56 protein-coding genes are annotated in these 48,565 nt (G+C 61.1%); 42 read left to right on the top strand and 14 right to left on the bottom strand.

Annotation, left to right across the window (positions count from 1 at the left end; translation table 11 throughout):
* Both GO986_RS18845 and GO986_RS18840 read right to left on the bottom strand, forming a co-directional pair.
* The coding region (locus GO986_RS18845) for a hypothetical protein (RefSeq protein WP_232337896.1) at positions 1 to 462 on the bottom strand (462 nt) is incomplete at its 3' end.
* Between the two features lie 231 nt (positions 463 to 693).
* Positions 694 to 1,128: a hypothetical protein gene (locus GO986_RS18840; protein WP_157460934.1), complete on the bottom strand. Its 435-nt coding sequence runs from the start codon at positions 1,126 to 1,128 to the stop codon at positions 694 to 696.
* 273 nt (positions 1,129 to 1,401) lie between these two features.
* On the opposite strand from GO986_RS18840, the gene GO986_RS18835 reads away from it, so the two are divergent.
* From GO986_RS18835 to GO986_RS18730, 22 genes are all read left to right on the top strand, one after another.
* A complete protein-coding gene (locus GO986_RS18835; RefSeq protein WP_157460932.1) occupies positions 1,402 to 1,905 on the top strand; it encodes a hypothetical protein in 504 nt (167 codons plus the stop codon).
* A 2-nt stretch (positions 1,906 to 1,907) separates the two neighbouring features.
* Complete coding sequence (locus GO986_RS18830; protein WP_157460930.1) at positions 1,908 to 2,567, top strand: ImmA/IrrE family metallo-endopeptidase; 660 nt, start codon at positions 1,908 to 1,910, stop codon at positions 2,565 to 2,567.
* Between the two features lie 71 nt (positions 2,568 to 2,638).
* Positions 2,639 to 2,902, top strand: coding sequence for a hypothetical protein (locus tag GO986_RS18825; protein WP_157460928.1), 264 nt, complete (start codon positions 2,639 to 2,641; stop codon positions 2,900 to 2,902).
* A gap of 74 nt (positions 2,903 to 2,976) precedes the next feature.
* Positions 2,977 to 3,369: a hypothetical protein gene (locus GO986_RS18820; RefSeq protein ID WP_157460926.1), complete on the top strand. Its 393-nt coding sequence runs from the start codon at positions 2,977 to 2,979 to the stop codon at positions 3,367 to 3,369.
* 698 nt (positions 3,370 to 4,067) lie between these two features.
* Positions 4,068 to 5,669, top strand: a complete 1,602-nt coding sequence (locus GO986_RS18815; RefSeq protein WP_157460924.1) for a hypothetical protein — start codon at positions 4,068 to 4,070, stop codon at positions 5,667 to 5,669.
* Between the two features lie 7 nt (positions 5,670 to 5,676).
* On the top strand, positions 5,677 to 6,186 hold the full coding sequence (locus GO986_RS18810; RefSeq protein ID WP_157460923.1) for a hypothetical protein: 510 nt from the start codon (positions 5,677 to 5,679) through the stop codon (positions 6,184 to 6,186).
* Positions 6,187 to 6,684: 498 nt separating this feature from the next.
* Complete coding sequence (locus tag GO986_RS18805) at positions 6,685 to 6,978, top strand: hypothetical protein (RefSeq protein ID WP_157460921.1); 294 nt, start codon at positions 6,685 to 6,687, stop codon at positions 6,976 to 6,978.
* Complete coding sequence (locus GO986_RS18800; RefSeq protein ID WP_198170823.1) at positions 6,975 to 7,211, top strand: hypothetical protein; 237 nt, start codon at positions 6,975 to 6,977, stop codon at positions 7,209 to 7,211. The genes GO986_RS18805 and GO986_RS18800 overlap by 4 nt, the downstream gene beginning before the upstream one ends.
* 217 nt (positions 7,212 to 7,428) lie before the next feature.
* Positions 7,429 to 7,728 carry a hypothetical protein gene (locus GO986_RS18795; protein ID WP_157460917.1) on the top strand — a complete coding sequence of 100 codons (300 nt, stop codon included), beginning with the start codon at positions 7,429 to 7,431 and terminating at the stop codon, positions 7,726 to 7,728.
* Positions 7,721 to 8,305 carry a RusA family crossover junction endodeoxyribonuclease gene (locus GO986_RS18790; protein WP_232337895.1) on the top strand — a complete coding sequence of 195 codons (585 nt, stop codon included), beginning with the start codon at positions 7,721 to 7,723 and terminating at the stop codon, positions 8,303 to 8,305. Before GO986_RS18795 ends, GO986_RS18790 begins: the two co-directional genes overlap by 8 nt.
* A complete protein-coding gene (locus GO986_RS18785) occupies positions 8,302 to 8,721 on the top strand; it encodes a hypothetical protein (RefSeq protein ID WP_157460914.1) in 420 nt (139 codons plus the stop codon). The genes GO986_RS18790 and GO986_RS18785 overlap by 4 nt, the downstream gene beginning before the upstream one ends.
* A gap of 53 nt (positions 8,722 to 8,774) precedes the next feature.
* Positions 8,775 to 9,215, top strand: coding sequence for a hypothetical protein (locus GO986_RS18780; protein WP_157460913.1), 441 nt, complete (start codon positions 8,775 to 8,777; stop codon positions 9,213 to 9,215).
* 470 nt (positions 9,216 to 9,685) lie between these two features.
* Complete coding sequence (locus GO986_RS18775; protein ID WP_157460911.1) at positions 9,686 to 10,321, top strand: hypothetical protein; 636 nt, start codon at positions 9,686 to 9,688, stop codon at positions 10,319 to 10,321.
* 58 nt (positions 10,322 to 10,379) lie between these two features.
* Positions 10,380 to 10,583, top strand: a complete 204-nt coding sequence (locus GO986_RS18770) for a ubiquitination-like system serine protease family protein (RefSeq protein ID WP_157460909.1) — start codon at positions 10,380 to 10,382, stop codon at positions 10,581 to 10,583.
* Positions 10,584 to 10,639: 56 nt separating this feature from the next.
* Positions 10,640 to 11,392 (top strand): hypothetical protein, encoded by a 753-nt coding sequence (locus GO986_RS18765; protein ID WP_157460907.1) that lies wholly within the window; start codon positions 10,640 to 10,642, stop codon positions 11,390 to 11,392.
* 76 nt (positions 11,393 to 11,468) lie between these two features.
* On the top strand, positions 11,469 to 12,896 hold the full coding sequence (locus tag GO986_RS18760) for a DEAD/DEAH box helicase family protein (RefSeq protein ID WP_157460905.1): 1,428 nt from the start codon (positions 11,469 to 11,471) through the stop codon (positions 12,894 to 12,896).
* 61 nt (positions 12,897 to 12,957) lie between these two features.
* Complete coding sequence (locus GO986_RS18755; RefSeq protein WP_157460902.1) at positions 12,958 to 14,535, top strand: hypothetical protein; 1,578 nt, start codon at positions 12,958 to 12,960, stop codon at positions 14,533 to 14,535.
* A complete protein-coding gene (locus GO986_RS18750; protein WP_157460900.1) occupies positions 14,532 to 14,837 on the top strand; it encodes a hypothetical protein in 306 nt (101 codons plus the stop codon). The genes GO986_RS18755 and GO986_RS18750 overlap by 4 nt, the downstream gene beginning before the upstream one ends.
* Before the next feature lie 40 nt (positions 14,838 to 14,877).
* Positions 14,878 to 15,189: a DUF7352 domain-containing protein gene (locus GO986_RS18745; RefSeq protein ID WP_157460898.1), complete on the top strand. Its 312-nt coding sequence runs from the start codon at positions 14,878 to 14,880 to the stop codon at positions 15,187 to 15,189.
* Positions 15,189 to 15,689, top strand: a complete 501-nt coding sequence (locus tag GO986_RS18740; protein WP_157460897.1) for a hypothetical protein — start codon at positions 15,189 to 15,191, stop codon at positions 15,687 to 15,689. The genes GO986_RS18745 and GO986_RS18740 overlap by 1 nt, the downstream gene beginning before the upstream one ends.
* Positions 15,690 to 15,738: 49 nt before the next feature.
* Positions 15,739 to 16,518 (top strand): hypothetical protein, encoded by a 780-nt coding sequence (locus GO986_RS18735; protein ID WP_157460895.1) that lies wholly within the window; start codon positions 15,739 to 15,741, stop codon positions 16,516 to 16,518.
* Between the two features lie 60 nt (positions 16,519 to 16,578).
* Positions 16,579 to 17,004: a hypothetical protein gene (locus GO986_RS18730; RefSeq protein WP_157460893.1), complete on the top strand. Its 426-nt coding sequence runs from the start codon at positions 16,579 to 16,581 to the stop codon at positions 17,002 to 17,004.
* Positions 17,005 to 17,006: 2 nt separating this feature from the next.
* Here GO986_RS18730 and GO986_RS18725 read toward each other — a convergent pair whose 3' ends face one another.
* Complete coding sequence (locus GO986_RS18725; protein WP_198170821.1) at positions 17,007 to 17,339, bottom strand: hypothetical protein; 333 nt, start codon at positions 17,337 to 17,339, stop codon at positions 17,007 to 17,009.
* Positions 17,340 to 17,375: 36 nt separating this feature from the next.
* On the opposite strand from GO986_RS18725, the gene GO986_RS18720 reads away from it, so the two are divergent.
* The 15 genes from GO986_RS18720 (at position 17,376) to GO986_RS18650 (ending at position 32,975) form a co-directional block, all read left to right on the top strand.
* Positions 17,376 to 18,545: a major capsid protein gene (locus tag GO986_RS18720; RefSeq protein ID WP_198170819.1), complete on the top strand. Its 1,170-nt coding sequence runs from the start codon at positions 17,376 to 17,378 to the stop codon at positions 18,543 to 18,545.
* A gap of 83 nt (positions 18,546 to 18,628) precedes the next feature.
* Complete coding sequence (locus GO986_RS18715) at positions 18,629 to 19,339, top strand: hypothetical protein (RefSeq protein WP_157460888.1); 711 nt, start codon at positions 18,629 to 18,631, stop codon at positions 19,337 to 19,339.
* A gap of 2 nt (positions 19,340 to 19,341) precedes the next feature.
* Complete coding sequence (locus GO986_RS18710) at positions 19,342 to 19,752, top strand: hypothetical protein (RefSeq protein ID WP_157460886.1); 411 nt, start codon at positions 19,342 to 19,344, stop codon at positions 19,750 to 19,752.
* Positions 19,752 to 20,222: a hypothetical protein gene (locus GO986_RS18705; protein ID WP_157460884.1), complete on the top strand. Its 471-nt coding sequence runs from the start codon at positions 19,752 to 19,754 to the stop codon at positions 20,220 to 20,222. Before GO986_RS18710 ends, GO986_RS18705 begins: the two co-directional genes overlap by 1 nt.
* Entirely contained in the window at positions 20,219 to 20,650 is a 432-nt protein-coding gene (locus GO986_RS18700; RefSeq protein ID WP_157460881.1) for a hypothetical protein, read from the top strand. The genes GO986_RS18705 and GO986_RS18700 overlap by 4 nt, the downstream gene beginning before the upstream one ends.
* Before the next feature lie 115 nt (positions 20,651 to 20,765).
* Positions 20,766 to 20,987: a hypothetical protein gene (locus GO986_RS18695; RefSeq protein WP_157460880.1), complete on the top strand. Its 222-nt coding sequence runs from the start codon at positions 20,766 to 20,768 to the stop codon at positions 20,985 to 20,987.
* On the top strand, positions 20,977 to 21,387 hold the full coding sequence (locus tag GO986_RS18690) for a hypothetical protein (protein ID WP_157460878.1): 411 nt from the start codon (positions 20,977 to 20,979) through the stop codon (positions 21,385 to 21,387). The genes GO986_RS18695 and GO986_RS18690 overlap by 11 nt, the downstream gene beginning before the upstream one ends.
* Before the next feature lie 8 nt (positions 21,388 to 21,395).
* A complete protein-coding gene (locus GO986_RS18685; protein ID WP_157460876.1) occupies positions 21,396 to 22,124 on the top strand; it encodes a hypothetical protein in 729 nt (242 codons plus the stop codon).
* On the top strand, positions 22,124 to 22,381 hold the full coding sequence (locus GO986_RS18680; RefSeq protein ID WP_157460874.1) for a hypothetical protein: 258 nt from the start codon (positions 22,124 to 22,126) through the stop codon (positions 22,379 to 22,381). Before GO986_RS18685 ends, GO986_RS18680 begins: the two co-directional genes overlap by 1 nt.
* A gap of 3 nt (positions 22,382 to 22,384) precedes the next feature.
* Positions 22,385 to 22,672, top strand: a complete 288-nt coding sequence (locus tag GO986_RS18675; RefSeq protein ID WP_157460872.1) for a hypothetical protein — start codon at positions 22,385 to 22,387, stop codon at positions 22,670 to 22,672.
* A 418-nt stretch (positions 22,673 to 23,090) separates the two neighbouring features.
* Positions 23,091 to 23,402, top strand: a complete 312-nt coding sequence (locus GO986_RS18670) for a hypothetical protein (RefSeq protein WP_157460870.1) — start codon at positions 23,091 to 23,093, stop codon at positions 23,400 to 23,402.
* Between the two features lie 156 nt (positions 23,403 to 23,558).
* The gene (locus GO986_RS18665) at positions 23,559 to 24,260 is read left to right on the top strand and encodes a hypothetical protein (RefSeq protein WP_157460868.1); all 702 of its coding nucleotides are present in this window, start codon (positions 23,559 to 23,561) and stop codon (positions 24,258 to 24,260) included.
* A complete protein-coding gene (locus GO986_RS18660) occupies positions 24,253 to 24,558 on the top strand; it encodes a hypothetical protein (RefSeq protein ID WP_198170817.1) in 306 nt (101 codons plus the stop codon). Before GO986_RS18665 ends, GO986_RS18660 begins: the two co-directional genes overlap by 8 nt.
* A 110-nt stretch (positions 24,559 to 24,668) precedes the next feature.
* Positions 24,669 to 31,499: a phage tail tape measure protein gene (locus GO986_RS18655; RefSeq protein ID WP_198170815.1), complete on the top strand. Its 6,831-nt coding sequence runs from the start codon at positions 24,669 to 24,671 to the stop codon at positions 31,497 to 31,499.
* Positions 31,500 to 31,616: 117 nt separating this feature from the next.
* Positions 31,617 to 32,975: a HEPN domain-containing protein gene (locus GO986_RS18650; protein WP_157460863.1), complete on the top strand. Its 1,359-nt coding sequence runs from the start codon at positions 31,617 to 31,619 to the stop codon at positions 32,973 to 32,975.
* 127 nt (positions 32,976 to 33,102) lie between these two features.
* On the opposite strand, the gene GO986_RS18645 is transcribed toward GO986_RS18650, so the two are convergent.
* Positions 33,103 to 35,685 carry a hypothetical protein gene (locus GO986_RS18645; RefSeq protein ID WP_157460861.1) on the bottom strand — a complete coding sequence of 861 codons (2,583 nt, stop codon included), beginning with the start codon at positions 35,683 to 35,685 and terminating at the stop codon, positions 33,103 to 33,105.
* A gap of 706 nt (positions 35,686 to 36,391) precedes the next feature.
* On the opposite strand from GO986_RS18645, the gene GO986_RS18640 reads away from it, so the two are divergent.
* Complete coding sequence (locus tag GO986_RS18640; RefSeq protein WP_157460859.1) at positions 36,392 to 37,171, top strand: hypothetical protein; 780 nt, start codon at positions 36,392 to 36,394, stop codon at positions 37,169 to 37,171.
* Here GO986_RS18640 and GO986_RS18635 read toward each other — a convergent pair.
* On the bottom strand, positions 37,142 to 37,810 hold the full coding sequence (locus GO986_RS18635; RefSeq protein ID WP_157460857.1) for a hypothetical protein: 669 nt from the start codon (positions 37,808 to 37,810) through the stop codon (positions 37,142 to 37,144). The genes GO986_RS18640 and GO986_RS18635 overlap by 30 nt on opposite strands.
* A gap of 270 nt (positions 37,811 to 38,080) precedes the next feature.
* On the opposite strand from GO986_RS18635, the gene GO986_RS18630 reads away from it, so the two are divergent.
* Positions 38,081 to 38,488: a hypothetical protein gene (locus tag GO986_RS18630; RefSeq protein ID WP_157460855.1), complete on the top strand. Its 408-nt coding sequence runs from the start codon at positions 38,081 to 38,083 to the stop codon at positions 38,486 to 38,488.
* A 160-nt stretch (positions 38,489 to 38,648) separates the two neighbouring features.
* Complete coding sequence (locus tag GO986_RS18625; protein WP_157460853.1) at positions 38,649 to 39,089, top strand: hypothetical protein; 441 nt, start codon at positions 38,649 to 38,651, stop codon at positions 39,087 to 39,089.
* A gap of 57 nt (positions 39,090 to 39,146) precedes the next feature.
* Here GO986_RS18625 and GO986_RS18620 read toward each other — a convergent pair whose 3' ends face one another.
* Complete coding sequence (locus GO986_RS18620) at positions 39,147 to 39,464, bottom strand: hypothetical protein (RefSeq protein WP_157460851.1); 318 nt, start codon at positions 39,462 to 39,464, stop codon at positions 39,147 to 39,149.
* Between the two features lie 65 nt (positions 39,465 to 39,529).
* Positions 39,530 to 40,480, bottom strand: a complete 951-nt coding sequence (locus GO986_RS18615; protein ID WP_369409467.1) for a tyrosine-type recombinase/integrase — start codon at positions 40,478 to 40,480, stop codon at positions 39,530 to 39,532.
* Positions 40,481 to 40,616: 136 nt separating this feature from the next.
* On the opposite strand from GO986_RS18615, the gene GO986_RS18610 reads away from it, so the two are divergent.
* Positions 40,617 to 40,964: a hypothetical protein gene (locus GO986_RS18610; RefSeq protein WP_157460849.1), complete on the top strand. Its 348-nt coding sequence runs from the start codon at positions 40,617 to 40,619 to the stop codon at positions 40,962 to 40,964.
* A gap of 24 nt (positions 40,965 to 40,988) precedes the next feature.
* Here the strand turns inward: GO986_RS18610 and GO986_RS18605 are convergent, their stop codons facing one another.
* Positions 40,989 to 41,249, bottom strand: coding sequence for a hypothetical protein (locus tag GO986_RS18605; RefSeq protein WP_157460847.1), 261 nt, complete (start codon positions 41,247 to 41,249; stop codon positions 40,989 to 40,991).
* Between the two features lie 47 nt (positions 41,250 to 41,296).
* The gene (locus GO986_RS18600; RefSeq protein ID WP_157460845.1) at positions 41,297 to 41,896 is read right to left on the bottom strand and encodes a nucleotide-binding protein; all 600 of its coding nucleotides are present in this window, start codon (positions 41,894 to 41,896) and stop codon (positions 41,297 to 41,299) included.
* Positions 41,897 to 42,032: 136 nt separating this feature from the next.
* On the opposite strand from GO986_RS18600, the gene GO986_RS18595 reads away from it, so the two are divergent.
* Positions 42,033 to 43,745 carry an ATP-dependent nuclease gene (locus GO986_RS18595; RefSeq protein ID WP_157460844.1) on the top strand — a complete coding sequence of 571 codons (1,713 nt, stop codon included), beginning with the start codon at positions 42,033 to 42,035 and terminating at the stop codon, positions 43,743 to 43,745.
* Positions 43,746 to 43,804: 59 nt separating this feature from the next.
* Here the strand turns inward: GO986_RS18595 and GO986_RS18590 are convergent, their stop codons facing one another.
* The 5 genes from GO986_RS18590 to GO986_RS18570 are packed head-to-tail and all read right to left on the bottom strand — an operon-like array spanning position 43,805 to position 48,488.
* Positions 43,805 to 46,675, bottom strand: a complete 2,871-nt coding sequence (locus GO986_RS18590) for a ParB/RepB/Spo0J family partition protein (protein WP_157460842.1) — start codon at positions 46,673 to 46,675, stop codon at positions 43,805 to 43,807.
* A gap of 56 nt (positions 46,676 to 46,731) precedes the next feature.
* Positions 46,732 to 47,055, bottom strand: a complete 324-nt coding sequence (locus GO986_RS18585) for a hypothetical protein (RefSeq protein WP_157460840.1) — start codon at positions 47,053 to 47,055, stop codon at positions 46,732 to 46,734.
* Complete coding sequence (locus GO986_RS18580) at positions 47,052 to 47,468, bottom strand: hypothetical protein (protein WP_157460838.1); 417 nt, start codon at positions 47,466 to 47,468, stop codon at positions 47,052 to 47,054. Before GO986_RS18580 ends, GO986_RS18585 begins: the two co-directional genes overlap by 4 nt.
* Positions 47,468 to 48,175 (bottom strand): 3'-5' exonuclease family protein, encoded by a 708-nt coding sequence (locus GO986_RS18575; RefSeq protein ID WP_157460837.1) that lies wholly within the window; start codon positions 48,173 to 48,175, stop codon positions 47,468 to 47,470. Before GO986_RS18575 ends, GO986_RS18580 begins: the two co-directional genes overlap by 1 nt.
* The gene (locus GO986_RS18570; protein ID WP_198170813.1) at positions 48,162 to 48,488 is read right to left on the bottom strand and encodes a hypothetical protein; all 327 of its coding nucleotides are present in this window, start codon (positions 48,486 to 48,488) and stop codon (positions 48,162 to 48,164) included. Before GO986_RS18570 ends, GO986_RS18575 begins: the two co-directional genes overlap by 14 nt.
* Between the last annotated feature and the right edge of the window lie 77 nt (positions 48,489 to 48,565).

Here is a 48,565-nt window from a genome sequence, read left to right as displayed (position 1 = left end):
GGGCGCCAAGGCCAGCGCGGGGCTGAATTCAAGGCTGAGCAGCGTGACGAAGCACAGCATTCCGCCGGCAAAGGCCAGGACTTCGGCGGCCGTGCGGCGGTACCGTTTGACCAGAGCCTTCAGCGTGTGTAGGAGAGGGCGCAGGATGAACGTGAGCAAGCGGCTTTGAGGGCGGACAGGGGCAGTGGTGGTCATTGACTTCCTCCGGCAGACAGCGCCGAGCGCGTAGGCGCTGTACACCGCGTCCTCTAGGGGATCGCGCTCCCGGCGACTTCCGCGGCCGGTGCTGTCGTAGATGTGGGCCCATTCCTCGAACGTGGGCGGGGGCGGGGGGGTACGAGAAGGGGGCGACCGGCGAATGCCAATCGCCCCAAGAACGACGTAGATGGTCAGCAGGCCCAGCAGGAGCACCGGCTGCATCTCAGGCGAGATCACCGCGCCGTCACCAGCTGCGCTGGCCACCAGGTCATGCGCGCGCCCCGATCTGGCAGTGCGGGCATCGGTCCCCGGTCACGTACTCGCCGCAGCAGCTGCACAGGCCGCTGGGGGCATCCAGGAAAGTGACCCTGCTGCGGCAGCCGTCTAAACGGTCAGCCCGCCGCAGCAGGCCGCGTGCGGTCTCCCGCAGAGCCTCTGCCGCCAACCCAGGTGTGAGGACGTGCAGGCTGGCAGGCACGAAGGTGCCTGTACGAGTCACGCCACGCCCTGTAGGGGCAATTGCTCCCCCTTTTCGTCGAAGAGGGTCTGTGCGAGTTGCAGGTCCCGGATCAGTTCAGCCCGGCGCCGCTTGTACGACTTGGCTGCATCCTTCTTCTTGCGTTCAAGCTTGCCGACCTGCAGAACGCCATCAATCACTTGAACCTTGAAGCCGATGTTTTTCAGCGTGTAGATCAGGCGGCTCCCGACCCGCCACGCTTCCTGACTCGACACGTCGGTCACGTTGCGGCCGTTGACCCAGGTGATCAGCTCGCCAAGCGCGCCGAATTTGGTGGCGCACACTGGGCCAACAGCACCGATGTGGGGCACGTCATAGCCCTGGCCAGAGGGCAACGGGGTGCCGCAGCAGGCGCACGTGTCGGCATCGACAAGCGGCAGGCTCAGGTTGCGTTTGGGGGTGCGCTTTGCCATTCTGGACTCCAGTGCCTGCCCCGCTGAATTTGCCGTGAGAAGCTCTGGGGCAGGTTCTGCTGTCCGATTTTTCTACCAACTACTATAAATCTGGTAGATACCGGGACCAGCTACCAGAATCCTAGTACATACCCTGTTTGTGGTCAATACTCACCGGGAACTTAGTAGCTAGTACCTTCGTAGCCATGTGCGATGACTTTGGCTTTCAACTCACATTGGACGGCTCCGCCCGTGTCTGCTAGGTACGGGCTAGCTCTTCAAGAAAGGCGTGAGGTGGTCGGGTACCGCACACAGAGTGACCTCGCCCGTGCTATCCGGGCGCTCGAACAGCAGGCCCGGCTGCCCGGCGACCTCAAAGCGTTTTCACAGCAGTGGCTCTCCACGCTTGAAGACGACCGCAGTGGGGAAACCATTGGCGGTGCACGACCACGCCAGATCCGGGCGCTCGCCTACATGCTGCGCTGGAGCGCAGATGAATTTGAGAACGCCGTGGGCATCCCGATCGGCAGCGTGCCTGAGTTTGATGCACCGCGGAGTCCCACGACCACGCCTGCCCTTGTCCCCAGTGCGTCGGCCGACGACGCGCCTGTAGAGATTCCGAATGCGCTCCTCGAGGCCGCACGTGAATTTGGGTCGAGACCTGAATTCGCAGGCCTGCGCGAACCTGCGTGGCAGAACTTCCTAGCACGCCTCCACCACCGCCGCACGCCCGTCACCGCCGCGGACTGGCTGGCCGTCTTCCTCGATCTTCGTGAACGCCTTGAGCCCCCGAGGTAAAAGTGGATCCGTACATCGCCAGGTACCTGAGAGACGTTGAAGCTTCCCACCTGGACGTCGCACTCCTCTCCGACATGGAGGCGCTGGCCACAGCTCTCGGCATTCCGCTGGAAGAGGGAAAACACAGCTTGACCCGCTCGGACGGCGTGATTCAGGTGCGGCACGATGCTGATCGCCGCACCCGGCGGGCAGACGTGGCCCACGAAATCGTCCATGTCCTGATGGACCGAGGCAAGCACACCCGGCGTTTTCGCAAATACCACGTTACAGCGCCAAATCTCGGCGCCCATATGGAGTTGCTGACAGAGCATGGGGCAGACCAGCTCCTGATGCCGGACGTCCTGGTCGAGGAAATCTTGGAGCACTGCGGGTACACTGCTTGGGGGGTGTACGAGCTGAGCCGCTTTGCGGACGTTGCGCCCGAGCAGGCGCTGCGCCGGCTGGTGTTCCTAGACACCTCTGCACGGGCTGCGGGCTTCGTAGCCGCCAATTCGCACGTTGTTCACGTTGAAGCAACGCAGTACTCCCCGGTTTGGTACGGGCAGCGTCTGCCCGAGCCAGATCTCGCTTATGACCGTGACGTGCTCACGCTGTTTCCCCTGCCAGAAAGGCAAGGACGACTGATCGGGCTCTTCAACTTTCACGACTGCGCCGCTGATTGACCCAGAGTCACATGAGGTTCTGGTAGACCATCACGTTTGACCACAAATCTGGTAGATACTATTCTTCTGGTATGGATAAGAAGGAAGATCTCGGGGATTACCTGACCAGAGAGCTGAACGCACGCAACCTCACGATCCAGGGTCTGGCGGCCCAGGCTGAAATGACCTACGAGGTGGTGCGCAGCGCTGTCCGTGGTCAGGCGGCGCCCAGCTGGGAAAACGTTAACCGCATGTTGCGCCCGCTGGGAGTTCGCCTGGCCATCGTGCCCCTTGACAGTGCCACTCAGCCGGTTGAGGCGACTGAGCGGGCCACCAGTAGCGCCGTCACCCATTAATTCCTGCTCTGCCCCGCCCCTGACCTCAGAGGCGGGGCGGTCGGCCATACCCCATGCCCCTACCGAGGTGCCTCATGCGCAAATTGCCCGTCCTGACCGTTTTGATCATCACCGGTGCTGCAGGCCTGCTGCTTCAACGCCTGCTCCGCCTGACCGCAGACCGCCAGTTGCTTGCGGCCGAGTTGCGTGACGAGCGGAGCGAACGCATTCTCGCCATGAGCACTCTCGACCAGGTGAGGGGCCAGGTGCAGGGACGGGCGCCTCGCCCCCCCTACTTCGTCTACCGTGCTGGCGCCGCCGCTGCCGTTGGGCCTTTCCAGAGCGCTATTGACGCAACGGTTGAGGCCGAGCACTCAGCCCGGATGTTTGCCGACACACCAGTTCACCTCCTGGCCAGTGTGGGCAACGTTCTAGCCACGTCGCCAGAGCCAGAATGGGAATGGACAGGCGGACGGCCTTGTGACTGAAGAGCCAGGCCCAGTTGGTGGGTTATCCGCCATACAGCCCCTTGACACGGTCACCCCTGCGCTCTTCTGCCCAGGAGAGGAAATCAAGCGCCTTCCAGCTCGGCCTCGAGCGCACCACCTCTACGGTATGGCCATCTCGGATGACTGGCTGACGTTTGAGGTCAAGCAAGGGGTGTACCACTGGTGCACCCGCCGACTCACTGGCGTTCACGAAGGCACGAAAAGTGCGTTGCAGCGGTGGATTGCAGAGCAACAAGGAGGGGCCAAAACGTGACAGCCCTTGCACCAAAAGTCACGCGCCATCAACAACAAGGCATGGCCTTGACCCATGACATTCGCGCACGCCACCCCTACGCATGTGACAACAGAGAGGTGAGACCTTACGGAAAAAACCCCCGTCATTGGAAAATCGACCGACTTGGCTCCCGCAGGAACCTGCCTTCACGTACACTAGATTTCGTTCCGATCGCGGACGTGAATCCCGCGAACTGGAACACCCCCCGCGGGTCGGCCTGCCAGGGCCAGTTCGCAGAGGGTGCACACAGAAATCTGATCGTGATCGTCGAGTGGAGTGAGTCCAAGTTACTCGCGCGTGGGGACGCGCGAAGGCGACGCCTCTGCCCATCTTACGGGGTGGGCAGGGTCCGGTCAACGCACCGGAGGGTTAACTGCACCCTGAAAATGCAGGTGAGGCACGTATGAGCAGTGAGCAGTCTGAGCGTGTAAACGGCTTCGTCGACTTCAACTCATTCCTTGCATGGGAAATGGCTTCCAGCGACACGATTGACCTCAAGAAGATCTATTGCGACGTCGCCGGCGGCCTGAACCCAGGCCTACTGCTGAGCCAACTGCTGTACTGGCGAATGCCCAGCCGGTATAACCCCACCAAATTGACTATCAACCGTGAGGGCCGCCGCTGGCTCGCCAAAGCCGACAAGGACTGGTACGCCGAGATCCGCTTGAGCAAAGAAGAGGCACTCACCGCGCGGCGCATCCTTGAGGCGCGCAACCTGATCACATGCAAGGTATGGAAGTACGCAGGGATCACCACCAACCACATCTCCATCAATGAGCCGGAATTCCTGGCAGCGCTGGCAGCCATGATCAACATTCCTGAGGAGGTCCGGAATGCCGGGCCTATGAACAAGGCCGTCCGCATTGGCGCAAAACGTCCCGGATCCCGCCCCCGTAAACCGACCAAGGAGCCCGCACTGGAGACTGGGGCTTCGGGCGACGAGACCTCCGGGGAACAAATCGGGAATACGGAAAAGTCGGATTCCCGAATACGGAAAAGTCGGATTCCCGAATACGGAAAAGTCGGATTCCCGAATATGGAAAATCCTAATTCGCGAATGCGGGAAAGTGGCATTCCATATACAGAGACCACTACACAGATCACTTCAGAGAACACGGCAGAGACTCCGTCAGAGAAAAACATCATCATCGTCTCTAACTCTGATCAGAGCAACGAGGCCTGGGATGATGATGATGCTCGCCTCTTTGAGGCAACAGCAACCCCCAGTGAATCTGACGACAGTTCAACTGAGTTGGAAGCTGAGGGCCCCTTTGTCACAGATCAGGACGGAACACGGCCACTAGGTGGCGAAGTTGTCACAGCCACCAGCACTGAACAGGTTCCGGCGGCGGCGGCCGCGGCGCCTGTGGAAACTGTGGATAACCGTTGGGCGGTTCAGCGCCTGCAGGCGATTGACCCAGAGGCTCTGGCAGCCCGGGCTGTGCGGGAGGCCACCACGCACACCGTGTTGCGCCGGGCCATGAGCTGCAGTGATGTGACCCGGCTCGGTCACATGCACGACCAGCTGGCGTTCGCTCTCGGCGCCACAGCCACCGGCCAGCCAATCACTCGGCAGCTGTACCTCCGCCTGACCGATCAAGAAATCGAGCAGGCAATTGTGGCAGCACGCCTCGACGCAACCCAGGGCGTCCAAGGTTTCAACAGCCTGGCCTATTTCGCTCTGGACGCCCTAGTGGGGTATCCGCCATCTCTGGAGACATTGACCAAGACCAAACGCCGCAGCAGCAGTGCTAGTCCAGGTACAGCGCTTGGCGCTGCATACGAGGTCAAAGGAGCGGCGGCGAAGGCTGTGGCCACACCGCACCCAGACGAACTGCCCGCTGGAGACTTCGCCCCAGGCCGTGTATGGCGCCGAAAAGCTGATGCTGCCGAGCTGACCTTCGTGAAACTCGATGGCATGAAAGCGCACATGTTGGGGTCGGACGGCATTCAGGTCATCACCATCGTGCAGCTCACCAGTCAGTGCACTGTGCTGCCTGCATGATGTGAGCATGACGGCCCGTGACGATGTGGACAATAGAGACGCCGGATCTCCGGCTGAGCCTGAATCGACTGATGAAGCCTTCGCATTGCCCGAGGACCTGGCGGCCTACGCAGAGGGCCTGCGCAAGGACAACGCTGCTACGCGGGACGAACTGGACAAGACTTTGATCACGTTGTCGACCGCCACTCTGGGCGTGGTGCTCACGCTGCGCCAGCAGATTGCGTCTGCGCCAGGAGCCGGGCCCATAGGGTTTAGCCCTCTGTTCTGGGGTGGTGCAGCCTTCCTCTTCGTGTGTATTGGCGCTGTATTGGTGAGCCACTTCGTTTCCATCTCCGTCAATGACCGGATTCTCACAGTCATCGGCAAGCTGACGAAGTGGGACGGTGAAGCCTATGAGGCTGTAAAGGACGCCCAGGAGAAGGTTCGGCATGTCAAGCGGTTGAACAAACTGTCGGCATTGGCCTTCCTAATCGGCCTCGGCTGCTCTGTCATTTACGTAATCTCAATCGCAAACTAGAATGCTGGTATGAGCAAGTCGGGCCCCAGTTACCCTTCACATCAACCAGAGCGGTCTGTCCCTGCACCGCAGATCGGCAAGGTGGCGCCACCCCCGCCGCCGCCGCCCCCACCGCCTCGGCAGAGGCAGTCATGAGCCCTTCGAAGCCAGATGTCCCTCCCCGTCCTGCTCCGCCAAGACCAGATGAGCAGAAGGGGAAGGTAGCGCCGCCCCCACCACCCCCCCCGCCCAGGCCGGCACGATAGGAGCTCTGCTATGACGACAAGGCGTTTAGAAGAAGGTCGGGTGGCACCCTTGCCTCCTAAGCCGCAGCCCCAGGCCGTTCGCCCCCTACCTCCTCCGCAGCCGCCTGCCCCCGCACCCATGCCTCAGGGCACGCCTTCTTCTCAGTGACCCTGTAAACCGCTTGAGAGAAGCAGTCCCTGACAGACACTGTCAGGAAAACTGGCTAACGTTTACGCTAGCGTTAGCGAACTATGAAACTGCTCCGGAGGTCATATGCCTGCGTCCACCCCTGACCTGCCTGCCCGGCTGCTCGGCCCGCATGTGCTTCTCGCCCATTGTGAATTGCCAGAGCAGCCGGACCTTCCGGTCATCTGCGAGGACCTTAGGCGTCGGGTGGCACAAAACCTTCCAGTGCACATCGACCATGCCACTGCCTCTGTGCAGCTGATCGTCGCATCTCCGGAGCAGGTTACTGAGCTGGTCCAGTACCTGAAGTACCTACAGGGTCTGCCGCGCCGCGCCCTCGATGAGCAGGAGCGCCGATTGCTGGACGTGTGGTGTCCATGATCAACCTGGCCGCACTGCTGCGCGAGTTGTACCCTATTCGGCCTCCTGGCCTGCACCTGGCCCAGCACACCCTCCGGCAGCAACTCGTTCATGGTCCCTGGCTGGACGCGCGCTTGCAGGTGGTTGGCCAGGAGATCAGCTACCTGAAATACGTTGCGGTCGTCAGGGTTATCCCTCAGCTGCTCTGGGCCACGCCTGCCCAGGAGCTTCCGGGATGGGTCACGGGTGACTGAATACCTCTCCCGCCGCGGCCGCCGTAAAGCCCGGAAGCTTCACAAGAAGCAGCGGAGTGAACAGCCCGCATCGTCGCCCGTGCTGCCCAGGCCTTCGTCCACACCTCCAGCTTCACCGCCGCCCGTGCGCCGCGTCAGCAAGCCGCCTCGCCGCCGGCGCCGAAGAAGTGCCCAGGCTGGCCCGCCTCCGCCGAAGGTGCGGGGCCTGACCAAGCTGGTGACCAGTATCAGCACGGCTTACTGGCTGCTGAGTGTCGCCAACGCCTCCGGCTGCACCGCAGAGCTGCTGCACCGCCGTGCACGGAAGCAGGGCAGTGGTTGGATTGCCGAGCAGCTGCTGGAGCGCACGCTGAGCGAACTGTGCCGGGCGCGCCTTCTGCGCCGAGAGGCTGGCATCACCTACACCTACTTCGTGCTGACAGCGGCCGGTGAGGATCTGCTTGATGACATGTGGGACCTTCGGTACACGCTGGTGTACACGGACCCAGAGGATGCCGACGGCTACACCCATGAATAACTGGGCTGCCCTCTTTTCGACCAAGGCGGCCGCGCGGCGGTACCTGGCCACCATTGCGGACCCGGCGCAGCGTGCGGCCGTCGCTGCCCAGCTCGACCTGGTGGACGACGTGCCCTTGCCGGTCACCACTTCACGTCCACCCACGAGCAACGCTCAGCACGCGCTTCCGCTCACCTCTGGCCCTGGTCTGCTCCTGACGCTGCCATACCCACCATCTGTGAACGCCATCTGGCGAGCGGTGGTCGTTCGAATCTGGAAGGGTGGTAATCATCATCATCGTGCCCGGATTCGACTCTCCTCGCGCGGGCGCGCCTACCGCCTGGCTGTGCTGCAGGCCTGCGCCAATCAGGGTCACCCCACTGCGCCCGCCGGGCGCCTTGCCGTCACTATTGAGATCCATGCCCCTGATCGCCGAATTCGGGACATTAGCAATGTTCCAAAAGCGGTCGAAGATGCGCTTACTCATGCACGTGTCTGGGCCGACGACAGCCTGATTGACGAGCTGCACCTGTACCGCCGCACTCAGCGTCCTGGCGGCGCCCTGATCGTGCACATTGAAGCCATGGTGCAACAGTGAGGCGCGCATTCTGGGCGTTGCCTGACGCCGAGATCTGGGCAGAGGCCGACGCCGCGTGGCTCCTTGAAGCCTTTCGGCAATCCGAACTTGCGGAAGCGCCGCGGGCGCACCTGCCAATCGGCTGTCCGCAGGAACTGGCCGATGCTATGGATGACCTGCTGCGGCGCTGGGCAGAAAAGGGTGTGCAGCGCGTTGGCCTGACCCTGCATGAAATGGATGCGTTGCACGCTGAACTGTGCGGCCGCCCGGCACCGGCCCAGGAACTGGCTGCCTCGCTTCGGCGCCTCCTGGCCCGGCCCGCCCGGCACAAGGAAAAGCCCCCTCCTTTCCAGGCGGCATTAAGCGCCAGCCGAACCGTGCGTGTCCCTCTCCCTATGCCGCCTCGCCGTCGGCAACACCGGAGGCAGCGCCGGTGACAGGCTCAACTGCCCACAAGCGGAACACGGGTCGCCGAGCTGGGCAGCGCGAAGTGCGTACCTACGCCGAGGAGCTGCTGCAGGCCCTACGCGCCTGGCAGACCCACACAGTGGATCTGGGACCCCTTCACGTCGGCAGTCCTCGCACGGCCCGTTTCCAGGTGATCGGCATCGGAGGTTGCAGTGCTCATGGTCACGGCGGTCTTCGGCGGACTCAGGTCGAATATATCCAGATGCCAGGTCCCCGGCAGTACACGACCGGCGAGGTGGTCAGCGTCATCCAGCGGCTTGGCGTCAACAAGGCCCACGCCTCTCAGGCCGCGCTGCTGGAGCGCATACGCGCAGGGCAAGGGCCGTCGACGCTGCTGAGGGAAAACGGCAATGGGTGGGCTGCACCGACCTCATGGTCAAAGGGCTATGCCCAGGCCCTCTTTTTGCTGGCCATTCAATTGGGCGACCCAGAAGCCGACTGCTGTCTCAGCCTCATACGTTAAAACGCAAACGTTAGCGCTTGCGGAAAGTGTGAAGACGGTCTACAGTTTCACTAGGCTGGTCAGCAGTGCCCCCGGAATCAACTCCGGGGGCCTTCTGTTGCTCGAGCCGGCGCCTGTGTCCACCAGGTGACCCCGCAGCAGGCCCACCGGGCTATGGCGAGACAGGGTGCAGGCCCCCTTTCTTGTGACTGCTGCAGGCGACGACCCCGCCGCAACCACGACGCTCGTGGCAGCAGCCTAACTGCGAATACAACTCGTCCCGCATCGTCCGTCGGTTGACAGCACGGAAAGACGGCAAGACCACATCGGCGTGCCCGTAAGGGCGTGGGGGAGAAACGCCACCTGGTGAGGATGGCCCCTGCCCGGTTCGATTCCGGGCCTCACCTCCAGACTCATGCCCCACGTGGTCATGAAGATTCGAGTGTGTCCATCAGGGCGCACTTTGTTCCTTTCCTCTCTCGGAGGCTCCTGTGGACGTCCTGACCGAACTTCTGAACCGCACACCCCTGAACGCGACTCAAGTGGTCATGTTCATCGACGGTGTTCCTGGCCTGATCACCAAGCTGGACCGCGCGATCGGGCTCGCTGAAGGCGGTTGCACGTCGGCCGAGCTGATCAGACAGCTCAATGAACCTCAGCCGCTGGACGCCTTCCGCACACCCGAAGACCTCTGTGCACACTTGGAGGCCTGCGACACCGCTTACAGCAGTTGGGACTATAAGGGCGTTTGTCCTATGCCCGATGACAGCGCTGTGCGTGAAGCGCTTGAGCGAGTGCACTGGCTCTACAACCACACACGCCGACAGGCGGTGTGGAATGAGGCCTACCAGGTTGGGCACAGCGACGGCCGTGGGCGGATTGCCCGCGAGTACGCCAATATCGCTCGCTGGTTGCACCCCATAGGCCCTCTCCCTTATCAGCTGGTGACTTACGGAACAGCTCAGCTGGAGCAGCTGGCCGCCACCTGGGAGGCAAGCGCGAGCCGGCGTGAGCAGCGCGCGGACAACGCTGCGCCGGACCGTGAAGAGCGGTGGCGTACAGGTGCCGACGTCTTTCGGCTCTGTGCTCAGGAACTGCGCCAGTGCGCCGCCAGCGGGACGCATTGACATGACAGTCCGGAGTAGCTCCCTGACAGCACAGCGGCGCGCGGACTGGAAGCCTGGCATGATTCGCCGCGATGACGAGACGGCCGGTCACCACTACGTCTGCCCCTGCGGCTGCCAGCGCCTTTATTACGCGCCGCACGCCGTTGTCTCTGGCAGTGTCGAAACAGGTGACCTGACCCTCACGCCCAGCCTCTGGCACAACGCTGTGGGGTGTTGCGGCTGGCACGGCTGGCTGCGCGACGGCGTCTTCGTGAGTGTCTGAGGCCCTGGCTCCGGCCTGCCGGCGTGGTCTCCCAAAGGAGGTGAACACGGAACCCTATGGATGATCCGAAACCATCAGAACCCTATGGATCTGGTCCCATCCCTGGGACGTGTGGCGCCCAGCTGCGGGGCAAGCCGGGCCAGTACTGCAAGAACCCGGCGGGCAAAGGCACCACCCACCTCGGCGAAGGCAAGTGCCGGATTCACGGCGGTGCCACACCGATCAAGCACGGCAGGTACAGCAGCATTCAGCGGCCGCGCCTGCAGGAGCTGATGGCAGAATTCGCCAAGGATGCAGATCCGCTCGACACCATGCCCGAGCTGCTGATCCTGCGCGCCCTGGTGACCGATTACATCGAGCGGTATGACGCGCTGACGGACGCCATCACTGCCTGGCATCTCAGTCATACCAGCGGGTATGACGAGGCCGTCAAGCTCTGGCGCGAGCAGTTGGCTGCCTACCTGGATGAAGTGAACTCCGGGTATCACGAGCCGGTTATGGGCCCGCCCCGCCCACCTATTCCCGAGGCCTTCGAAAACAAGCCCCGCCAAGCCCCCGACATCCTGTCTGTCGGCAAATTCATCCGCGACATCACCGGCATCGTCGAGCAGCTGCAGAAGCGGGACAGCGACCAGCGCATCACCCTGGTCGACCTGAACCGGATTCTTGAACAGCTGGGTGTCGAAACCGTGCACGCCGTAAAGGAGGTGATCCCCGATGACACAGACCTCTCGATCTGTACGCCGGCTGAATTACGCGCCCAACTTGTCGAAGTTACTGAGCGACGCTGGGGCACCATCCGTTACTGAGCCTGCACCGGTCGTCGTGCCTGCCCATTTGGTGGGATTGCGCCGCGCTGCCCAGCAGGTTGCCCCGCCTCCGCCCGTGCGCAAAGCTGTGAACGCCTTCGCCAAGTACCGCGATGACCCCGTCGGCTTCGCGCGGGACGTGCTGGGCATCACGGTCTGGGACGCCATGGAGCGCATCATGCTGGCCGTCCGGGACCACCGGAAGGTCGCGGTGCGCAGTGGCCACAAGATCTCCAAGTCCACGACGGCTGCCGTCATCGCGTTGTGGCGCTGCCTGTGCATCGAAGGCAGCCGTACGGTCGTCAGTGCCCCTACAGGCCGACAGGTGAAAATCATCATCTGGAAGGAGCTGACCAAGCGCCACCGGGAAGCTGGCTTGCCCGGCAAAGTGTTTGTGGATCCTGGCACCGGTTTCCGGTACCTCGACAGCGAAGTCTTCGGCTTCAGCACCGACGAGCCCGAGCAGATGGCCGGGGTCTCCGGCGCGGACCTGCTGTTCATCATCGACGAGGCCTCCGGCGTGGAAGAGAGCATCTTCGAGGCCATTGAGGGGAACATGGCCGGCGGCGCCAGCATCCTGCTGATCAGCAACCCGACCCAACTGGTGGGCACGTTCTACGACGCCTTCACCAGCAAGCGGCACCTGTGGCACACCATCCACATCAGCAGCGAGTCCACCCCCAACGTGCTCAGCAGGAAAATCATCATTCCCGGCCTGGCCACGTGCGAATGGGTGAACGAAAAGAAGCTGGAATGGGGCGAGGACAGTCCGCTGTTTCAGGTGCGCGTGCGTGGCAACTTTCCCACACAGGCTCAGAACACGGTTATCGGCCTGGGCCAGATTGAAGCGGCCCGCGCCCGCTACGACGCCGAGGAGGGTGACCTGACCGGCGCGTTCGACCTGGGCGTTGACGTCGGGCACTTCGGAGACGACCCGAGTGTGCTGCAGCCCGTGCTACGGGCGCGTCAGCGGGCGCTACCGCCTGTGGAATATGCCAAGCAGGACAACGTCGAAGTGGCCGGCCACGTCATGGACCTGGTGCAGCACCTCCGCGGGCAACTGGTCTACCCAGTCAGCGCGGGTACCGTGCGGGTCAAGGTTGACAACACCGGCAACGGCACGGGCGTGACCGACCACCTGCGGCACAGTGACCGGGCCAAAGCGCTTGGCATTGAGGTCTTCGGCATCATGGTCGGTGGCGGAGCCACCTCCGAGGGCTACACCAACCTGCGCTCGCAGCTGTGGTTTGCGTCTCGGGACTGGCTCAAAGAGGGTGGCCAACTGCCCCCGAACGGCAAGCAGGAAGGCGAAGCCGTTGCTGTGCGGTATTCCTTCGATACCCAGGGCCGGCAGAAGGTGGAAAAGAAGGAAGAAATCAAGAAACGCCTGGGCCGGTCCAGCAACCACTGGGATGCGCTGGCCCTCGCCATTTACACCGCGCCGCGCCGCAAGCCTGTTCAGGAGCAGCGCGGCGAACACGGCTGGTCCGGGTGGACCGGCTGATGCCTCCGCCATCCATTTGGACGTCCCCGAGCCGCTGTATTCATTCCCGAGGAGGTGAACCATGAAGTACCTGACCCTGAACCCGATAACCGCAGGCCTCACCGACCTGGTGGACGCTGCGAAGGTTGGCCTGGGGGCCGTCGCGCTGCAGGCGCGGCACATGTACAACGGCTACCACCTTGGGGAACCGGTGGGTGGCGGCGAGATGAACTTCGCGTACTGGCGCGGCCCGATGGTCCGTGTCCCTGATGAGGGCACCGAAACCGAGAAGAGGCGCGCCCTGAACGTGGTCAGCGAATTTCAGACCGCCCTGCGTCGCAGCTTTACCAGCACCAACGTCACGAAGGAGGTTGTGCGGCGCGACGTGACCAGCTCGTCTGCCCGCATGAGCTGGACCCTGATGCAGCCTGGCGTGACGCGCGCGCAGGACACAGACCGGACTGACCTAGAGCAGGAAGCCGACGCACTGGCCACCAGTTGGTGGTCTGCTGAGATTGAGAAAGCTATCCGCGCTGGTCTGACCTTCGCTCGGCGAGAAGGGCGCGGCGTGCTGCGCTTCCGGGTCGCCGGCGGCCTCCTCCAGTTGGGCGAGGACCAAGTACTGAGGGTGCGCGCCGGCTCGAAGCCAACGGACATTGCCCGCTACGTCCGCCTCGAATGCCTGACGACACCCGAGAACGCCCGCATCTGGGAGGATCCCGACACCCTGACCATGCGTGCGGTGTACACCTACCAGGACGCGCAGAAACGCGAGTGCGTGGAGGTCAGCGCGGTTGACGATCAGGACGGCCTGACGCACCTGCGCATCCTGCGCGGCAGCGACGACCAGGCGGCCAGCGCTGCCCTGGATCTGGGCGGCCACGTGCATTACCTGCAACTGGCGGCGGAGCCTCTCATCACGGCGCAGTTTCTACAGAACCAGATGGCCTACAACACCACCAGCACCATGATCCTGCGGAACACGGAACTGGCCGGCTTTCTGGAACGCTACGGCATCAACGTCGAGCCGCCCTACGAAGTGGTGGATGACCCGGACCGACCGGGGCAGACCAAGCGGGTCTACAAATCACCCCGGCTCGGCCCAGGCAGCATGACCCTCTGGCGGCAGTCCACCATCGCCAAGGCTGATGCGGAGGGCGAATATCAGGGTGACCAGCCTCTGGGTACGGCCCAGTACGGCCGCTTTGAGCCGGTCAGTCCACAGGCGCTGATCACAGCGGCCGAGCACAGCCAGCTGAACATGTACAGCGAGGTGGGACAGACCTTCGTGCTGATGGGTAAAGACGCGACGGTGAGCGGCCGCAGCCGGGAAGTGGCCATCGCGGACTTCGACACCATCCGTGAGGAGACCGTGCTGCTGGCCCAGGCCGCTGTACGTGGCGTCGTCACCACCTTCCTGGCTCTGGTGGCGGCCCTCTCCGGGCAGCCGCGACGCTACGCCCTGCTGGACGTGCAGGGCACGGTGCGCAGCCGCACGGTGCCGCCGAGTCCAGAAGATCGCCGTGCAGACCGTGAGGACGTGGCTGGGGGCGTCATCAGCAAGGCCACGGCCCGGCAGCGCCAGGGCCTTGATGACCCGGCCCAGGAAGATGCCCAGATCGAGCGGGAGAAGCCGCAGGAACGGGAGGCTCAGGTATGAAGAAGGTCCCGATCAAGTTGAAGGCCGGCGCGCTGGTGCTGGTGCGTTGGGAAGACAGCGCCACCGAAGTGGCCAGCACCAACTGGCTGGCCGCGAAGAAGCTCCGGGACGCACTGCGCTCGAACACCCCCGTCGCGCTGTGCTTCTCGTCTGGCTTCGTGGTGGCCACCAACCGGCGCTGCATCTCCCTGGCCCAGAGCGTGTCCGAAGGTGGCAGCGTCTGCCACGTCCTGCACATTCCCTGGTCCGCCGTGCGCTGGCTCAAGCACCTCAAAGAACCCAAGACCAGAGTGCGGCCGTGAGGCCGCGCTTCGCTTTGCCCAGGCCAGGAGGGCCCTGCTCATGACCCGCGACATCATCTTCAAGTACCCGCTGCAGCATGGCCCAGACGGCACGGTGCTGACGCTGCCCCATGGGGCACAGCCCGTGCACGCCGGCCTCCAACGCACCGGGCCGCAGTTATGGATCCGGCACGTCGACAGCCGCCAGGGCCCCACCGACGTGCGCACCTTCCGCATTGTGGCCACTGGTGAGGTCTTTCCTGTGGACGCCGGGCACATCGCCACTTACTTCTCCGGTGACTTGGTGTGGCACGTAATTGAACTGACCCGCCCGAAAGCACCGGCGCGGCCTTCGTCCGGGTGGCTGAGCTGATGCAGTTCAACCACCTTCCGCAGGAGACCCAGCTGGGCTGCCTGTACCTCAGCGTGCACGCCCTGACTGGGGACCCAACGCTGCTGGAGCATCTGCCTGACCCCAGTGTGCCCCGGTTCTACGTGCGCCTCGCCGAGCGGGGCCTGATGGCTTTCACCCTCTTCTGCGCGGATCCACCCCTGGCCGGCACCCCAGCCGAGTTCTGGACCCGCCTGCGTGAACGGTTCACGGCCGACAACGTCACGGGTGAGCGGCACGCCCCGCTGCTGGTCAGTATCCCTGGCGGCACGCCGGGCTGGCTGCACCAGGTGGCGCTGGCCATCCCTATTCAGCCGGACGAAGACATGGTGCACGTCAGTGACAGCAATTTCCCGACGCCTCTGGAATGCAACTGGACCGCGTTTCTGGGCAGCGAGTACGGCGAGGCCCACCGCGTGGAAATGCTGGCCCCGCTGGCCCTGGCGGCGTACCCGACGGGAGGGCTGATGCCTGAGCCCTGACCTCGCCTAGCCAGCCTGCCCCCACCGACCCACTCTCTGGAGGACCACCATGAAGAAGAACCTGCTTATCCTGACTGCCCTGCTGATCGCCAACGCCGCTGCTGTGCGTGGCGAGGGCGAAGATAATCCGGCTGGCGGTGGTAACGACGGCCGCATGACGGAAGCGGAATGGCAGGCGCGCAATGAAGCGTTGCACGCCAAATCAAGCCACGCCGATCTGATCAAGCGGGTCACGACACTGGAGCGCCAGAACGAAACGCTCAAGGCCAACCAGACTCCGAAGGACGGCCGTGTGCTGACGGCCGAGGAATCGAAGGCCTACGACGCTTACGTGGCCCTGGGCAAACCTGACGAGGTGAAGACCAAGTTGGATCAGGGGGTAAAAGACAGCACGGACCTGACCGACCTGCGGTTCAAGGACAGCCTCAACACCGCTGCCCGTGATTCGGGCTTCAAAGCCACGGTGTTGGGCGACCGCATCAAGGCTGATGGGTTGACGGTGCTGCCCAGCCGCGAGGTCGAGCGTGAAGGCAAGAAGGTGCAGGTGGCCTATGTGAAGGACGCCCAGGGCGCAGAGCACGAGCTGGGTGCCTATGCCAAGCAGCACTGGGATGACTACCTGTCAGCGCTGAATGCTGGTTCTGGTGGCAACACTGGGACCTCTTACGCACGCCAGGACGCGAGCGGCGGGTCTAGCGGCGGCGGTGCTGGAGGCTCCAGCAGCGGCAGCGGTAATTCAAATCAGGGAGGTGGTAGCTGGCTTCAGGAACTGATCAAACCCAAGGAAGGAAGTGGCTACGTCGATCCGCTGCAGCCTGGCAGCAAGTAAGCCCAGCCGCCGTTCGCCAAGCCCATTCACCCCGCGCTTTTGCGGAAAGGACACCTCCACATGAACAAATCTCTGCTCCTGACGGCGCTGCTCTTCGGCAGCGCCGTCGCCATTCGTGGTGAAAAACGTAGCCTTTCGACCCCGGTCTGGATTGCCGATTATCACTCGCTGGATTTCCACGGCGCCGGCGCGCCCATGAACTGGGCCGCCTGGACCGACGCCAAGTACGGCGTGGCCGGCCGACGCCTGATTCCCAGCGGCACCGCCATCAGCCTGGCCAGCGGCAAGATCGTGCCGGCTGATGGGACCACTGAGACCTTCTTGCTGCTCACCGATGCCCGTGAGGACTCGACCACCGACAGCATCAGTGGCTACGGCGTCGTGGTGCGCGGCAACGTGTATGAAGGTCTGCTGCCAGACAGCAGCGGCAGCCTGGCCGTGTTGGCCACGGCGGTGCGCAACAAGGCCAGGTTCTACTTCCAGTAGCGCTAGGCTTCCGCCTCCGCCAAAGAAGTGAAGCGCTGATCGGGCCCCTGCACCTCCATGTCCAGGTCCACCCCGTCGATCGTGTAACGACGACGACGTGGCTGACCTCTGGAAATGCTCAGGCGAATCACCCCGTCCTGGCGCTCTCCGTCCAGTGTGAATGGCCCCACGTACCGCAAGAAGGCCTTGAACACCAGAAAGGGCGAAGTGAAGAACAGTGTGGCCTCACCTGTCAGCCCTCGCCCGGTGTTGCGCAACTGCGCCAGGCCTTCGCCTCGGTAGGTCATCGGCAATCCACCTGGGCCATTCACAACCACCAGCGCTTCATTCTTCATTCCTCCAGATTGCCACTAAGGAGTTCCATGAACCACATGCTCAAGACCGCTCTCGGCATTCGCTCTCTGGCTGCTGTGCTGCTGGCCGGGGCGTTCGGCCCCCGCGGCGACGCTCTGACCGTCAACGCCATCCTGAACACCCTCACGCCTAACGACTTCTTCACCCTGGCCAACCAGCCGGTCCCGGAGAACGAATACGCTCTGCTGGCCGTCCTGCCTGAGGAGCTGCGAACCAGCTACGAGGCCAAAAGCGGCAGCCTGAAGGTCATCACCACGCCGGCCGGCGAGACCGGCATGGACAGCCCCTACTCGCAGGTGGGCGGCATTGAAGTGGATGCCTTCAGCAAGCCCATCGCGAAGTGGACAGCGGAAACCACCATGACTGAGGCGCAGCAGCGTGAGCTGCAGGCGATGGTCCTCAACATCCGCGGCGGTGCGATCACCGGCAACGGACTCGAGTACATCCGCAACTTCGTGGTGAACTGGCTTCAGAAGATCATCCGTCAGGCGTTCACCGACCGCTACGAGCTGATGAGGGGCGAAACCCTGACCACGGGTCAGCTCATGCTGCGGGGCGGCACCATCGACTTCTCGGTGCCGAGTGCGAACAAGTTCGCTACCCGCACAGGGAATGATGCGTACGGTGGTTCGAACAGCATGTTCTGGCGTGACATGCGGGCGGCCGACGCGATTGTGGGCGTCACCCGCACCCGAGTCATGAGCATGAACACGCTGCACCAGATCCTCGACAGCACGGTCAGCCCGGTGGCCGTGACCAGTGAGACGACCAGCGCCGGTGGCAACATCAAGATCGTGACCATGCGCCGCCTGATTGGGGCGAATCAGACCTTGAGCACCGACCAGCGTGACGGGTACACCCTCGTGGGCTACCGCCGCACTGTGAAGATCAAAGTGGGCAAAAACTATGCCGATCAGCAAGTCCTGCCGGACGGCAAGATCGCCGTGGTGGGCGGCAACGACGTGAGCCTGACCATGACGGACGGCACGGTCGTGGTGCGCCCTGGCCTGGGCCGCACGCACATCGGTCCTACGGTGGAAGGTGATGGCCGCCCAGGTATATGGCTCAGCGCACACACGCCTGAGAACCGGCCCATGCACGCGATTGCGCAAGGAGCCAGCAACGGCCTGACCATTTTGGACGCCCCTGAACGGCTGGTGATCCTGACCACGGCCATGCAGCCGTGACCCTGACAGCGCCGCTGAGTGGGTGATCTGGAGACAGGTCACCCGCTCTCTTTCCTCATCTCACCCACGTCCACGAGGTCTCCATGAAAACAGTCAAAGTGCAGAAGATGCCGCAGACCATCCACTTCGGCGGCAAAACATACGGCCCCAGTGAAACGCCGATCGACGTACCAGAAGATCTGGCCAGGGCATTAGGTCTACCCTTGGAAGAGGGCGCCACCTTTACTGAGGCAGACGACTTCGAAGGCCTGCGCGACGAGTTGGCGGCGTCGCGCCGTCTGGCTGGACAATACGAGCAGAACCTCACGAGTCTGCTGAACCTGCTGACGCCCGAGCGGCAGGGTGAGGAACTGCCGGACCAGGTGCTCGAACGCATCTTGCGGGAACGTGAGGAAGACAGCTCCCTGCACGAGAAGTCGTTCACGGAAACCGGTCTGCAACTGCTGCGGCCGCTGGCTGTGGGGCACGAAACCATGGAAGACACGCTGCGCCGCGTGGTGCAGCACCTTCCAAAGGTCCGCGCAGAGCTGGCCAATGTGCAGTCCGACCTCAACATCCGGACCAATGAGCGGGACGCGGCGCAGGCCGATGTCGTGACCCGCACAGCGGAACGGGACACAGCGCTGGCCGACGTTGCGACCCTGACCCAAGAGCGCGATGAGGCGCGGGCCAAAGCGCTGCCGGCTGATGCACTGGAGCGCCTGAAGGGTGCGGACGGCATTGGGGACAAGCTGGCCCAGAAGGCGCTGGACAGTTTGACCCGGCCGGCTGAGTCTCACCCAGCTGGAAGCTGACCGTGGCCCCGCTGACCACTGATCAGCTGGACCGGGTGCGCTTCTTCGTGCAGGACGATGCCTGGACCGCCTGGGAAGAGCTGCTGTCCGACAGCGAACGCACCATTGCGCTCGAACAGGCTCTGGCGGCGTACCGGGACCTGCGCCTGGTTGCTGCGTATGTGCTGGAACGTGTGGCGGCCCAGGCCCGTCACGACGCGGCGCAGGCCACTGAGGTGGGGGCAGCGGTCAGCGCGTTCAAGGTGGGCAAGATCGAGGCGAAGCTAGATGGGGCAGCTGCTGGAGAAGAGGACCGCGTACTGGCCGCTACGTGGCTGGCGCGTGCCCGGACACTTCAGCGCGGCGTCCAGAGTGAGGCTCGGGCCCGGGCGCAGGGCAGCAGCGTGTCACTCGACATTGACGTGAGGCTCTGATGCTCACAACGGCACAGATTCAGGGGATGGGGCGGCCTCTCCTGGACAAGCTCTTCGCCGCGCTTGGGCAGACGGTGACGGTGTACCGGGCGCAGGTTCCGGCCACTGCACCTGGTGCCCAGCCCCCACCTGAATACGACGAGCGCGGCGAACTGGTGACGCCTGCACCAGCTGATCCCACCCCCACGACGCCGGGGGCCGGGGTGTCGCTCGGCGACTTTCCGTGCATGGCCGCGCAGCTGGACGCCAAAGACAAGGCGGATTTGGGGGGTGAGATCGCTGTGCCCCTCTGGGAGGTGTACGTGCACTGGAGCGCCCCACTGGATGAGCCCGGCCTGCACCTGGTCGTGACCGGCGGCGAAGTGCCGGAGCCGCTGCACCTGACGCCGATCGGCGACGTGGTGGATGAAACCACGCAGCGGGTGGTCTGGGTGCTGACCGCCCGTGCCACCCAGGGGCGGAGTGCATGAGTGCCACCTTGCGCCTGCACCCCGATGCCGAGGAGCGGCTTCGCCAGTACTTGCAACCAGCACTGGAGGTGGTGGCGGACACGACGCTGCGGTTCCTGCAGGAGAAGCTCAATCAGCCCGGTACCGGCATCCACCACCCGGGCCTGCCGAATCCCAGCAGCAATCCCGGCGAGTACCCGGCCAAGCAATCTGGCGCCCTGCTGGCGTGCTTGGGGAAGGCGAAGTTGGGCGATGGCTCCTGGGTGGTGGGCGCCCTGAACAGCGTGTCGCCGGTGCCGCCAGAGGCCTGGGCACTTGAATTTCCGCAGCCACCGAACTCGCCGGTCAGCCGCTCGACGGGCTACGGCGCCCGGCCCTGGCTGTCCAAGGCCTTGGGCGATTCGGAGTTGCAGGCCCAGCTGCGCGCGGCACTGAACGCGCTGAGGTGACCAATGATTCGACCGCCCGCCCGGGCCCGGAGCCCCTGCGCCCGCCCGCTCGCTGGAGGTGACCTTGCCTCCAAGTGGCCTGTGCCGCCTCGCCCCAAAAATCTACGTTCAGGAGGTGATTTCTCTGACCGCCCCGAAAATCCAGGCCGCCTGCACAGCAGGGCCACCCCTTCCGGATCCGCACAAGGCCCACGTCTTCTTCCAGGACCTCGCCGCGCTGGCCACCCAGCATGGCTTCATCCTGGGCCGTGCCACCTGGGAGACCCCAGAGCGCGCCGTGCCTCACTTCCAGGTCCAGATCATTGCGCCGGCAACGGAGTTCCCGGATGACTCTTGACCAACTGCTGGATGACTTCGGGGTGGTCCTGGCCCGTGATGAAGCTGCTCAGGTGGTCAGTCACATGGTTCCGAACCCACTGCCACCTACCGGCACCATCTACGCCGTGACCAGCGAGACCGAAGGCAGTCCAGTCCAAGGCCACGGCTTTCAAGAGCGGCAACGCCTGGTGCTCGTGATGCTCTACGGCGCCGCGCCGACGGCTGCCGGCAAGCGCACGCTGGACCTCCTGCTGGCTCACCTGAAAGCCCGTGCCAAAGAGATCGACCGGCACCCCACCCTTCGCCTGCGGCAAGGCGGCGCCTCACCGGCCGACACCATGCCCACCCGTTACGACTCCGCTACGCGCACCCACTACGCGGGCCAGCGCTTCGCCCTCACGTACCTGCACCGCACCTAGGAGTCTTCATGGACACCACGAAACTGCCGACCACCCTGCCCTCCGAAACCACACCCAAGACGTACAGCGCCAACAAGCTGCGCACCTTCATCGTGAGTGCCCAGGCCACCACGCTGATCGTGAACGGGACCATCACGAACACGGCGGTCGTCAATGCGAACGCCACCACCGCCCTGCTGTCCGCCGATGTGAACAGCTTCGTACCCACCGGCACCACTCTGCTCTTTGGGACCATCCCCGTCATCACGACGGCCGACGTGACTATCGGTACGGGCGCCACCACCGTCAACATTCAGGCGGCCCCAGCTGGTGGGTTGGCCGCGAATGCCACGGCGACCTACAGCAATCTGCTGGAGATTCCGACCCCGGAAGAAGTGAGCCCCACGCTGACCGCCGACGAGGAGACGATCAAGGTGCACGGCCGGACCACGCCGATTCGGAGCGTGAACGGCATCGACATGACCGCCAACATCCGCACCCTGGCGGCCATTGATGATCCGGTCGTCAGGCGCCTGGTGGGCAAAGGCATGAGCCTGAGCCCGAACAACCGGGAGCGCCTCCTGTGGCTGTATGACGACGGCTTCGCGCTGATGGGCACGGTGAACATCGGGGCGCCGAACCGGCAAGCCGCGCCGGGGGGCACGCAGCGCTGCATGTTCACGGCGAACCTGAGTGGTGGGCTGCACTGGGCCAACCTGAACGACACCACGCCCGTCTGGAAAGCCGTTAACGCCTGATGCCGTTCTGGCAGGCGGCCCTCCTGACCTACAGCGTGGTGGCTCTGGCCTACGGGCTGTGGCTGGGCCGCCTGCTGGTGTCCTCGACCGGCCAGCGCGGCCTGCGCTTGGCCCAGCACCGTTCACGGCGCGCCAAGGTGATCTATTCACCGTGGCGGCTGTGGGTGGTGGCTTTCGCGCTGGGCGTCCAGTGGCCCGCGCTGCTGGGCTCTGCTTTATGGCGCGCCCTTCAGCAGCACGGCGCTAGGCGGAGGTGAGTCATGCACGAACCACTGATCGTTCTCGGCGAGCGCGGCCGTCGACCGCAGCTGAGTTTGCTGGGCTGCACCGTGCACGCGGACCGCATTGAAGCCCAGGGCTACATCCTGCATGCGCCCCTGAAGCGTGGAAAGACACTGGCCAGGATGCGGAAGGTCGCGCACGGGTGGGAGGTGTTGCGGGGCGCTTTGCAAGCCCGCGCGCCCCGCCTGATGCCGCCAGAAGAGCAGCAAGGTGTCGTCAGCCTGCACGCCGGGCTGACTCTCCCCATCACCCGCAAAGGACGCTAATGGATTTCGAAGAATTGCAGCTTCGCCACAACGAGAGAAGCGCCGCCCCAGAGGCGGCTTTGGGGGAACCCAACCCAGAGTACTCAGATGCCTTCGGGCCGCTCTTGGTGCCTTATTTGGCCCCGAGCTGGCGAGAAATCGCCGTCGTGGGGCATCTCCATAAGATGGATTTACAGGCGCAAGCCCACGCTATTTACGGCTTGGTGCAGCGCCGATTACCGGACCTGACGCAGGACGAGTTTAGGGACCTGACCAGTCCGGAGCACTTTCAGGCCTGGTGGGTGGCCACTCGGGCGCCGAGTCGGGGGGATGGTGGTGATGGCCCCCCTTCGACTGGGCGGGGGCCCTCGCGGCTCTCGCCCTGGTCAGTCCTACTGTCGATTGGTACAACGCCTCGCTCGACCGAATCCAGCACGCCTTGGGTGCTTACACCAACGCTGAACAGCGCCAATGGCAGCGGCAAGTCTGGGCGGGGGCGCTGGCCTGGGGTGCGGAAGCGCCGAAGGATCTGAACACCCGCATCCTGCCGGACTTCACGGATCGGAACCGCCTGGCTGTCCCAGCGGCCGTGCCCTACCTGGTGCCAGCTGGGGTGGCGGCTGGACTGGCCGAGGCGATGCAGCTGGGGCTGCTGAGCGGCCCGGTGTGGACCCAGTGGGCCGCAGCGCGGGATGGCCGGCCCCTGCTCAAGATCTGGGAAGGCATCGCGCTGGCGGGGGGTGGAAGGTAGATGCCATCACATAACTGGATTAAGGGACGAAATCTCGACCAGAAGTGAAACAGCCGTCATTTTGCTGTCATGCATTCAGCGTAATGTGATAGGAATAAGCGCGACCGGGATCATTTTGCGAGATACCACGAAGAAAATCGTAGCTGGAGGTGAACCATGACCATGACGGAAACCACGCGCAACACCGAGGTGAGCGACCTCCTCGGACGGTACGCGAAGGCATACGGCGTTGAGTGGAGAGACAGCGTGGAGGAGAATCAGCAGGCTGTACGCCGTCTGACCTTCCTGTTGCCTCAGCTCTGGTCTACCCTCTCCAGCACAGATCAGCACCGGCTCTATCAGCTAGCTAAGGAAACCCAGGCTAACCCCTTGAAAGTGACCTGGATGGGTTGGCGAGATTTGATAAAAGGGTTTAGGTACGCTCGTGACATGTGGCGCACCATGAAGCGTGACGGCATGCAGGTCGCTCAAAAGAGAGTGGCGGATGCGGTTGATCTTCAACAAACGCTTTTATCAACGATTATCCACCTGCATGAGAACAACGGTTCACTAGCTGGAAGTGTGCCTAAGTACGAGCAAGCTCTCTACGACGCGGCGAGAAAACTGCATCAAGACGGTTTGTATTACGTTGAATACAGTAGCCACGAAGGTAAGAGACTAAGTGTTCAGTGCTTCGTCCATCCTGACATTGAATTTGAGTACGAACCAACGCAGCACATCACACTGAATCTGGTTCAGGCAGTGAATGATGCCGGTGGTTACGTTGATGGTATAGAATTCATCCCGAATGAGCCCGAGTCAGGAACAGCATATCGAGCAGGCCAAAAGGAATTTGGTAGCTCTGGGCAGTTTGCCTGACGACGCTTACGAGTGGCGCATCACGATCATGATGTACACAGCACTTCACGCTGTTGAGGCGCTGCTTATCAAGAAAGAAACTAAGATGGCCACCGATCACTACGGTGGCTATTCGACTGCCTTGCAGAGTATCGGACAAACTGACCTGTCCGTTCACTTCCTGAACTTGGTGCAGGCGGCGCAGAAGGCGAGGTATGACTGCCTTCCCGTGGACAAATTGAAGAAATTATGCACGGCGCAAGAGAAGCACTTCCAAGAAGCGAAAACTAAGCTGTTTTCGCTTGGCATTCGATTCTGAAAGATCCGTACAAGATGGTCTCTCTGGCAAGCGCCTCTGCCCGCCCACAACCCCCACCTTTCAGCCGCCCCCCGTGGGCGGTTTTTCATTCCCCTTCGGAGGTATCCCTTATGACCCAGACCTCTCTTGGCGACCTCGTTCTCAGCCCCACTCTGGATCAGACTCAGTTCTGGGCTGAGTTCAGCCGCCTACAGCAGCAGTTGGAGCGCGAACAGGGCGTCAAGGTCAAGATGAACACGGGTGAGGCGCTGACCTCGCTGGACAGTGTGAAGCAGGGCGTGGCTGAACTGGGCAACCTGACGAAAGAACAGGCGACTCAGCAAACTCGCAACGCCCGTGTTTTAGGGGCCCAGCATCAAGCAAGCGCTCAAGCTATACGTGAGCACAATGCGGCCGTCCTCGCCGAGTACCGGAGTAACACGGCCGCCAGCAAGGCTGAAGCCGCTGCGACCGTCGAGCGCACCACCCGGATCCGGGAACAGGCGGCACAGCTCACGCTGACCAATCGCCTGGCCAGCCAAGCCGCGCGAGACGAGAAACAGCGGTCTATCGCCAGCATTAATGCGCTTGACCAGCAGACTCGTGCGTATCGCAACCTCTGGCAGGCCCGGCAACTGAGTGATGACGAGGTTATTGCTGCTCAGCGCCGCATCCATAGCCAGGCGCTGATCCAGGCGCAGGCAGTGGACAAAACTTCTGATGCCTACCGCCGGTTGACCCAGGTGGCCGCCGCTGCCCAACGGACGATGGACCAAGCGAGCGGACAGAACACGCCGGGCAGCTTCTCTGCTGGGGTTAGCCAAGGCGTGTTGTCAGCCCTCGGCAACCTAGGGCCTTTCGGACAATTAGCTGAGCAGTTGGGCATGATCTACCAGCAGTACCGCTCGGCCCAGACTGAGATGCGAGACGCCGGCGCCGATGTGGGCCGTGCTGCTGGTGATGGCCTGAGTGAAGGCCTGCGTGCCCGTCAGGACGAGGTGAAGAAAGAAGGTCACGAGACTGGCGAGGCGCTGCACAAGGGCGTAAAAGACGCACTGGACATCCGCAGTCCCAGCCGTGTGCTGCGGCAAGCTGGCACCTGGGCTGCCGACGGCTTCATCGACGGGCTGAAGGCCAAGCACGCTGAAGCCCTGCAGGCAGGCCGGTCTCTGGGACAGCAGGCGCAGCGAGGCCTGCAAAGCGTCAACCTGTCGGCCGACTTTGGGATCAGTGGCGGGACCGGCCTGGGCCTGTTCAGTCGTGCTGGAGCTGGAGAGTCCAGTGGCATGGCGGCCGCTGCGGCAGATACGAAAGAAGCGGTCGACGCGCTTAATGGCCTGCCCGAAGCGGCCAAGCAGGCCGAGTTGGGTGCGGCGGGCATGGAGATTGCTGCCGAAGGCATGGGGGGCGCGGTCGAGCAGGCCGCTGAGCACGTGCAGAGCCTGCGCGATGCCCACCGCGAGGCGGACCCTGCCGCCCGCGCCACGGCGATCGCCGAGGCCAGGAACGCAGTGGCTTTCGCGGCCACGTCGGCGGCGGTGGGCGCCCTGGCGTACGCCAGGGTGACCGGCATTAAGACGGCCGCCGAGTATGAGGCTGGCCTGGCCGAAATCAGCCTGCTGACCGATAAATTGCCCAGTCAGCTCGGGCCCGTGGGCATGGGCATCTTAAAGGTCGGCGCCGAGGTCCATCGTGGCTTCTCAGAACTGAAAGAGGGCTACGAGGAGATCCTCGGGGCCAGCGTGCGCGGTACCTCGAATGAACCCGAAGCCCTAAGGTTCCTAGAACGCGCAGCCAATCTGGCCAAAGTTACCCGCACCGAAACGCAGGTGGCGGCCAATGCCTTGACCAGCCTTCTGAATGCGTACGAAATGGACGCGTCCAAAGCCGGCCAGGTCTCCGACATGCTCTGGGCCAGCGTGGCGGCGGGTAAGGTCAAATTGGGTGAAATTGCCGGCAGCTTAGGCGCAGTAGCGGGGCAGGCCAAAAGCCTGGATGTCCCACTTGAAGAGCTGCTCGGCGCTATGGCCCTGCTGACCACCCGCGGCATTCCGGCCAGCACCGCGCTGGAGTACATCCGCAGCGCCCTTACGAACGTGCAGAAGCCAACTGAACAGGCTAAGGACACCGCCAGCCGCTTGGGCATTGAGTTCAGCGCCGCCGCCCTGAAGGGCATGGGGCTGGTCAAGTTCCTCGAACAGTTGGGCAAAGGAGTGGGCGATGACAGCGAGGCCCTGGCCACCCTCATCGGCGACGTGGGCGGCCTGCAGGCCGTGATCGGGCTGCTGAACGGAGGCCTGGACGATACCGGTGGCGTGCTGGACCGGGTCACTAACAGCAGCGGCGAGTTGGACCGCCAAGTGGCCAAGCTCAAGGGCACTGCCGAGGACGCGGGCAAGAACTTTTATGCCTCCTGGGAGCGCACCCAAATTCTCTTCAGCCGGGGCTTGCTGGGGGCTTTCACCAACTTCCTGGACAAAGGGGTGAACCCCGTCCTCAAGGCCATTGGCGATGTACGCAGCGACCTCGAAGGGCTTCACGACATCAAGGACATCCGGGCCGTGCTGACCATCGACTGGGCCAAGGATGACGGCACTACGATGGCTTACAAGGTTTTCCTGGGGGCTCAGCGCACCATCGGGTCAGCCACCACCCCAGGGGAAGGCCCGGTAGGAAAGGTCCTCAACACCCTGCTGTACGGGCCACTGGGCGCCCTGCTGCAATACGGCCCGGCCACCGCGCGTGGCGTCAGCGCGACCTACACCAGTCTGGAGCGGCGCCAGACCGCCATTGATCTGCGTGATCAGCTCATCAAGGCGAACCTGATGGAGCGCGGCGACTTCAAACAGCAGGTCGAGGCCATCCTGAAAAATCTCGACGGTTACGTCGACCAGATGCGCGAGCATGTCCAGAAAGGCAGCGAAGCCATTGCGGGCACCGTGAAGGCCACGCTGAAGCCGCTGGTGGGCGAAGGGCCGCTGCTGCCAGGCCAGGGGCGCGCCTCGGACATCACCGGCCTGGCCCTGGCCACCCTGCTCGGGGTGGGGCAGCGCAGCCGGGGCACGCCCTTTGGCCAGACCTATGGACCGAACGGCTCATGGGGCAAGCACGTCGGCGAAGACTTCTTCGCCCCAGTTGGAACGCCGGTGTACGCCCCTTTCGCAGGCTACGCCTCGGTTCGTAAGGATCAGCAGCAAGGCAACATCGTGGATCTGTACGATGCCGACAACAAGCGGCTGAGCATGATCCACCTGGATAAGTATGCGGACGGGCTGGTGGAAGCCATTGCCCGGGCAGGCGGGCGTCTGCTGGTGAAGCAGGGCGAGCTGCTGGCCACCGTGGGGCAATCGGGCGACGCCGCTCACAAGGAACTGGGCACCAAGAACGCCCACTTGCACTTCCACGCCCTGGTGGGTGGCCAGCTGGTGGACCCATTCAGTCAGACGTTCCGCGGCGTGACCGGCAACGCGAATGCGGCCCGCACCTACGACAGCAAGGCCAAGCCGCCACCCGTCGAAAAGACCTTCGACGATTACCTGAAAGAAGCCCGCCGCCTGACGGATGCGGTCGAGAAGTACGCTCCTGGCGGCAAGGCAGACAACAAGGACCGCTGGCTGGTGGCCGATCGACAACTCGAATCGTTCCGGACCAGTGGTGAGCTGGCGGGCAAGGCCCTGGAATACATCGGCCTGGAAAGCGGCAAGGCCAAGAAAGCGACCAGTGAATTCGGGCAGCAGTTTGACAAACTCAAAGGCCAGCTCGACATCACGAGCAGCCTGGACAATCTGGGTCGCCCCGCTGCTGAGGTTACGACCCGGCTGGAAGCCATTCGAAAAGAAGCCTTGTCAGGGGCCGAGGCGGAACGGAAGCGCTGGGGTGAGACCGCGAAATACAAGGCCCTGCTGGATCTGGCCGGGGACGCGGCCAAGCGCCTGGAACAGGTCCGGAAGCGAACCGCCGAACTCACGCCCCTGCAGCGCGAGCAGGCCCAGCAGCAGGACCTCCTGGCCCGTGAACGCATGGAGAAGTCGCTGCGCGGTGCCGGGGCTGATCGTCTACAGGAACTTGTGGCTGGAGGGGTGACCCCCGATGTCAGCCTGGCCAAGTGGCAGGCCGCTCAGGCGGAGATCCGGCGCCGCGAAGACCTAGCTGAGCAGGAACGCCACAAGAACGATGACGCCGCCCTCAAGGCGAGCGAGAACCGCCTCGCCGCCCAGCGGGCCCTGGCCGATGGGCAACTGGAGCTGGCCCAGCGCCGGGCCGGCGAGGTTCTCAAAACCTACGATCTGGAGGTGAAGAAGGCCGGGGACAGCGCGGAAGCCCGGCTCAGCGTAGAGGAGCGTTTGGCGGCCAACGTGCTGGCGGCCCGCGCGGCGCAGGCGGAGGTGGCCGCACGGCAGGAACGCCTGCGCCTGGAACGTGAGCGCAACACGGCCGTCAACGCTCAAAGCCTGACCCTGAAAGACCGTCAGGCCCTCTGGGCCCAGTACGGCGAGCGCATCGCCCAGGTGAACCAGGACCTGATCATCACGCTGGATGACCTGGCCGAAACGGCGGTGCAGCATCTGGCCGACGTGCAGCAGCAGGCCTTCTCCGAAAGTGAGGCCGGCCGCGCCGAGGCCTATGCCGAGCGACTGCGAGCCATCATTGAAGGGCTGCCTGGCCAGTCAGAGGACGGGCTGATTCGCTTGTACGGTGAGGCCCGTGCCGTGAAAGACCAGGAACTGCTCAAAGCGGTCTATGACGAGTGGGAGCGGCGCCGGCTGGAGGAAGAAGCGGCGCAGCGCGTCATCTTCGAATTGCAGGACCAGGCCAACACGGCACTGGCGGAAGGGGCGAAGAAGACGGCCGACGAACTGGCGGCTGCCGGCGACTCAGACGGGGCTCTGGCGGTGCTGGAAGAGGCGCTCAGCGGCGTCATGGAGGCCGCCCTGGCCGGTGAGGACGCGGCCCAGGCCATCAACCTGCTGCACGACGCCATCAGTAACCTGACCGGCGCCACCGCCCTGACAGACGAGTTCAATACCTTCGTGGCCGGGCTGTCGGGCACGGTAGACGAGCAGATCAGTCAGGTGGTGGCGCGGCTTGAAGAGGTGACTGACCCGGCGCTGCGCACCCGCCTGCAGGGGCTGCTCAAGGACCTGCGGGCCGATCTCCCTTCCTTCGGCAATCCGTACGCCAGTGGCCTCATTCCAGGGGCCAACGGGTTTGCGAACGGCGGGCAGACCGGCGGGGCACCAGACCTCAAGGACGTGGCGCAGGCCCGAGACCTGGGCCAGCTGCTGGCCGAAGCGACGGACCCCACCCAGGTGCAGGGCCTTTTGGCGGAAGTGGCTGAGCTGCTGGCCAGTGAGATCGGCGAGCGCCTGCCGCCCAGCATCCGAGCCGGCTTAGAATCCGCCGTCGCGGGCGCCCAAAACTACCTGGACGTGCTGACCAACCTGACCACGGAAGGGGTGGTGGACGGCTGGGAGCGGGGCATGAAGGGTGCGTTGGAGAATCCCCTGCCCAGCAACCGCTTCTCGGAGTTCGCCGCGGAGATCTTCGGCCGAGGCGCCGCCGGACTGTCCGACCAGGGGCAGGTCGACGCGCTGACAGAAACGCTGCAGCAGGCCCGCGCTGAGAGTCAGCTCACCGAAGCAGACCTGCAAAACCTGCTGGCGCTGATCGAGCAGCTGCGCAATCCCAGCGACGTGCAGCTGGGTCAGCGGTTCAACCTGGGCCAGTGGCAGCAGGACGTCCAGACGCTGAGCGATCAGTTCGACAGCGGCGAGATCACGGCCCAGGACTATGCCGCTGGGCTGCGGGAAGCCTCGGTGCAGCTCAACGCCCTGGCAGACGAAGCCGAGCGCTTCGGGAATCTGAAATTGGCAGGGCAGATTCGGGATCTTGCTGGTGGCCTACGGGCGATGTCGCCGGAGGTGGCCGGGGCCATGAAGACCCTGGGGACGGTGCAGGAGTATGCCGGGTACGTGCAGGACCTGGCGGGGGCCTTCAGCAGCTTGGCGGAGGCCAGTGGGAACGAGGACCTGGCGGCGAACCTGAACGGCCTGGGGAATCTGGCCGGGAAGGTGGCCGCGCTGGCAGGCGACGTGATGCGCATCATTGCGAACCCGGCCGACATCGGCGCCTGGGTCGGGGCCATCACGAAGATCATCTCGGGCATTGCCGAAGCCATGAACGGATTCCGTCAGGCCTATGAAAAAGCCGACAAGATGCGGGAAGATTTCAACAAGCGCTTCACCCTGATTCGGGGTGACGACTTTGCCAAGACCTTCGTGCGCTCGCGCGGGTGGCTCGCCGATACCTTCGGCGGTGGGCCCGAGATCCGGCAGGACATAGACGAGTTCGGCTTGAAGATTGCACAGTCGATTGAGGGCGGTGTGCTGGGGGGCATCAAGAACGGCATGAAGCAGGCCCTCATGACGGGGGACTGGAGCGGTTTCAGCGAGACCTTCCGGGAGAGTGCCTATTCGGGCGTGGTGGACGGTCTGATTGAAGCCATCTTTAATGACGCCTTGAAAGAAATCCTGGCGCCGGGCATTAAGGCCCTCACCGACGCCGCAAAGACGGAGGGGACAGCTGACGATGATGCGGCGATGGCCATGGTGGAACGGCAATTAGGCCAAGCGGAGCAATTCGTGACTGGGGTGGGCCAACGGCTTCAGCCCGGCTTGGACCGGCTGCGCGACAACTTGGGCGTTAAGGTGGACCCCGGCACCACGCGCGGGGTGGACACCACGGGGCTCAGCACGCTGCCGGAGCCCGTCCAGTTCGCACTGGCTGCGCCACTGGTCGACGGCGTGCGCGGGTTGAAGGAAGCGGCGGAGGAAGGCAAGAAGACCGCCATGGTGCAGCGAGAAGTGGCCGAACTGATGCGGGACGTCTTGAATGGATTCCGCCGGACTTCAGACGGCGCTGGCAGCTACCGCAGCACCACGGGCACACTCGCAGGGAGCTGACCAAGGCGGAGGGTTGACTGTCGGAAAACCACATTGGGACAAGGCTTCTGCGAAATTAAAAGATCACTACAGTGCCATAATTCATCTTGCAGCCTCATTTCGGTAAGAATAAAAAATATGGCAAAAATGGATGTGAAACGTTCCTATCATGGGGAGTGGCGAATTGAAAATGAGGGAGTGTGGCTCGAAGGGCATCTCCGTTTACATAGGGGAGGAGCTATCGCTCTCGAACTCTTAGGTACCATTGAAGAGATGTCTATGGTAAGCCAGGCTTCTCCAAAGATCGTCCATGGACGTGTAGGGGATTTGAGAATATTTATATCCAAGCTGGAAATTTTACAAATGAATACATCTCAAGAACGGAAAGGTGTAATGACTCTTACTCTAAAGGTGGGTGTTGTAGTTATGGGAAGAGAAGAGGACGAATTAACGTCCTTTAATTATGCAAGAGTAGAGATGAATTCCAAGCTCTATAGGTATTGGGTAGACAGAAGGAATGTTGAATGGGAATATAAGGGTGAAATACAATCGCTTTCACATGATAATCAAAAGTTCTATCAAATTTCTCTGGATGACTTAAAGATTGATATGAGTATATCGTCAGTGTTTGCACGCAGGCATAGGCGGCTTAGCGGTAAGGTCTCAAAACAGTCTCGGATTGCTCTAAATTTTAAGGAACCTCGCAGTGTTCTTGAAATACTCACTATAGTAGAAAGAGTAACAGAACTAATATTTTTTCTCTCAGGATATAAGTCTCATCCGGAGTTAATGCTGTATCTTGATCCTGACACCGGATTTCCAACCGAAGTGTTGACTTGGACTGGAAGAGAGAAGTTAGCTCTGAAATATAAATATGCAGAAGCGGATATAACTTACGATGATGTGCTAGACAAATTCCCATTAATTTTAGAAAATTGGATCAAGGATTATCAAAGATTAAAAAGCTTTGCGGAACTTCAAAGCTCACTTCTTTGGCGAGAAAAGGTACACACAAGAGATGCCTTCTTAAGCTTTATACAAATGACAGAGGGTCTATACGACAGCTCTTCTGATACAATTTGGATGGACAAGAAAGATTATGAAAAGGCTATAAGAGATGTGAAAATAGCAATAGAGGGTCTAGATATTCTCGAAGAAGTGAAGTCAAATATGAAGGATGGGATTATAGCATCTTACAAGAAAAATCTCTCTCATAAGCTCAACCTATTAATAGACCAAGAGCTTTTTGAATCAATTGGACTATCTATCTCAAGAGAAGATTTTATAAAAAAGGTTAAATCGACACGTAATTACTATACACATTTAGATATCAAATATGCTGCCCGAGCATTTAAAGATGAGGAATTGTATCATGCATCGAGAGTCGTATTCGATCTTATAAGATTTCAATTGCTTTCTATGATTGGTGTACCAAAAGATTTATTAGTAAGTAAATTGAAGCATAGATATAGATATAAACAAATTATAGAGATGTAATCAGTAATTGGCGTCTCGTAAAACAAAAACAGATTTTTGGGAGTGATGTATTACAGCTGTAAATTTTTGAGTTTGGCATAAGATAGGCAGCTGCTTGAATTTTTAAGCAGCTGCCTATCTTCTTTATTTAGGCTGCCTGGCTCTGTGCTCGGTAATGACTGCCGACTTTGCGGAGGTGGCCACCGTGCGTCAGTAGGTCAATTGCTTTACTCGCTTGATCTGACGGCATGTTCAGCTGAGCACAGATTTGTTTAAACGGCAGACCGTCTTTGAGTTCACGAACCAGCTTGAAGACCCGTAGAGCTTCAGGTGTAAGCGCATCTGGAATGGGTGCAGGAAAGAAGACTCGGCGACGCTCTGAGTCTTCAACTGTGGGTTGGGGAGAGGACACTGAAGTTGCTTCCTGTATATGCACCATGTTGCTAGGGTGTGCAGGGGAAGGCAGGGGGTGCAAAACGCTGGTGATGGTGCTGCTAATCCTGGCTAGCACGTCACGAGCTGTCTGTGCAGCTTGAATACGTAGAGTCAACGCTGACCGCTGATCGTCGAGGATTGAGAGTTCAGACTGCAGCGTTTCAAGTGGCGCCGCCTGTTGTTCAAGTTCAGCCAGTTGCTGAGACAAAGGGAGTTGTTGAGTCTGCACAGAAACCTCCTGGGAAGCCAGAGGGGCGGCAAGCGGAGCTGACGGAAAGGCTCCACCTATGTGATGTAGAGGTGGCAAGGGGTGGAGATACACCTCACGGCCTTCTTTTCTGGGTGTAAGGGCTTGAAGGTTTTGGAGACGCAGCACCACGAGCGTGACTTGGTAGTAGGACTGGCGGAGGTGTAGGGCGATCTGCTCGTGGGTGACACCTGCATCTATGTCGAGTTCGGCGATAGCCGACGCCACCGCCGATTCTGGTTGGTCTAGGCGTTGAGGACGGGCTGGGGGAGCGGGTTCCACTCCAAGTGGAAAGTAGGCAGTAGGTTGCCACCAAGTGCCCTTGATCCCCTGAGTCATTCCCTTCCGGACCATGTCATCCAGTGTCCGTTCCAGACGGCCAACTGGAATGCCCGGCAATTTGTCCAAAAGTTCGAAGAGAGTGGCGCCGACTGCCCCGGCTGCCAGCAAGAGCGGTTGTACCTGGTGCTGTGGTGAAACCCAGGAATTTCGTGCTAAGGGGGGTGCCTGGTCATGGAAAGTAGCCAGACGGTAAACCGGACCGGTATACGCAAAGTTATGTCTCTCCAGGACGTGCTCCTCCTCAACTGCCCGCCGAGTGTGTTTTCGACACACATCACCCTCTAAGCCACACTGTTCCTGCAACTCAACAATGTTCAATCCATTCGCCCCGGCCCTTTCGAAATGAGGCAGGATGTCGCTCCAGTGGCTGAATTTTGGCGGAGCTTCGTGCATATACGCCCTGGCCTGGTCGACATATAAACGCGGAAGGTACAGCTGAGGGCGTTGCTGATTTCCAGGAGTGCGGTAGCGGATGTGAGCCCGAAATTTCGACTTGATCCGGGCGAGCGCAACAGGATCCTGGGTGATGCCGGTAATCAGCACTTCGTCTAGGGTTGGCGCCGCTCCTCGCTCCGCACGCTGATCAGCCCATTCCAATGGCACCAAGGTGTGACCAGGCGCCTCAGGAAGGCCGCAGTAGGTCAACACACCAGCGCGTTCTGCCGCATCACGCATGGCGCCGCTGGAGATGCCTACCATACTGGCCAGCTCAGCCGTCTTGATGTAATTGGGCACGTCGCCATAGGTCAAAGCGAGGAGGCGTGCTCGCCGGTGCACGGGAGATACGGATATGCCAAGGCGCTGGGCGCAGAGTTTGAGGCCCAAGATGGGGAAAGCTGCTTTCAGCCATTCGAGGCGTGCTGGCGTCCAGGAGTGTCCCTCAGGAGCCAGAGGAACACCAGGACCTAGAAACGTAGGAGACCGCGAGGCAAGAATGCCTCGGCCGCTGTGTGTGAGTTCGTAGGTTTTGCGCTTTCCCTGGCTACCCACCGCCTGCACGAATCCACCCTGCAGGAACCGCTGGAGAAGTGAGGTCGCCGCCGCCCGCTTCATTTCGCCGTTCATATGGGTGAGCGCCTCTTCAATCGTGTGGGCTTCCGCAAAAAGGGTCAGGAACCGAGCGGCCTTTGTCCCGTGCCTAGGTAGATGGATGTGGGCCGTCTCCACTGAGGGGGGTCTTGGAGCCTCAAGTAGCCTGTCATCCTCTGTTCTCTGCTTCCATTCTTCAAGTACGGCGGCCGCCACCGATACAGAAAGTCCTTCTGTCACTCGAAACACGAAACCAGCTCCAACGGGACGGCCCATAAGAGTGTTGTCACGCCACATCGCCAGTGCGGTGGACTGCACCCGACGAACGGACGCAGATAAACGTTCGGCGATACCAGCTGCCATGGCGGGCCCATCTGACAGTACGGCAAGAATGGGTTGCCGAAGGGTGTCGTCAACATCCTCAGGAACAATGAGCGCCTGGAGGTCAACCAGACCGAACAGCTGGCGTCCACGGTCATGCTGGGTCACCCGGATCAGCCCACGTTCCAGTAGGATCTGCACCCACTCTGTGACAGTGTCCTGATTGGGCCGTGGCTCAGGGAAGGCAGATTGGATGCCTTTGATCCCACTCTCAGCGTTCGGCGACTGAGCCAGATGGTCCAAGATGACCGTGATCTTGGTGCCGGTCAATGCAAGGTCTGGCTTGAGCGAGGACACGTCAGAAGGATATCGCTAACGTAAAAGTTAGCCATTTAGGCACGGACAACTTGAGCCATTTTTCGTCGTGTTTCCCCGGATGAAATTAGCTATTAAATAATTACTAGGAAGTATTACTCTCTTGACAGAATTGGAGATCTCTTGCACTCTGACGTCATGGCGAAAGCAAAGGTCACGAACACCAACACCACCATCGGTACCCTCACCGCTCTCCTAGGTTTGGCCAGCGTCGCTCTGACGGTCTACATCAAGTACAAGGAAGCTCAGCGCCTCTAGCACGCCAAGACGAGGAGGCCTCTGTCGGTTTTATTCGACAGAGGCCTCCAACTTGAATACAAATCTGCCGGTAAACCTAGCTCGGCCGCCAGCGTCCGCGAGGGCCATCCATGGCCGCTGACCAGCCCTCAACTTTGAATCCTGTGGTCTCCCTAGAGCCAGGCACACAGCAGACGATGGCCACGCCGTCTCGAATCTGAAACTCGCCGGTGATGGTTCCGCCGGCCGTCCCCCAATCGTCCGGGCAACGGACCTGCAGACTGTCCCCCCACACCAGCTGCACCTCACCCAACTAGAAGTTGTCGCCGACCCGCTCAATGATCTGCATGTGGTCTCCTATGAGCAGCACCCTAATCGCCGCACTGGGCACGGGCTCAACTGGCGAGATTTTCCGTAGACGTGCGCGGCAGGGTCGCCTAGCCTGAGCGCCATGTCGGAGTGGACCAAAACCGAATTGGCTGTGTTGCATGCGGTCCGCACTGCGGCAGCTTTGACCTCTCGCCGTGTGCAGCAGGACCACGGGCCTCGCCCCAACTGGCACCGGCTGCTGGAGAATGACGTTCTCAAAGAAGTCAGCACCGTTTACGGGCCCGTGCTGACTCTGACGGAGCGCGCCCACGATTTCTATGAGCACACGGGACGTCTGCGTGGGCCGGGGAGCCTGGCGGACCGCGCCTATATGCTCGACGCCGTTCGGATGCTGGAGCAGAAGGGTTACAGCCTCATGGAATACGACTACAAGCGCGGGCCTGAGCGAGGCACGACCACCGGGCACATCACCCGGGCACGCATGGGTGTGCCGCCCGAAGAGTTACGGCGGATCCATGCCTACTGGGGCCCTGAACGGCGGCAGGGTTATGCCCCCAGCGGTCGACGGGAGGAACAGAAGGGGGAGGTGTGGTTGTACGCCCGCTGTTCTGGTGGCGGCGTGCAGGCCACGGAGCTTCGGCGCCTCCTCAAGAGACACCTGCACGATATTTCCACTTGGCGTTCGCCCATGCTCATCGTGGTGCCCCAGGAGGTCGGTCCCCTGCGGACCTTTGCGCGTGGCCACATGGCCAAAGACCGGGCGCTCCACGAGAGCATGCGAGAGAAGCGCCTGGCTGGAATGCGCGACGCGCCCTACACCCCAGACTTCTTGATCTTCGAGCAGCCTCTCCCCTCTCTGGTCTACCGGCCGTCACGAGCCAAAGTCGGCCACGAGGGCTGACACTTTGTGCAGTCGAGGCCGGGGCTGATACGGGCTGCCTGGGGTGTGCACATTGATGTACCCCACGTACACCTTCGTGACCTCGCCGAGTTTGCCCGCCGCGTGCAGCTGCCGTGCCCGGGCATGGATCTTGGTCACCCGGCCGTGCACGCTGGTCAACCAGATCAGGGAGCGGTAGCCGCCGGCCGCGGCCGCCACCAGCTTGGCGTCACACCGTTTAGGGGAGTAGCCCGTGTCGACTTCCACAGAGGCGTCGTGCTCACGGCCTTTAGGGGAAACCAGTTGGGCGTCTGGCCAGAAGCCTGAGCGCCCCTTCAAGTCCAGGTATTGCCATTGCAACTCGTGGGCGGCGATCACCCCCCGCAGTTGATGGGCGCCTTCAGCCAACAGGGCATGGTGCAGGATGTCGCGGGGCGGCTGGACCAGCCAGCGCTCGTCGGCCGACACGAAGGTCAGCGGCTTGATGCTGCTTGCCTGGTGGGCCTGGGTGCGGACGTGCAGATCGATGCGGGGAAGGTCCAGCCACTCAGCCGCCTGCAACAGGCCTCGGCGCTCTAGTGCCACCGTCGTCAGGACCCGGTGCTCGGCGAAGAGTTGCCGTACCTGGGCCTTCTGTTTGGCGGGGTGCAGGGCGGGCATACGCGATGATCCTGGTCATTCATGCGTTAGCGCCGTGAAAAAGGCAGCACGCTCCGGCGCAGTCGAGAGATTCCGGGTTGAAGATTGGTCTTCCTCTTACTAGGTATGATGAGTTTTTTGTAGAAAAATGGAAGCGCAAAAAACTCATCGCTTCAGATTCTTGGACGGCTGTAAGTTGTATGTCCAGGCTGTCTAAAGTGACAGTCATGTCGTCATAGATAGGAAGAAAATTTCACGTCGCTAACGTAAAAAGTCTCACTATGATGAGCCATGTTGAAGTCGGAACTTGCACGAGAACTGGGCATTGATGCCAGCGTCATGACAAAAAAGTGTAAGGACTATTTTGCGGCTGTCGGCAAGCCAGACGAGCGACATCTGAGCACTGAGACGGTCCGAGATCTGCGGGAAGCTTCGGCGCTCCTGGACAGCAATGCAGCTAAAACGTGGAAAGAAGCCATCAGCCGCGTGTTGGGCAATTACACAGAGCCGGTACCGCCTGAGAGTGTGAGGCACATTGTCCAACGCCTGGACCACCTGGAGTCCAGGTTGACCAAGGTGGCTGAAGAAGTCAGCTGGATCGCCAAATACCTGCGTGAGCGGGCCGACCGCCAAGGGGCTTCGAAGGGAGCTGGACAGGCAGCTGCTGTTCAGCAGCCTGAGCTGCAACTCAACCCGTGATCAAGCCGTATCACCGTGCATGGCCTTCTGCCTTTGTTCAGTTCATCTGCCACTTCGAATGGCTGCGTCCAGCCCAGGCCTGTCGAGGTGATTGAGCACGTCCTCTGATCCTGCCCAGCCGAAGATCACGTCAGCGTTAGCGGCGCGCTACAGTACCGCCATGTCACCGACCACCTGGACGAAAGAGGCGCCGCGTGTCGGTGTGAGTGTTCGGGTGTACCCGGAGTACCGGACGGCCCTCGACGCCTTCACCAGGCGCTGTCAGGCGAGCGGCATGGACGCGCTGCAACGCTACGACGTGCTGGAATACTTGATGCGGGATTTGCTGACCGACGAAGGCCGGCAAACGCTCCTGCACCAGCTCTCTACGTCGCCGACGCCCATACGTCGTAACGGGCAGCGTGAACCTCGGGGAATGCTCTCGGCACGTGTGCACCAGCGGTACATGCAGGGTCTCGAAGCTCTGTTGGAATCGTCCCTCGGCACGGAACTGGCGACGCTCGAGCGTTACCGCGTCCTCGAATATCTGATGCGGGATCTCCTGACAGAGGAAGGCCAGAGACAGGTCCAACAGGCCCTACTCCAGCAACGACCCAGCTGACCGGCTGCTAGCTAGAAGAGTGCCGCCCAGGGGGATTCCTGGGCGGCACTCCTGACATCAGAGACCTTGGCTAACCGCTTTCTTCCACCAAGCGGCCTCAACATCATCAAGATAGCCGGCGCTGCTTCCTAGCTTGATAGGCGCGACGAACCACTTGGTATCGGATCGCAGGGGGTTGCCTTCCTCCTTAATCAGAAGCGCCCTGATCCCCTTGTTCACCTCATCAACGCTTTTTTCAGTCTGAATAAAGTAGACAGATTCAAGGGGCGTCATCACACCGGTGTCGGCAATGCTCCTCAGGTATTCGTCCAGAGCTTTGTACTCTTCAGAGGCCGCTTTGTTGAGGTCGTAGGAGATCATGAGCAAGGGCTTCATGCAAAAAGTATATGGAGTGCGTTCAAGGTCTGTGCCTGCAGACGCACTGTTGTTTAGTCCTGCTGCTAGAAGTCTTCGACCTCATTCCCGACGTCGTTCTCTTCCAGAGCAACGTAGCGGCGCGTGGTGTCGACGGAGGAGTGGCCGAGGAACAGACCCACTCGCGTGAAGTCCTTAGTGGCCCTGTACAGGCGGGTGCCCGAGTGCTTACGGGCCGCATGGAAACCGCGCCAGGCCTGCCCCTGCCCTGCGGCCTGAAAGGCTACCCCCATGCGGTACTTGGCCTGGTGGTAGGTCCATTCGAACAATCTGCCGTCGGCTTGGACAGGCGGCAGGCCAGTCAAGGCTTCGCGGACGCGGCGGCCCAGGGGCACGCGGCGGACCTTGCCGCCTTTGCCGTGCACGGTGAGCTGCGCGCCCTGGATGTCGGTCACCTTGATATTCAAGGCCTCGCTGACGCGCAGACCAGCGTGGCCACACAGTAAAAGGAGCGCCGCCAGCCTGGGCTCGCAGTGCTTCAAGACCTCGTCAATCTCATGCATGTAGGGCGGGTTCTTGACGATGCCTGGTGTGGGATCCGGAGGCACGTGAGCGTCCTCGAAGGGCTGGGCTTCGGTGGCGCCGGCCCAGCGCAGGGCCCGGTAAAGCGCTCGGGCGCCGGCAATGTACTGGGCGATGGTGGCCGCCGAGAGGGTGCCGGTTTTGCCCCGGCCTTGTGACGGCCGCGTCTGGAGCTGGGCGACATAGCGGCCGCCGTCGCGGCGACCAGGGCGCAGGAGCTGCATGCCGTTGTCCTGGGCCCACGGCACGAAGTCGCGGACGGCGAGTGCGTAGGCGGCCAGTGTCTTGGGACTGGTGCGGGCGCCCTTGCGGCTGCCGGCCGTCATGTAGGCCTGGGTGACTTGCACCAACATCTCCACGTCGTAGGTGCTGGCCGCTTCGACGGCACGAACCCTTAAGGCCTGGTCGGTGAGGTTGACCAGGGTGAGGGCGTCAGTGGGGCGAACGAGGGTCACGGTGGCCTTGTTTTAGCACCAACCACCATTAGAGTTAATCTTGCACTCACCCTAAATCGGCCTTTTGTGAGACCGATTCCTCTAACTTAGAAGTCTCTTTCTGTTGCAAGCGTATCTCAGGCGTTCTAGTCTGTTCATGACTCCTATTGACCTGCAGCGCCTAGGCGACCAGCTGATCGCCGAACGTCCACTAAGCGAGATCAAGCTCCGCGCCGTGCTGCATCAAAAGCCTGGTCAATCGGATCGCCTGATCTTCGTGGCCCGCACCGAGTTCACCCACCGGGGCGGTGCAGGATCAGTGACTCGGGAAGCCATTGAAGCGGACGGCGCAGACGAGGCGCGCACCCTTCTGTATGACCTCTGCGGCCGCATGGAAATTGGCCAGGGCTACCCCTGTCCTCCCGACCAAAATCCCCCACTGCTGATCGCCAAAGTGCTCGGAGGCTGGGCCCTTCCAGTGACCAAGATCACGCAGATGGATTGACGGTCTGACCTTCTTGGTGCCCCGCTATTTCAGTCGCCGAACGACTGCGGCCAGCACCTCTGGCTCTTCCGCAAGAGCAGCCAGTAGAGCCTCTGCAACCTGATACCGCTTCAGGGTGCGCCGCTGCCTCTTGAGCTTCCCATACACATCCTCGAAGCCATCCAGAACATTAAGTCGAATGGGACTCACTGTGAACTTGCCGGTCGGCACACTGTCCTCAGGCGGCAGGCTGAGCTCTTCCGCACGGGCCTGGGCTTCCTCCACTTCGCGGTTCTTGTCGAGCATGGTTGGTGCGTTGTTGTCCTTCTTCTTCCCTGGGGGTGGAGGGAGGGTCATGCGTTGACCTCGCGCCACACTTCAGCGTAGTGCTGACCCTGCGGCATCTTGCCGGCGGCCGCCTGGTAATCCCCACGCAAAGGCACCCGCGCCCCCAGCACTGGGAAGCCTGTCTTGAGGCACTCCTCCACTGTCTCACGCTCCCGAGCTGGCGCAAATTTGGCCCGGTTGATCAGAATGAATGGCCGCAGATCTGGGCGCAGTTGCATGGCGCGCTTCACCTGCCGCTCGGTGGTGCCGAGCATGCCGGTGTCGCTCGTTCCAACGCCAACAGGAATGACGGCCACGTCGCTGACCATCAGTGTCTCCAGAGCTGCGTCGCGGTCATTCGCAGGAGTGTCAATGAACACGGCGTCGAAGTCTCCCTCGCTCCGGAGCTGACCGATATATGCCTCAAGGTCTGCCTGCTTGATGTCAATGTGGAGGGCTGGGATGCCCAACCCTGCCAGCTCAATCCAGTTGACACTCTGCCGGGTCGGGTCTAGGTCCAGCACGGCCACGCGCATCCCTTCCTGGGCAGCCTGGTGCGCCAGATGCACGGTGGTGTGCGTCTTCCCCGCCCCACCTTTCACGTTTGTAACTCCATAGACCTTCATACGGACAGATTAGAGCTTGATCTTACTAGGATACAAGTATTCGGATTTCCGGAAAGTTTTCCGGATTTCCGGAAAACTAAATTCCTATATCCTAGACAGAAGTATATGTGAAATCTATTTAGTCTAAACTGTTAGCATGCTGCCCAATCAACTAAAGATTTACAATTTCAGAAGTATTGGCCCTGAAGGAGTCGATTTGGGGAAATTGAAAAAAGCTAACATTATTATTGGAAGAAACAATAGCGGGAAATCCAATGTAATACGCGGGTGGTCTACAGCCATCGATGTTCTAAAGCGTCTTGCGGGACACCGGTATGAGATCGATCCTCTTGACCGGTATAGGAGAGATAGCAAGCATCCATTCCGGATAGTTGTTGATTTTTCGCCACCAGAAATAGATACATACAAATATTTTAAGCAATATTTTGATACGATGACTTTTGATATAACCGTTCACGAAAACGGAGACATTAAATGGGAGCAAACAACTTTAGATCCGAAAAGGGATAAGGATTTTATTGAATCTTGGTGGAAAGTCAATCACGGCTTCACAAGTGGAATGTTGTACCCAGATCAGATGATTCGCGATATGATGGAGCGCGCGCGTGAATATCTCTTAATACGTTCTCAAGATCTTTCAAGAATTATTGTCATTCCCGAATTTCGGCAAATACGAGATACTGCAGGAGAATACAAAATCAATGGTGAGAACCTTGTTTTAACTCTTGCCCGACTTAAGAATCCTGTCATAGGCAAGGATGATGATATACTCAAATTTAGGAAAATTGAGAGCTTTTTTAAGCGTTTACTTAGCTTATCTGATGATGCGCATATTGAGGTTTCTACAGAAAACCCCACCATTATTGTCGAAAATAAAGGCATACGTTTGCCTATAGATTATTATGGTACGGGAGTCCATCAATTAATAATCTTGCTCACTGCCGTTTTGAGCAGCGAAGGGAATCTATACGGCATTGAAGAGCCTGAAATACATTTGCATTCAAATCTTCAGAAGTCTTTCATTGATTTTCTAATTAAAGAGACCAACAATAATTATATTATTACTACTCATTCACCATCTATCATAAATATGCCGTTTACAGGTAATAGCCCTCTGCAAGAACTTATATCTCTCACCTCTTTAATTAATGAGGGCGATGGAAGCAAAGGACGTCCTATCGTAGGTTCGCAAGCTGTACTTGATGCAATTAACGATATAGGTGTCAGTGCTAGCGACCTTCTGCAATCAACAGGCATTATATGGGTTGAAGGCCCGAGTGACCGAGTTTATCTCAACAAGTGGATTTCTTTGAGAGATGCAGAAATTATAGAGGGGATTCATTATCACTTTATGTATTATGGTGGTCGTCTGCTCTCCCACTATCAGATCAGCGCGGATGATGGCGAGTTAGAAGGGTTGATTAACCTGTTACGAATAAATCGCAATAGTATTATTATAATCGATAGTGATAAAGATAAATTTGATTCCGTCATATTAAATTTTAAAACACGTATTCTCGAACAGGCAGAAATCTCCGGAATCACATGCTGGATTACGGCGGGACGAGAAATTGAAAATTATGTTCATAACGATGCAATCAATAAAACTTTTCAGGGCAGCAAAGTTCTAGATTATCAACTGGGTCAGTTTGAAAAGATAGACGAGAAACTAGCTGAGGCCACTAGTAATGCAGGATTAAGAGAAAGACATTACGAAAGTGATAAGGTCAAATACTCTAGAAGAATTGTTGATCATATCACGCTTGATCATGCTCCTTATGACCTAAGTAGTCGTATGCAATCTCTCATTGCTTCTATTAGGCGTTGGAATTCGCTTCCTACGAAATGAATCTTTTGCACCGACCAATCTTCTTTAGTGGTCTATTTTTCTAGACCACTAAAGAAGATTCAGCGTAGGGGCTGAGGCAGGAAGCCGGTCAGGAGAAGCCGAGATGCTTCCTCAAGAAGTACTGACCGCAAGTACCCGTCGGACGTGTTGCTGCGATCACCCATACCAGCGTCGTCCCACAGTTCGCAGAGGGCCTCGTGGTTGCAGGCCTCCAAAAACTCCTTAGTCAGCTGGAACGCCGTCGCTGGATTGGCCTGCGAAATGCTGGTGAGTGCCTCGGAATCTAGGGAGTCAACGATCGTATTGGCGACATACTGGTCGTGCAGGCGGCCAAGTAAATCCTCGGGCAGCGCCATCAGGGGCGGCAGCATGGCAGCCAATTCAGGTGTGTCGCCACCGTCCTCAACGGCCACGAATTTCAGTTCGCCTGCATCGCATCTCACAAGACCGTCCAAGAGCTCAACGACGTCTTGCACCAGGGTGACATTGTCTAGGCTCCACTCCTTAATCAGCGCGGTGTACACGTAGGCGGCGCGGCGCAGACTGGCGTCAAGCAGAGCCTGACGAGCGCGACTTTTGCAGGTCACCTGCGGGTACCGGGGCTGGGCAAGCCCAGGGGCACTTGGTGCAGCCGCCGCCGTAGAGCTGCTCGAGAGCGTAGAAGCGCTGTTGATGTTGGGCGTGCCTGCCTGCGGACTGGCGCTCTTCGGTGTCTCGTGCACTGGCACAGGGATCGGCGCGAGGAAGCGGTGCTTCGGGGCTGAGTACTGGGTGTGGTTGGGCAGTCCCAGCCGCTCGTAGCGCTTCAATTCACCGCTTAGCGCATTGATCCAGTAGAAGGTGCCGGTGCCGCTTCCCTCTTGATACTTCCAAAGGGTCGCTTCTGCCCGCACTTCGACGTCGGCAAACGCTGCGCCGCGGGCCACGTCCTTCTCAGCCAAGGCAACCGCGTGCCGCTCCTGGCATGCCATGGCCTGACCAAAGTCGCTAAACACCTCGGGCATGTCGCCAAACAGATCAGCCGCCTGAATCTCGCCGGTATACCAAGAGCGTGGAAACTGCGCGGCGCTCGTGGGCATGACGTGCTGCATGATCCGTATGCGCAGCTGATCAACCGTCAGAGACGCGCCGTGGCGTAATGTTCCCTGCCAGACGGCTTCCTGCGCGGCCGGTGGCGCGAGGGCCAGCAGTTCAGCCTGTTGCTCGCTGAGCTTGCCGGTGTTGAAGGGCTCGTGCAGGATGTCGATCAGACTGCGGCTGATTTGAACCAAGCGTGTGACCACCTTCGGCTTACGGTGGTGAACCCGCGCAATCTCATTGATTGCCATGCCGTCCTCGTGCATCCGCCGGTACCCGTAGGCAGTCTCGAGGGGCAGCATGTCGTTACGGTTCATGTTCTCGGCCATGGCGGCCTGCACCAGCTGCGCGTCCGTCAGCTCCTCAATCCGGACGGGGACCAGGTACTGCGGCAGTACGCTCAGGGTCTCGCGGTCGTCACCTTCGCCGATTTCCAGACCGCGCACCAGCAGACCGATCGCGCGCCACCGGCGCTCACCGGCAACAATTTCGAATAGACCCGGGCGGGTCGGATGCGGCCGCGCCTGAAGGTTCTGCTTCACGCCACTGCGGGCAATGCTGACAGCCAACTGCTCCAGCGCGGCCTGATCGAAATGCTTCCGGGGATTCAGTTCCGAGTTGACGAGTTGGTTCCACGGAATCTCGCGCAGACCGCTCTGAAGGGGCGGCACATGCGGGATTTCGAACCGCTCCGGACTGGGGGACGGCGCCGGCGACGCCTCAACGGCAGCAGCGTCCACAACGTTTTCAGACGGCGCTTCCTGGAACCGCAGCAGATTAGCGACGTGCGCGCCGCCTGGCTGCCCGCTGTCGTAGGTGAGCTTCGCTTGCAAGGGCCGCTCTTCACAGAAGGCAGTGATGACAGCCGGGCCATCGGCTGGACTGCCGGGTAGCCAGACCCGGTCACCAATGGTGAGGCGAGGAGCGGCCGCCACCAGATCTGGCGAGAGGTCAAAGAACTTGCCGTCGACGTCGCGCGTGACGTTGAACGCGAGTTGGTCACTGCGACCGTGCGGCTTCCCGCTGCGAACGGTGCCTTCGGCCAACACGCCATCCGGAAACACGGCTTGCACGCGGTATGTGTTGGCAATCAGGCTGGCCAGCGCGTCCAGCGCGGCGCGCTTGAGGGACTTGACGCACTTTGAGCACTGCCGTCCTTCATAGGCCAGCGGATCCGTGCTGCTGATCGGTGTGGGTTCGGCAGGCATCATTCGGCCACACAGGACGGCCGCACCGTCTCCCCAGTGCGCCAGGTGTGAACCGTTGGGAAACAGCCAGCCGGCCGAAGGCACCACTGGTTGTTCAGGGGCGGTCCGCTTCAAGGCCGCGTCAATCGTGGCCTCGTCCACGGGGAAGGGGAGATCATCGTCGACCGGTGCCTGTTTGCGCTTCGCCTTGAGCGTGACCAACTGTTCGGGCACCGGTGCGAAGCCCAGGTCCACCACCAGGTGCTGCGGATCCACACGCCGCGCCACCCGCGCCTCTGTGGCCGGGACAGTGCTCTCTTCGCCGCTGTCGAGATCCATCACTTGCACGTCGCTTTCCAGTTCGGCGGCGGCCATGACCTGGTATGTCCGCCCAGGCGTGCGCTTCAGGCGTACTCGGTCGCCGAACTGGAGGGGGAGCATCGCAGGGTAATCGTCCGGACCCACGATGTCGGCAAGCGGAAGGTTCAGGGTGCCGCCCCGGTGCTGCACAGTGCAGAGGTGAGCGTGCACTTCGAGGACCGCGCCCAGGACGGTTGAGCCGTTGGGCCGACAAAGCACGCAGTCACCGGCGTACCACATCGGCGCGGTGGCCGCAGCTGGAGAGGGCTTTTTACGACTGGGCTTTGCAGGGGTAGCAGTGGGCATTGAGGACTCCTTGAGGACGCTGGCGTTAGCGTTTGCGACAATGTTGCTTGACCGGCTCACAGGCGGGCCAAGGCGCGCAGCCCGATCAAATGGTCGAGGCGAGCTGAGATCTCAGGCGTGAGAACCTCGCTGTCCCTGGTGGCCGTCCAATTCGGCACCAGGGCGTACACGCGGCCGCCATCCTCCAACCACCAAGACGTGACCTGCCCGGAGTGCTCCAGCCTGGCCAGGTGCACATAGATGGTGCCGATGTTGATGCTGTAAGCGCTGCCAATGCTCAGCGCAGTTGTTGTGCCCGTGCTCAGCGCGTGCAGCACCCGGAGCTGAGCTGGAATCCGGCGCAGCAACCAGGTCAAGAGCATGTGGTCAAGGCGGTTCACGCCAGCGCCTCTGCACGAGAGACGCGAGTCAGCTGGCTGGTAAGGCAGCTGTACGCCTGCCCTTCGCCCTGCACAAACACCAGGAAGTCCGGACCTGACTGGCTGGCGTCCCCTTCCATTTCTGGGTAATCGTCAACGATCAGCCCGAGCTGATTGTCCAGAACGCTGTAGTCAACGCAGTTGGATTGCAGACAGTTGCCTTGAACCAGCACCCAGTCGCCTATTTGCATGTCGCCACCAACGCGTGTCAGGTCGCTGCGGCGCAGGCCTCCGATTTGGCCGCATCCTGCGACCACCAGCACGTGCCGCTCACCAGAGATCCGAGCAATGACGCCTTCGTGCTCCCCATACCGAGCGATGTCACCTACGTCGAGCACCTGGTGCTGCTCATCAGCGTTTATGGAGGTAGCCATCAGCGCGCACCGCCCCAGGAGTACTCGTCCAAGCCGTTTGACGTGCACGCGCAGGTGTGAATGTTCAGCCCACAGACTGGGCAAGGAGAAGCTTCCATGTTGCTGGCTGCGCTCGTCCCAGCCACACTGTGGTGTCGTAGAACGTGCCAGAGGCGTTGCGCGTTGCCCAGGGCACTGCCCAGCGGTGCGAGATCGCCCGGCATGGCCAGGTCACCGATGGCCTGAACGAAGGTCAGCTTCACCCACTTACCGGTCGACCAGTTGTAGGCGCTGCAGATAGGGGTAAGTAGCGCCTGACCGTCAATCCAGTCGGCCGTGCTGAACATCTCCAGCCCCTCACGCTCACAGCCGCGCACGAGCGAGCGCGACATGAATTCTGGCGTGAAGAAGATGACGTCAAGCCCGTTTCCGGACAGCAGCATCTCCAGTTGGGGAAGGGCATTAGCGAGGGTCGGCGCCCCCTCCAGCTGCGCCTGGCGGATACCGTGCACACTCTGCGCGCCTGCCTGAATCGGCTCTGCCGTGTGAATCAGCGTGTCCAGCAGCACTTCACCCCGCAGTCCCAGCACAGCTGCAGCGACCGGCACGCCCTTGATGTCGGTGGTCGCCAGCGCAGCGACGCGCAGCGTAGGGGAGGCCATGAGCAGCTTCGTGCGCTCAAGGGCTTTGTTGCGTTCCTGAGTGGGGACGGGGTCAAGCTCGAACATGCGTGTCTCCGTGATTGAGGCAGTCCCTTTCCACCGTGTTCAGGCGGAAGGGAAGGGGATGCGGCGACTTCTCTGCGGCTCCACCACGCACAAGTAGTGCGCCCAGCAGGGTCAGCCGGTAAGTCATCACAGGGGCGGAAGACGCCAGAGTCAGCAGACCTTTGCGGACCATGGTGCGGGCAACGGTGACACCTCTGGGACTGACGAGTTGGAAGGCGCGGCCCAGCTGCTCACCGGACGCGGCCGAGAAGCTCGTGTGCAGCAGCACCAGCACACGACGCTCCTCGGCCCGAACGCGCGGCATCGTGTTCACGCATCGTCCTGGGTAATGACCTGGGGACCACCCAGCAGGACGCCCAATCCCACGAGGGCCAAGCCGCCGAGGAAATA

It is taken from the genome of Deinococcus arboris (genome assembly GCF_009755355.1).
Classification (GTDB): Bacteria; Deinococcota; Deinococci; order Deinococcales; family Deinococcaceae; genus Deinococcus; species Deinococcus betulae.
This window is presented reverse-complemented; position numbering and strand designations above follow the sequence as displayed.

Coding starts and splice junctions, on each gene's coding strand:
- GO986_RS18745 (WP_157460898.1), top strand. CDS start 14,878: ATGACCCGCGACATCATCTTCAAGTACCCGCTGCAGCATGGCCCAGAC.
- GO986_RS18610 (WP_157460849.1), top strand. CDS start 40,617: ATGACTCCTATTGACCTGCAGCGCCTAGGCGACCAGCTGATCGCCGAA.
- GO986_RS18680 (WP_157460874.1), top strand. CDS start 22,124: ATGCCGTTCTGGCAGGCGGCCCTCCTGACCTACAGCGTGGTGGCTCTG.
- GO986_RS18575 (WP_157460837.1), bottom strand. CDS start 48,175: ATGTTCGAGCTTGACCCCGTCCCCACTCAGGAACGCAACAAAGCCCTT.
- GO986_RS18685 (WP_157460876.1), top strand. CDS start 21,396: ATGGACACCACGAAACTGCCGACCACCCTGCCCTCCGAAACCACACCC.
- GO986_RS18630 (WP_157460855.1), top strand. CDS start 38,081: ATGTTGAAGTCGGAACTTGCACGAGAACTGGGCATTGATGCCAGCGTC.
- GO986_RS18820 (WP_157460926.1), top strand. CDS start 2,977: ATGCGCAAATTGCCCGTCCTGACCGTTTTGATCATCACCGGTGCTGCA.
- GO986_RS18655 (WP_198170815.1), top strand. CDS start 24,669: ATGACCCAGACCTCTCTTGGCGACCTCGTTCTCAGCCCCACTCTGGAT.
- GO986_RS18595 (WP_157460844.1), top strand. CDS start 42,033: ATGCTGCCCAATCAACTAAAGATTTACAATTTCAGAAGTATTGGCCCT.
- GO986_RS18740 (WP_157460897.1), top strand. CDS start 15,189: ATGCAGTTCAACCACCTTCCGCAGGAGACCCAGCTGGGCTGCCTGTAC.
- GO986_RS18840 (WP_157460934.1), bottom strand. CDS start 1,128: ATGGCAAAGCGCACCCCCAAACGCAACCTGAGCCTGCCGCTTGTCGAT.
- GO986_RS18825 (WP_157460928.1), top strand. CDS start 2,639: ATGGATAAGAAGGAAGATCTCGGGGATTACCTGACCAGAGAGCTGAAC.
- GO986_RS18815 (WP_157460924.1), top strand. CDS start 4,068: ATGAGCAGTGAGCAGTCTGAGCGTGTAAACGGCTTCGTCGACTTCAAC.
- GO986_RS18810 (WP_157460923.1), top strand. CDS start 5,677: ATGACGGCCCGTGACGATGTGGACAATAGAGACGCCGGATCTCCGGCT.
- GO986_RS18675 (WP_157460872.1), top strand. CDS start 22,385: ATGCACGAACCACTGATCGTTCTCGGCGAGCGCGGCCGTCGACCGCAG.
- GO986_RS18605 (WP_157460847.1), bottom strand. CDS start 41,249: ATGCTCGACAAGAACCGCGAAGTGGAGGAAGCCCAGGCCCGTGCGGAA.
- GO986_RS18580 (WP_157460838.1), bottom strand. CDS start 47,468: ATGGCTACCTCCATAAACGCTGATGAGCAGCACCAGGTGCTCGACGTA.
- GO986_RS18665 (WP_157460868.1), top strand. CDS start 23,559: ATGACCATGACGGAAACCACGCGCAACACCGAGGTGAGCGACCTCCTC.
- GO986_RS18730 (WP_157460893.1), top strand. CDS start 16,579: ATGAACAAATCTCTGCTCCTGACGGCGCTGCTCTTCGGCAGCGCCGTC.
- GO986_RS18690 (WP_157460878.1), top strand. CDS start 20,977: ATGACTCTTGACCAACTGCTGGATGACTTCGGGGTGGTCCTGGCCCGT.
- GO986_RS18790 (WP_232337895.1), top strand. CDS start 7,721: ATGAATAACTGGGCTGCCCTCTTTTCGACCAAGGCGGCCGCGCGGCGG.
- GO986_RS18735 (WP_157460895.1), top strand. CDS start 15,739: ATGAAGAAGAACCTGCTTATCCTGACTGCCCTGCTGATCGCCAACGCC.
- GO986_RS18600 (WP_157460845.1), bottom strand. CDS start 41,896: ATGAAGGTCTATGGAGTTACAAACGTGAAAGGTGGGGCGGGGAAGACG.
- GO986_RS18765 (WP_157460907.1), top strand. CDS start 10,640: ATGGATGATCCGAAACCATCAGAACCCTATGGATCTGGTCCCATCCCT.
- GO986_RS18800 (WP_198170823.1), top strand. CDS start 6,975: ATGATCAACCTGGCCGCACTGCTGCGCGAGTTGTACCCTATTCGGCCT.
- GO986_RS18640 (WP_157460859.1), top strand. CDS start 36,392: ATGTCGGAGTGGACCAAAACCGAATTGGCTGTGTTGCATGCGGTCCGC.
- GO986_RS18750 (WP_157460900.1), top strand. CDS start 14,532: ATGAAGAAGGTCCCGATCAAGTTGAAGGCCGGCGCGCTGGTGCTGGTG.
- GO986_RS18770 (WP_157460909.1), top strand. CDS start 10,380: ATGATTCGCCGCGATGACGAGACGGCCGGTCACCACTACGTCTGCCCC.
- GO986_RS18590 (WP_157460842.1), bottom strand. CDS start 46,675: ATGCCCACTGCTACCCCTGCAAAGCCCAGTCGTAAAAAGCCCTCTCCA.
- GO986_RS18650 (WP_157460863.1), top strand. CDS start 31,617: ATGGCAAAAATGGATGTGAAACGTTCCTATCATGGGGAGTGGCGAATT.
- GO986_RS18755 (WP_157460902.1), top strand. CDS start 12,958: ATGAAGTACCTGACCCTGAACCCGATAACCGCAGGCCTCACCGACCTG.
- GO986_RS18700 (WP_157460881.1), top strand. CDS start 20,219: ATGAGTGCCACCTTGCGCCTGCACCCCGATGCCGAGGAGCGGCTTCGC.
- GO986_RS18805 (WP_157460921.1), top strand. CDS start 6,685: ATGCCTGCGTCCACCCCTGACCTGCCTGCCCGGCTGCTCGGCCCGCAT.
- GO986_RS18620 (WP_157460851.1), bottom strand. CDS start 39,464: ATGAAGCCCTTGCTCATGATCTCCTACGACCTCAACAAAGCGGCCTCT.
- GO986_RS18635 (WP_157460857.1), bottom strand. CDS start 37,810: ATGCCCGCCCTGCACCCCGCCAAACAGAAGGCCCAGGTACGGCAACTC.
- GO986_RS18725 (WP_198170821.1), bottom strand. CDS start 17,339: ATGAAGAATGAAGCGCTGGTGGTTGTGAATGGCCCAGGTGGATTGCCG.
- GO986_RS18705 (WP_157460884.1), top strand. CDS start 19,752: ATGCTCACAACGGCACAGATTCAGGGGATGGGGCGGCCTCTCCTGGAC.
- GO986_RS18715 (WP_157460888.1), top strand. CDS start 18,629: ATGAAAACAGTCAAAGTGCAGAAGATGCCGCAGACCATCCACTTCGGC.
- GO986_RS18625 (WP_157460853.1), top strand. CDS start 38,649: ATGTCACCGACCACCTGGACGAAAGAGGCGCCGCGTGTCGGTGTGAGT.
- GO986_RS18720 (WP_198170819.1), top strand. CDS start 17,376: ATGCTCAAGACCGCTCTCGGCATTCGCTCTCTGGCTGCTGTGCTGCTG.